This is a genomic window from Croceibacterium segetis (genome assembly GCF_011320115.1).
GTDB classification, from domain to species: domain Bacteria; phylum Pseudomonadota; class Alphaproteobacteria; order Sphingomonadales; family Sphingomonadaceae; genus Croceibacterium_B; species Croceibacterium_B segetis.
In genome coordinates this window covers 1-43,764 of record NZ_JAANOZ010000019.1, presented here as the reverse complement: position 1 = coordinate 43,764, position 43,764 = coordinate 1, and the positions used below count along the sequence as shown (strand labels likewise).

The following is a 43,764-nucleotide window of genomic DNA, read 5'->3' as shown; positions in this document are numbered from 1 at the left end:
CGCTCGGCGCGGCGGTGCGCACCTCGAACGGCACGCCGCCGGCGGCGCGGATTTCTTCCTTCACGATCCTGGCGATGCCGTCGAGGTGAGCATAGCAGATCGCCAGCTCGCTCGACGAGTTGACCACAGCGATCTTCGGCTTCTCCATGTCCTCCAGGCTGAGGCCGAGCGCGCGCCAGTTGGCGCGGCGGCTGGGGGAATTCGCGGCGAGGCTGCGGAGTGGCATGGGGCGCCCTTTCTCAAGAAACAGGTCGCGCCGGATTGTTAGCGGAGCGAGCCGCCCTCTCCAACGCGGGTATACTGCGATTGACGAAGCCGGGGAACCGGAGGGATGGGGGGAGCTAACCCCCGGTTCCCCTAACCCGCTAGAAGTTCATCCGGGCACCCAGCTTGAACATCCGGCCCACCGGATTGAACAGGACGTTGTTGCCGCTGCCGTTCGCGCCCGGGAAACGCGGCGGATCCTGGTTGAGCACGTTGTCCACGCCGAAATAGACCTCGAGGCCCTTCGTCAACGCCGACTCCAGCCGTACCGTAGCGAGCATGTCGACAAAGATTCTCGAAGGCACGGAATTGGTGTTCACGCTGTTCGGATTCGAGAATGAGAATTCGGGATCACCCGGCTCGACGAAGGTCGGGTAGAAGAAGCCCTTGTTGATCCACCGCGCATGTGTGGTGAATGAGAACGATTCTCCGAGATCGAGACGCGCGCTGGCGTCGACGGTCCAGTCCGGAATTCCCGGAGGCGTGCCCCCGCGCAAGCCGGTCTGCCCCGCGCGATTGGTCGGACCAACCGAGTCAATCGTGATCAGATCGTTGACGTAGTTGGCCAGCACCACCAGCGAGAGCCGGTTGTCGCCGCCCAGCGGCTGGTTGTAGTCGAGTTCGAAATCGATGCCCCGGGCGATCAGCTTGTTTACGTTCTGAATCGTGTCCTGGATGTTGAGCACGTTCTTGTTGGCGTCGCGTGTGATCAACGAACAGCTCAAGATATCGCCAGCGACGCAGCGATTGACGATGTTCTGCTGCCCAAGCGTGCTGATCGCGTTGTCGATCTTGATGTCGTACCAGTCGGCGGAAGCGCGGAACCGGCCGAGGAAACCGCCTTGCGGCTGCAGGACCACTCCGGCCGTAAAGGTATCGGCCTTTTCCGGCTTGAGATTGGGGTTGGAACCGGTGGTTATCGGCACGATCACCTGAATTCCGCCGTTGCCGGTGTCGGTGAGAATTCCGGTGCCGGTGGTCTGCGGACCGAACAACTCCGAGACGTTGGGCGCGCGGATATCGCGCGAGCGCGTGACCCGGAAACGGATAGCTTCGATCGGCGCCCAGACGCCTCCGATCTTCCAGGTCGTGGCATTGACTGTGCTGGTCGGATGAAAATCGCTGGAACGCTTGTAATGCGTCCGCCGCGCGGCGCCGTTGAGGCTGAGTTCGCGGGTGAACGACAGATCGCGCAGCAGCGGGATTTCGACTTCGCCGTAGACTTCGCTGACTGCGATCTGCCCCGAAATGACGGAGCCGTTGCCGGTGTTGAAGAAGCGCCCGGCTTTGGAAAGAGGGTCCGTATCGCCCTTTACATTGTCGTTGCGATACTCGGCTCCGACAGCGACGCCCAAGGGGCCCGCAGGCAGGTCGAAAAGCGATCCAGCCACGTTGCCTGCGACGACATGCTCGGTGGTAACGTTGGTCTGGAACCCCTCGCCCGTCACATAGTCTTTGGCTGCCTGGAAGGTTGCCCCGTTCGCAAAACCGAACGGGTTCAGCGGCACGCACGCCGGGTCGTCGTTGGCCGGATTGGCATCGGCGTTGACGCGGCAGATCGGCTGTCCATTGAGAGTTGTCGCGTCCAGCGCACGCTGAATATTCGAGGTGATCGTGTTGTTGGTGAGGTCGCTGCGGAACTTGTTGTGACCATACTGATAATAGAGATCGGCGGTCCAGCTTCCGCCGATATCGTACTTGGCTGAAGTCACTACGCGAAACAGATTGTCTTTCACGGCGATCTGGGCCGGTCCGATATCGTTGAAACCCTTGCCAAGCGTGAAGCTGGTAAGACCGCTATTCGCCAGAATGGTCGGAATATCGAGGGTCGGGTCGCTCGAGCGAGGGATAAACGGATTATCCGATTTGATCGTGATCGCGTTGCTGCGATAGGCGGCGCTCCGGTGGTGTCCCTGGCTTTGGCCGACATTGACACCCACCTCCAGGGTCAGGCTCGGAGTCGCTTCCCAGGTCAGGTACCCCATCGTGCTGTAGCGTTCGGTGGGCGAGACGATTGGAAAGTCGAAATAGGGGTTGTTCTCGGCCGGGCCGCCGCCTTCGCCACCCGCCATCCAGATCGCATTCACAAGGTAGCCGAACTGGAACCGGCGCGGCGTGCCGTCGGCGTTGAAGGCTATACCGTCGATCGGCCGCAACAGTGGAACGTCGCGCCCAACGTAGGCGCTCGATGGAGGGGTGGTGACGCCGTTAAAGCGGGCGCTCCAGGTGTTGGCGTTGGGCAGGATATTGCTGGCGGGGATCGTCGGCGTCTGGCCAGGTGCAAGCGCGTTGCGGCCGACGATGATCAGGCCGTTGGCGCACCAGTCGCGTTCGCGGCATGCATCGACGCCGTCCGATTTTTCCCATTCCCCGCCGACGACGAGGTGGAGATTGTCGCCAAATTTCCAACCGCCGACTGCGCCGAACTGGCGGGTGAAATTGTCGCCTTCGTTCGAGAAGCCGACTTCGCCGTTGACTTTGTACCCGGTGAACTTCTTGTCAATCAGCAGGTTGACCACGCCGGCGACTGCGTCGGAGCCGTAAACGGCCGAGGCGCCGCCGGTCACCACTTCCGCGCGCGAAAGCATGATCGACGGCACCATGTTGGTATCGACCGTCGCTTGGGTCGTCGCCGGCACGAAGCGCTTGCCGTCGACCAGCGTGAGGGTCCTGACCGCGCCGAGCCCGCGCAAGTCGAGGATGCGCCCGCCAATGGCTTGTCCGGGTGCCGCGTTGAGGCCCGATGTGGCGGGAGTTTGTGTCGCCCTGAATGCCGGCAGCTCGTTCAATGCGTCGCCGACATTGGTGAGCCCACGGTCCTCGAGCCGCTGCGCCCCCAGGATCGTGACGGGGGTCGGTCTGTCGAAACTCGATTGAATGCGCGATCCGGTCACCACGATGCCGGCGGTGTCGCTATCGGCAGAGGCCGGCGTGGCATCGGGGGACTGTGTCGAGGCGTCGCCGCCGGCATCCTGCGCGCTGGCCGGGCCGAAGCTCATGGCACAGCTGGCAATGGCCAATGCCCATGTCGAAACGTGCACACCTTTGATGCTGCCCATCATAACTTGAACTCTCCCAGCAGATCGCCTTGTTCCGGCGCTGTCTTGCATTTGCGGTTAGGCGCATGGCCGTGTATCGAGAATAGCGCTTAATGCGACGTCACAATTCTCGAATCGAGAACGATGGATAACCTGCTGAACGTCCGCACGTTTCTCGCCGCGGCCCGCCTGGGCAGCTTCGCGGCGGCGGCGCGCTCGTTCGCGGTGTCGCCTTCGGTGGTGTCCAAGCGGATCAACCAGCTTGAGCACGAATTCCGCGTCACCCTGTTCCATCGATCGACCAGGGACTTGCGCCTGACTGAAGACGGCGCCCGTCTCCTACCCCGGTGCATGAAGTTGCTGACCGAATACGACGACATCCGCGACGTCGCTCCGACAACAGAAGTAAGCGGCCTGCTCCGCGTTGATGCACCGGGGTCGGTCACTGCATTGATACTAGGGCCGATCTTCTGCGACTTTCTCGCTGAGCATCCCGCCGTCGACCTCGACCTTCGCTTGACCGACAGGCTTGACAATCCGCTCACCCGGAATTGCGATCTGACGATCGGAACCCGCCCTTCGACGGATGAGAACGTCCGCGACTTCCCGCTGATGCCCTATCCCTGCGCTGCCTATGCCAGCAGCGCATACCTCGATCGACGCGGCAGCCCGAACCATCCTCGCAACCTCATCGAGCATGACTGCCTGGTGTCGCTGCTCCATGGCAAGACCTGGCATTTCTACGGGGACGAGGGGGACGTCGGATTGACCGTAAACCCGCGCCTATCAGTCAACGACACGATCATCCTGCGGGAGGCCGTGCGACGGGGCCTTGGCATTGCGATCTTGCCTGCCTTTCTCGCGGAGGAGGATCTTTCGAACGGAATGCTACGGCACGTTCTCTCCGCGTATCGTCCGCCGCCCATGTGGATAAAGGCTCAGATACCCACTCACAAAGCGGCCAAGCCTGGGGTAAATGCTCTGCTCGATTTCCTGAGGGGAAGATTGCTTACTCCCCACCCGCCAGATGCAGGCAAGCCTGAAGGTGGACCGTCTGACCCTGCCGGCAAGGAAGGCTCCGGGCATTTCATCTGAACGAGTGTGCGCTATCTGGCATAGCAATAAGCCCGCTGAAGTTCTGAGACTGGCGAACTACGGTCATCGAACCTCTCGGCGATCGAATGTCGGGAACGAGTCGAAGGCGTCCACTTTCAACGCGGCGCTTCAGCGGCAGGTAGTCAGTGCTTCGCCTGGGCGGCTAAACTGAAACTTCAAACTGTAAATGACTGCCATAAGGGCGGTCGCTGGAAGAGAATCCGGTCATGAGGCGCTAATCGTCTGCGCATTAGCGCTCCAGAACCGGCATTTCTTCATCCATCAATGGTAGTGCCCGCTTGGACGCCGTTGGGCTAAGACCAAAGAGGGGTACTATTGGAGGTATGCGAAGCGCCCAATGTCACCGCATTGACGAAAATGCTCGCTACTTCGTCCTAAATTCGAGCCCGTCACCGCCCACCACGATCGCGGCGAAGGGCGGAACGTCAACTGTTGACCGATATCCGCGCCGTGCCGCGAAGGGCTTTTTCGGCATCGCCTTCCAGCGCAATCGATTCGAGAGCCAGTTCCTCCGGGCTAGCGTCGCGGAACACGAAGTCGCGCGCGGTCGGCCATTCATTCAGGTTGCCGAGGCTGTCGCCATAGCGCGGATCGCGCGCGTATACGGCGCGGCATGGCGCTTCAGGTAGGGCGAATTGCGAAGCGAGCAGCGCCGGTTCGCCGGTCACCGCGGCCGCGGCGCTCGAGAAGACCTCGAAGTGCATGTGCGGCGCGCGGCCGCCGTAGCAGCCGGGCAGGATCGTCTTGAACCGCACGACGCCCTTGGCATCGCTTTGCTGCAAGCCGCGCAGGTAATTGGCGTTCGGCAGGCTGTAGAGCGAGTAGTCGCCGCGGGCGTCGTTGTGCCACAGGTAAACACCCCAACCGGGCAGTGGAGCGCACGCGCCGGCGGCACCGATCAACGAGATCTCGAGGTCGAGCGGCACGCCCCCGGCGGTGCCGGCCATGCCGGCAAAGCTGCTGCGGATGTCGCTGCGGTTGATACCTGCGAACGCGAGCGCGTTCGGGCCTCGGGCGGCATCGGCGGGGAAGGGGCCGCGCGTTTCGGCAGGCGTCAGGAGGCATTTGGCCGGGCCTTTGTCCGCTTTGCCGACCGCACCCGCCAGCAGCGCGACACCGCCGAGCCCGAACAGTACCCCGCGGCGATCGCGCAAGGCTGTCAGGTCGCGGGCGAACTGCGAGATCACCCCTTTGCACTCGCCTCCGCGAGCAGCGCCTTCGCTTCGTCGCTCGACCAGTCGTAGCCGCCCATCATCCGCCACACTTCCTTGCCGTCCTTGCCGTAAAGCACGGTCGTCGGCAGGTTGCCGCCATAGCCGAGCGACAGGTTGGCTTGTGGGTCGAGCCAGGTCTGCAGGTGCAGGAACTGATGCTGCTCGAGGAACGGGTTGACCGCCGCGGCGCCCTTGAGGTCCTCGCTGATCGCGAGGATGCGCGGCATTCCGGGCTCGGCGGCGAGGCGGTCGAGCGTCGGCATTTCCTTGACGCACGGCGCACACCAGGTGGCCCACAGGTTGATCAGCACCGCCCCGCCCTTGAGCTTGGCCAGCTGCAGCTTGACCCCGTTGGCGCCTTCGACGGTGGCATCGGGCAAGGGCTCGCCGGCGTGGCTGCGGTCGAGCGTGCCGTTGAGCGCTTCCTCGTCCCCGCTAACGGCGGTTGCAGGGGCCGCAGTTTCCTTTGGTTGCGCCTCCCCCCCGCTTTGCCTATCGCATCCGGCCACCAGCAGGACGATCGGCAGCGTGAGCGACAGCAAGGGCAAACGGGGCATAGGAGGCTCCAACCAGATGTGGGGCGGGCGCTTCGCCGAAGGGCCCGCTGCGATCATGCGCGAGATTAACGCCTCGATCCCCTTCGACAAGGCACTCTGGCGGCAGGACATAGCGGCGAGCAAGGCGCATGTCGCGATGCTCGGCGCCTGCGCGATCGTTTCGAGCGAGGATGCGGTGGCGATCGAGCGCGGGCTCGACCAGGTGGCGGCCGAATACGAGCGCGACGGGGTGCCCGAGAACTGGGACCTCGAAGACATCCACATGACCACCGAAAGCCGCCTCGCCGAGCTGATCGGCGCCGCCGCCGGGCGGCTGCACACGGCGCGCAGCCGTAACGACCAGGTGGCGACCGACTTCAGGCTGTGGGTGCGCGACGCGATCGACCAGGCCGATGCGTCACTCGCGGCGCTGCAGCGTGCGCTGGTCAACCGCGCGGCGGAACACGCTGGCAGCATCATGCCGGGCTTCACCCACTTGCAGACTGCCCAGCCGGTCACGCTCGGCCATCACCTGATGGCTTATTACGAGATGCTCAGGCGCGACCGTTCGCGTTTCTACGACGCGCGGGTGCGGCTCAACGAATGCCCGCTCGGCAGCGCGGCGCTGGCCGGCACTGGCTTTCCGGTCGACCGCGAGATGACCGCGCAGGCGCTCGGCTTCGACCGGCCGACCGCAAACAGCCTCGACGCGGTGTCCGACCGGGACTTCGCGCTCGATTACCTGAGCGCGGCGGCGCAGTGCGCGTTGCACCTCTCGCGGCTGGCCGAGGAGTTCGTCATCTGGGCGAGCCAGCCGTTCGGCTTCGTGCGCATGCCGGATTCGCTGAGCACCGGCAGCTCGATCATGCCGCAGAAGAAGAACCCCGACGCGGCCGAGCTGGTGCGCGGCCATTCCGGCCGGATCGTCGGCGCGCTCACCGCATTGATGGTCACCATGAAAGGCCTTCCTCTGGCCTATTCGAAGGACATGCAGGACGACAAGCCGCCGGTGTTCGAGGCGGCCGGGCTGCTCGGCCTGTCGCTTGCGGCGATGACCGGGATGGTCGCGGAAGCGGAGTTCCGCACCGATCGCATGCGCCAGGCGGCCGAACTCGGCTATGCCACCGCGACCGATCTCGCCGACTGGCTCGTGCGCACGGCGGGCCTGCCGTTCCGCGAAGCCCATCACGTCACCGGCGCCGCCGTGAAGCTCGCCGAGGAAAAAGGTGTCGCGCTCGACGCGCTTTCGCTCGCCGATTTGCGGGCGATCGACAGGCGCATCGGCGAGGGCGTGTTCGCCGCGCTGTCAGTCGAAGCTTCGGTCGCCGCGCGCGACAGCCATGGCGGAACCGCGCCCGAACAGGTAAGGAAGCGCATCGCCGAAGCACGCCGCGCGCTGGGGATGGACTCATGAACCGCCGCCTGCTGATCGTCGTCCCGCTCGTGCTGCTGGCTGCGGCCTGCGCGCAGAAGAAGGACCTCAAGCCCGTCGCCAGCGCGCCGCTGCCGCCGGCGCCCTATGGCAGCGATCACCGGCCGTCCGCCGCCGAACTGCTCAGACCCGATCCGCAAGCCGCGCCGCAACGCAGCGTCGAGCTGCGCACCCGGTCGGAGGAACGCCAGGACGATCCCTTCGACCTGCCGCCCGAAGGTTGAGCGAATGGATCATTTCGAGCCGAAGAACGGCGAACTCTATGCCGAGAATGTGCCGCTTGCCCGGATAGCCGAGGAAGTCGGCACGCCGGTCTATGTCTATTCGCGAGCCACGCTCGAACGGCACGCGCGGGTGTTCCGCGAAGCGCTCGATGGCGTTCCCCGCAAGCACATCGCCTTCGCGGTGAAGTCGAACCCCAACCTCGCCGTGCTGCGCGTGCTCGGCCGCCAGGGATACGGCGCCGACGTCGTCTCCGGCGGCGAAATGCGGCGCGCGCTGGCGGCGGGGATTCCGGCGGCGGAGATCGTCTTTTCCGGCGTCGGCAAGACCGCGCGTGAAATGGCCGATGCGCTCGATGCGCGGATCGGCCAGTTCAACGTCGAATCCGAGGAAGAGGGGCTCGAATTGGCGGCGATCGCCGAGGATAAGGGCCTGACCGCCGCCTGCGCGCTGCGGGTCAACCCCGACATCGACGCCGGCACGCACGAGAAGATCTCGACCGGCAAGGCCGACAACAAGTTCGGCGTGCCGTACGACCTGGCCACCGGCATTTACGACCGCCTTTCGCGGTTGCCGAGCCTGCAGATGCGCGGCCTGGCGGTGCACATCGGCAGCCAGCTGGCCGACCTCGCCCCGCTCGAACAGGCGTTCGAGAAAGTCGGCGCGCTGCTGGCGACGCTGCGCGCCTCCGGCCACGAAGTGACTCACGTCGATCTCGGCGGCGGCCTCGGCGTCCCCTACAAGGCCGGCGAAGTGCTGCCGAGCCCGGCGGAATACGGTGCGATGGTCGCGCGGGTGACGCAGGGCTGGAACGTCGAGCTGATGTTCGAGCCCGGCCGGGTGATCGCCGGCAACGCGGGCGTGCTGCTGACCCGCGTGATCCGGGTGAAGCGCAACGGCAACCGGCCCCCGTTCGTGGTCGTCGACGCGGCGATGAACGACCTCGCGCGCCCGGCGCTCTACGGCGCGTGGCACGATTTCGATGCCGTCAGGCCGACCGGCGAGCGGATGACCGCGCACATCGTCGGGCCGATCTGCGAGACCGGCGACACTTTCGCCCGCGACCGCGAGTGCGACGCGCTCAAGGCCGGCGACCTCGCGGTGTTCCGCACCGCCGGGGCCTACGGTGCGACGATGGCTTCGAGCTACAACAGCCGCGGCTTCGTGCCCGAGGTGCTCGTCGACGGCGATCGGTATGCGGTCGTCGCCGACCGCATTCCGCCCGAAGAGATCTACGCCGCCGAGCGGGTGCCGGAGTGGCTGGGGTGAAAAGCCTGCCGCTCTTCCATCGCATCGCCGGCCAGCCGGTGATCGTGCTGGGGGAGGGGCCCGCGGCGGACGCCAAGCGCCGCTTGGTCGAACGCGCCGGCGGAGTGGCCGTGGGCGACCTCCAGGTCGGCATCGAACGCGGTGCACGGCTGGCGTTCGTCGCCGTCGACGACGAGGGAGAGGCCGAAGCGGCGGTCGTCCGCCTCCACCGTGCGGGAGTACTCGTCAACGTCGCCGACCGCCCCGCGCTGTGCGACTTCATCACCCCTAGCGTGCTCGACCGCGATCCGGTGCAGATCGCCGTCGGCACCGACGGCACCTCCGCCGGCCTCGCCAAGCACTTGCGGCTGCGTCTGGAAGCGCTGCTTCCCGACAGCCTCGGCCTGCTCGCGCAATCGCTCGCCAAGGCGCGTGACGCCTTGCGCGAACGTTGGCCCGACGCAGCCGAGCGCCGCCGCGCGCTCGACGCCGCGCTCACGCAGGGCGGCCCGCTCGACCCGTTCCTCGAACACGGCAGCACCGCGGTGCCGAACTGGCTGCGCGAGGGGCAGCGTGCCGGCGCGGAACCGACGAGGGTCGAGCTGGTCATCGACACCCCGACCCCCGACGGGCTGACCTTGCGCCAGCTGCAGCTGCTCGGCGCGGCCGACGCGATCCTCTACGAACCCGGCGTGCCGCCGGCGATCCTCGACCGCGCCCGCGCCGATGCCGCGCGCATGAGCCTGCCGCACGAGGGCCCGCTGCCGGGCGGGCTGATCCTCGTCCTGCGCCGCGGCTAGCGCATTACAATCATTTAATTTCAGCGACATCGCTGCACCCGGCAGCATCCCGCGGCGAGGCATCGGCCTCGCGTGTCAGGGAGACCACTCATGAACTTGCCCTCTTTCGACTTGAGCTTGCCGTCGATCGACCTGTCGGCGCTGCCCGACCTGTCGCATCTCACCGGCCTGTTCGGCAGCATCGGCCATGTCGTCGGGAGCGACGATTCGATCGTCATCCTGGCTACCTTCACTTACGAAGCGGTGCCGGGCGGCGGCGGTTTCTTGTGAGGCGACGGCGCGATGCGGGTCGATCCTGCGATTGCCGCCTTGCGCGTCGATCGGGCGTCGCAAAGCGGGCGCCGGCGGCGCGCAAGGCTGGCTCGACCAGTACCGGTTCGACCTTGAGCGGGGCGAGATCGCCGGCGTGCTCGCCGCAGGGGCCAGCGAGGTCTTCATGCGCATCGCCGTGGGGCTCGGCGGGGATGAAGCGATAGACCTCGCCGAGGTCTTCGCCCGCCGGCACCCGAGCGACCGCATGCGCCTGACCGCGCTCGACGCCCAGGCGGGAGTGCTCGAACCCGCTGCGCGGGACGAGCTGTGGCGCCGAGCCGAGGGGGCAGGCAGCCGGTTGGTCGCCATGGAGGCGAAGCGGCGGCGCGGGGCGCTCGAAGCGGTCGGCTAGAACATGCCGCCGGCCAGCGCGTCGAGTGCGGCTTGCAGGATCACCGCCGCGGCGTGGCTGTCGATCCGCTCGGCGCGCTTGGCCCGGCTCACATCCTGCGCGATCAGGTCGCGTTCGGCGCTCGCAGTCGACCAGCGTTCGTCCCACAGCAAGACCGGCAGGGCGAGCGAGGCGAGGTTGCGGGCGTAGGCGCGGGCCGATTGCGCGCGCGGTCCCTCGCTGCCATCCATGTTGAGCGGTAGCCCGATGACGATGCCGGCGACATGGCGTTCCTGCGCGAGCGCCCGCAGCGCTTCCAGGTCGCGCGAGAATTTGCCGCGCGGCAGGGTCTTGCCGGCGGTGGCGAAGCGCCAGCCGGCGTCGCTCAGCGCGGTGCCGATGGTCTTGGTGCCGAGGTCGAGCCCGAGCAGCACGCCGCCTTCGGGCAAAGTTGCGCGCAGCTCGGCGGCGCTCTCGGCGATCAGCGGTGCTGCGTCGACCATGTCCGCATCCTGCGCGCTACGTCGAGCCGCAAGTTCTCCCAGAACAGCGGGATGTCGTAGACGTGGTAGTTGTTGCCCGGCAGCACGTAGGGGCCGAGCTCCGGCGGGTTGGCGATCAGCAGCAGGCCGCGCTTGCCGCAGCGCGCCGCGACCGCCCCGGGGAGGAGTTCACCGCTCGACAGATCGGCGCTCGGCACCAGCGTGCCGAGATTCGCCGAGGCGGGCGCCGCGCCGCCGATCGTCCCGGTCAGCGGATTGACGCACAGCACGCCCCGGCCGCCCCGCGGCCGGCCGTCGTAACCCGCCGAGTGCTGGTACCATTCGAGCAGCATTCCGGGATCGGCCGGCTCGGCGAAGCTCGACCAGGTGACCAGGCAGCCGGCCTGCTCCGGGGTGGCGCAAGCGGGCAGGCCCAGCGCGGGCAGGTCGTGTTCGGCCGAGATCGGCCAGCCGATCGGATAGGCGAGGGCGATACGGCCCTGCAGCGGCGTCCCGGCGATCCGCTTCCTCAGCAGCTCGTCGACCAGCAGCGCGCCCTGGCTGTGCCCGGCGAGCACGACCGGGGTGTCGGGGCCGATATGGGCAAGGAACTCGTCGAAGGCCTGCGAGACGTCCTGGTAGGCGAGATCGAGCGCCTCGCGGGCCTCGGGCGAATGGGTCAGGAACGCGCCGACCGCTGCCTGGCGGTAGCGCGGCGCCCAGATCTCGCTCGCCTGGCCGAACGGGCTGGCGAGGCCCTTGAGGAAGAGGCGCGCCCGGTCCTGGGAGGGCTTGTCATCGAGCGGGGCATTCCAGTGGCTGCGCTCGAGATAGCTCGTCGGGTGGACGAAGAACACCGCGAACGGCGGCACATCGCCGGGCGGCGGGGCGGCGGCGCCTTGCGTCCCCGGCGGCTGCCAGCGCGTCGGATCGCTGCCGAGGCCCGGCCGGGCGAACCACATTCCCGGGTCCTGATAGGCGTTGCCGGCGAGCGGCGCCTGCGCCTGGAAATGCCCGGTCGGAGCAAACGCGAGGCGGCTGAGCGCGGCCGGCCACAGCCGCATCGCCAGCAGCGCGGCGAACACGAGAAGCACGCAGACGACGATGAAGTATAGGAACTTACGCGCCATCGCGCTTGAGGTCGGCGATTTCCGCCCGGCGCGTCAGCCAGAGCTTGGTCAATGCCAGCAACGGATCGGCCAGGAACAGGCCGAGGATGCCGAACAGGATGCCCATGATCAGCTGGAACGCCAGCACCAGCGCAGGGGCGAGGTCGACCGTTCGCCGCGCGATCAGAGGTACGACGATGTTGCCATCGACATTCTGCACCACGACGTAGACGAAGATCGTATAGAGCCCCATCTCTGTGCCCCCGGAAAAGCCGACCAGCACCATCAGGATGCCCGAGACGATCGCGCCGATGTTGGGGATGAAGGCGAGTAGCCCCGTGATGATCCCCAGCAGAGCCGCCATCGGCACCCCGTAGAAGAACAGCATCAGGAATGTGAACACGCCCTCGAACGCCATGCCCACCAGCCGTCCGGCCATCAGCCGGCGCAAGGTGAAGGCCATTCGCTCGGCCGTGATGTAGAATTCACCGCGCGAGCTTTGCGGCAACATCCAGGCGAGGCCGCGCTCGTAAAGCCGTGGCTCGAATGCGAGATAGAGCCCGATCGTCACTACCAGCAGCAGTGTCGCGCCCGCGCCGAGAATTCCGCCGATGGCCCGGGTGACGATGCCGACGCCGCTGGCGAAGGTGCCGAAAAGCCGGCTGACATCGTCCTGGCTGGCGGCGAAACCCTTGGATTGCAGCCAAGCGATGAGGCGGCTCAGCTGCTCGGCGACGAGCGCCGGCAGTTGCGCCGCCTGCTGCGAGATCTGCGAACCGGCGAACCAGAACAGCCAGACGATGAAAGCGAGCATCAGCGCAATCACCAGCGCGAGCCGCCAACCGCGCCCGACCGGCATGACCCGGCCGAGGAGCCGCGCTCCACCGTCGAGCATGGCCGCGAAGACCATCGCCCCGAAGATCACCAGCAGAGCCTGCGATATGTAGACCGCCAGCACCGCGATGCCGATCACCGCGGCCCACACGGCCGCGCGCTTGGCTTCCTTGCGTAGCTCAGGGTTGGCGATGTGCGTCGGACTGGAGCCGACCTTGGGTTCGGCCTCGTCGACGGCCTTGCTCATCCGGGCTTACCCTTTCCCCTGATTTCGGGGCGCAGACTGGTCCAGGCACGGCCGGGGCGCAAGGATTTCCACCAGCTCAGCGGGTTCCATCCGGTCGAGCCGTCGAGCGAGAACGTGATGAACTCCGCCCGTCCGCCGACGTTGGCGATCGGTACCGGCCCACCCAGGCCGTCGAAGCCGGGTCCGGACGGGAAACGGCTGTCGGCCGAATGGTCGCGATTGTCGCCCATCAGGAACACATCGCCGTCGGGGACGGTGACCGGGCCGTAATTGTCCCCGGGACTGTTGCCGTCGTCGAGCACCAGATAGCTCGCGCCGTTCGGCAGCGTCTCGCGGTAGGTCGGCGGCTGGTAGGTCACTTTGCCGCTCGGCAGAACCGTGCGGTAGATGTTGAACTCGGACAGGCATGGACGGCCGTCGCAGATCTGCGAATCCTCGGGGATCTGCACCGGAGGCTCGATCTCCCTCGGCACCGGTTTGCCGTTGAGGATGACCTGCCCGCCGACCACCGCAATGGTATCGCCGGGCAAGCCGATGACGCGCTTTATGTAGTCCTCGTTCTTGTCGGGCGGGACGACGATGACGATGTCGCCGTACTCGGGCGTCTTGGGGGCGACCCGCCAGTGGCTGCGCGGCAGGATGTGAAAGCTCGCCGAAACCCAGCTCCAGCCGTAGGGATACTTGCTGACCACCAGCCGGTCGCCGACCAGCAGGTTCGGCTCCATCGAGCCTGAGGGGATGTAGAACGGCTTGGCGACGAATGTGTGGAACGCCAGCACCGCCAGCAGCATCAGCGCCAGGCCGCGGATCTCTCGGACCCAGTCGATCTTCTTGGCTTCCGCTTTCGTATCGTCGGTCTTCGGTGGGGGAGCTTGGTCGTCCATTGCGCGTTCGGGACTTTCGGATTTCACAGCCGGCGGGCCTCGATGACCACGAAAGCCTGGGCCCATGGATGGTCGTCGGTGAGGGTGAGATGAATGACGGCCTCATGGCCGTCCGGGACCATTTCCGCAAGCCGCTTGGCGGCCCCGCCGGTCAGTTCCAGCGTCGGCGCGCCCGAAGGCGCGTTCACCACCCCGATGTCCTTCATGTAGACGCCGCGGTAGAACCCGGTGCCGACCGCCTTGGAGAAGGCTTCCTTGGCGGCAAAGCGCTTGGCGTAGGTGCCCGCGCGGGTGAACGGCCGCCGCGCCGCCTTGGCCCGCTCGATCTCGGTGAAGCAGCGCTGCTCGAAGCGATTCCCGTGGCGCGCAAGCGCGGCCTCGATCCGCTCGATGTTGCACAGGTCGGAGCCGAGGCCGATGATCATTGCAATCGCCTAGCGTGCCAGGTCCATCAACTCGCGCATCCGCGTCACCGCCGGCTCGAGCCCGACGAAGATCGCCTCGCCGATCAGGTAGTGGCCGATGTTGAGCTCGGCGAGTTGCGGTATCGCGGCGATCGGCTGGACGTTCTCGTATGTCAGCCCATGGCCGGCGTGGGGCTCGATGCCGTTCTTGGCGGCGAGCGCGGCCATGTCGGCGATGCGCTTGAGCTCGACCGGGATTTGCTCACCGGTCGCGTGGGCATATTCGCCGGTGTGGAACTCGACCACCGGGGCGCCGAGCCGCAGCGCCGCCTCGAGCTGGCGCTCGCTCGCCTCGATGAACAGGCTCACGCGGATGCCGGCGTCGGCCAGCCGGGAGACGATCGGCTGCAGGCGGTTGTGCTGGCCGGCGGCGTCGAGCCCACCTTCGGTGGTCACTTCCTCGCGCTTCTCGGGGACGATGCAGGCGGCGTGCGGGCGGTGGGCGAGGGCGATCGCCAGCATCTCCTCGGTCGCCGCCATCTCGAGGTTGAGGGGCAGGTCGGTCGCTTCCTGGATGCGCCTGAGGTCGTCGTCGCGGATGTGCCGCCGGTCCTCCCGCAAATGGGCAGTGATCCCGTCGCCGCCGCAACGGGCGACGATCTCGGCGGCGCGGACCGGATCGGGATGATCGCCGCCCCGCGCGTTCCTGATTGTCGCGACGTGGTCGATGTTGACGCCGAGACGGAGCCTTCCGGTCAACCCTTCCGGCTCCCCGGCTTCTCGAGCGGTATCGCGGCGAGCTCGGGCGGCACTTCGCCGGGGGCGTACGTCGGGAAGTTTATCTCGACGAGCGCGAAGAACGGCACGTCGAAGTCGGCTTCGCCGGCTGACCGGTCGACCAGCGCGGCAGCGGCGAGAACTTCGCCCCCGGCCTTGCGCACGGCCTTGATCGCCTCCCCGCTGGAGAGGCCGGTGGTGACCACGTCCTCAACCAGCAGGACCTTCTCGCCTTCCTTGACATCGAAGCCCCGGCGCAGCTCGAACGTGCCGCTCGGCCGCTCGAGAAACACCGCGTCGACCTCGAGCGTGCGGCCCATCTCGTGGCCGATGATGACCCCGCCCATCGCCGGCGAGACGACTTTCTCCACCTGGCTGCGAATCTCGCGCGGGATCTTCTGGCACAGCGCGCGCGCCAGCTTTCCGGCGCGCTCCGCGTTCATCAGCACCCGGGCGCATTGCAGATAGTGCGCGCTGTGACGGCCGCTGGAGAGCTTGAAATGCCCTTCGAGCAGCGCATGGCTGGCGCGGAACTCTGCGAGGACCTCGTCGTCGGTCATGGTGGTTTGACAAATCCCCAGAATTGGCGGCCCCCGCTGCGTCAACGGGCCTGTCGAAAAATCTCCCTAGAAGCGCTTGAGGCATGGGGCAAGCGGGCGTATAGGCCCGGCGAAACCGGCCCGCTCGGGCCTCTCGCGCATTCGCGCGCCAAGCTTACGGAACGAAAGCGTGCACCAGATGAATTTCGGCGACATCGCCCGCAAGCGGTTGAGTTTCCTGGTATTTTTCTTCGCAGCCCTGGCCCTTTTCGCGGCCCCGCAAGCGGCGGTCGCGCAAGCCACGCCGCAAGTTGCCGCGAGCGCTGCCAGTCCTGCCGCGCCGCCCGCGAAGGCCGCCGACACATCGGCCGCACCGGCCGCACCGGCCGCCTCGGCCTATACGCCGCTCGGTCCTGAATGGATCAAGGGTGCGCCGACTCCCGGGGCGATCGATTTCCAGAAGCAGTACTCGCCGACCGGGCGGTTCGCTTACCGTTTCCACCAGGTCTTGCTGATCCCGATCATCACCGTGATCAGCCTGTTCGTGCTGGCCCTGCTGCTGTGGGTCACCGTGCGATACAACCGCCGCCGCAACCCGGTGCCGTCGAAGACCAGCCACAACACGCTGATCGAGATCATCTGGACGGTGATACCGGTGCTGATCCTGGTGGTCATCGCGGTGCCCTCGATCACGCTGCTCTCGCGCCAGTACAAGAGCCCGCCGAAGGACGCGCTGACCGTCAAGGCCACCGGTTACCAGTGGTACTGGGGCTACAGCTATCCCGACAACGGCGGCTTCGAAGTTATCTCGCACATGCTGCCCGACGAAGAGGCGGTGAAGCGCGGCGAGCCGCCGCAGCTCGCGGCGGACAACCGCATGGTGCTTCCGGTCGGCGTGCCGATCCGGCTGCAGACCACCGGCGCCGACGTGATCCATGCCTTCGCCGTGCCGAGCCTGTGGTTCAAGCTCGACGCCGTGCCCGGCCGGATCAACGAGAAGACCTTGTTCATCGAAGAGCCCGGCATCTACTACGGCCAGTGCTCGGAACTGTGCGGCGCGCGCCACGGCTACATGCCGATCGCCGTCGAAGCCGTGCCGATGGACAAGTTCAACGCCTGGATCGCCTCGCAGGGCGGCACGGTGAAAGGCGCCAAGGCGGCGCTGCCGGCCACTGAGAAACAGCCCGCAGCCTCCGCAGCACCGGGCGCGCCCGCCGCCGGCCAGGCGCCCGGCCCTGAGACGCCCGCATCGCCCGCCGCCGGTCCCGCCGCCTGAGCGGCCCACGAGATACCAAGCAAGGTTAGTTAAGCCATGGCCACCACCGCCGACACCTTCCAGGCTCACGCCGAAGAACATCATCACGACGCCGATCACAAGCCGGGCTTCTTCGCCCGCTGGTTCATGTCGACGAACCACAAGGACATCGGCACACTGTACCTGGTGTTCTCGATCTTCGCCGGGATCATCGGCGGGGCGATCTCGGGCCTGATGCGCTGGGAACTGGCCCAGCCGGGCATCCAGATCCTCGGCCAGATTTCGCTGTGGCTGAACGGCAATACCGACATGGACCAGGCGCTGCATACCTGGAACGTGCTGATCACGGCGCACGGCCTGATCATGGTCTTCTTCGTGGTCATGCCGGCGACGATGGGCGGCTTCGCCAACTGGTTCGTGCCGCTGATGATCGGCGCGCCGGACATGGCCTTCCCGCGGATGAACAACGTCGCCTTCTGGCTGACCGTGGCGGGTTTCACCTCGCTGATGACCTCGGTGTTCATGCCCGGCGGAACGGCGCACGGAGCGGGCGTCGGCTGGACGGTCTACGCGCCGCTATCCACGACCGGATCGCCAGGGCCGGCGGTCGACTTCGCGATCTTCTCGCTGCACCTTGCCGGCGCGGGCTCGATCATGAGCTCGATCAACTTCATCACCACGATCTTCAACATGCGCGCGCCGGGCATGACGCTGCACAAGATGCCGCTGTTCGTGTGGTCGGTGCTGGTCACCGCGTTCCTGCTGCTGCTGGCGCTGCCGGTGCTGGCCGCGGCGATCACCATGCTGATCACCGACCGCAACTTCGGGACCACGTTCTTCGACCAGTCGGGCGGCGGCGACCCGGTGCTCTACCAGCACCTGTTCTGGTTCTTCGGCCACCCAGAGGTTTACATCATGATCATCCCGGGCTTCGGGATGATCAGCCAGATCGTCGCCACGTTCAGCCGCAAGCCGGTGTTCGGCTATCTCGGCATGGCTTACGCGATGGTCGCGATCGGCGTGGTCGGCTTCGTGGTCTGGGCGCACCACATGTACACCACCGGCATGTCGGTAAACACCAAGATGTACTTCACTGCGGCGACGATGGTCATCGCGGTGCCGACCGGCATCAAGATCTTCAGCTGGATCGCGACGATGTGGGGCGGCAGCCTCGAGTTCAAGAGCCCGCTGGTCTGGGCGCTCGGTTTCATCTTCCTGTTCACCGTCGGCGGCGTGACCGGCGTGGTGCTCGCCAACGGCGGCATCGACGACAATCTGCAGGACACTTACTACGTCGTCGCGCACTTCCATTACGTGCTGTCGCTCGGCGCGGTGTTCTCGCTGTTCGCCGGCTTCTATTACTGGTTCCCGAAGATGAGCGGGCGGATGCACAGCGAGTTTCTCGCGCACCTGCACTTCTGGGTGTTCTTCATCGGCGTGAACGTGGTCTTCTTCCCGCAGCACTTCCTCGGGATGAACGGCATGCCGCGCCGCTATCCGGATTACGCGCCGGCGTTCAAGTTCTGGAACGAGGTCTCGTCCTACGGCTACCTGATCATGGCCACCGGGATGGTGATCTTCTTCGTGAACCTGGTCTACGCGTTCACCGCCGGCAAGAAGGCCGCGGGCAACTACTGGGGCGAAGGCGCGACCACGCTCGAATGGTCGCTGTCGAGCCCGCCGCCGTTCCACCAGTTCGAAACGCTGCCGGTGATCGAGGAGCATCACTCGCACCACAACGCCATCGGCGACGCCTCGACCGCCGGCGCGCATTGATCGCTACGCCTCGCAAAGGCTGATAAGGATCGGGGCGCGCCGGGAACGGTGCGCCCTTTTCCATGATTGGACCCATGACCGTACTTGCCATGCCGACCGCCGCTGCCTCCACCACGCTCCCGTCCGAATGGCGCGACTATTTCGCGCTGACGAAGCCGCGGGTGATGAGCCTGGTCGTGTTCACCGGGCTGTGCGGCCTGCTCGCCGCGCCGGGGCACATCAACCCGGTGCTCGGCTTCACCGCGGTGCTGTGCATCGCGCTGGGCGCCGGCGGGGCGGGGGCGCTCAACCAGTGGTGGGAAGCCGACCTCGACGCGCGGATGAAACGCACCGCCAAGCGGCCGTTGCCGGGTGGCCGAATGGAGCGCACCAACGCCCGCGATTTCGGAATCGCGCTTTCGGTCGCCTCGGTGCTGATCATGGGCCTGGCGGTGAACTGGCTGGCCGCGATCATTCTGGCGATCTCGATCCTCTACTACGCGGTGGTCTACACCATCTGGCTCAAGCCGCGCACGCCGCAGAACATCGTCATCGGCGGCGGCGCCGGGGCGTTCCCGCCGCTGATCGGGTGGGTCGCGGTGACCGGGCACATCACGTGGATGCCGGTGCTGCTGTTTGCGATCATCTTCATGTGGACCCCGCCGCATTTCTGGGCGCTCGCGCTGTTCGTGCAGAGCGATTACGCCAAGGCCGGCATTCCGATGCTGCCGGTGGTGGCCGGCCAGGCGGCAACGCGGCGGCAGATCCTCGCCTACGCGATCGTGCTGTTCGCCGTCAGCCTGGCGCCGTGGTGGATCGGCGGGGTGGGCGCGATTTACGGCGTGGCCGCGGTGGCCCTGTCAGCGCTGTTCGTGGCGCTGTGCATTCCCGTGGCGCTGCGCCGCTCGGCCGAGGGTGACCGGATGAAGCCGGAAAAGCGGCTGTTCGGCTATTCGGTGCTCTACCTGTTCGCGCTGTTCGCGGCGCTGGTTGCGGACCGGCTGATCCTCGGGCAAGGGCTTGCGGCATGACCCCCGAAGAACAAGAGGCCCTCAAGCGCGCGCGGCGCGGGCGCAACGTGGCGCTGGGGCTTGTCCTCGCCGCCCTGGTTGCCCTGTTCTACGCGATCACCTGGGCCAAGATCGCGGGCTGAGCCATGGCAAATCGCAACCGCCGCGTCGGCCTGATCATGGTCCTGGTCGCGCTGGCGATGCTCGGACTGGGCTTCGCCGCGGTGCCGCTGTACCGCCTGTTCTGCCAGGTGACGGGGTTCGCCGGAACCACTCAGCGGGCGACGGAATCGCAGGCAACCGACGCTTCGCAATTCGCCAAGAGCGCGGGCGGCCCGACCATCTCGGTGCGCTTCGACGCGCAAGTCGAGCGCGGGATGCCGTGGACCTTCAAGCCGCTCCAGGTCACCCAGACCATGGCCATCGGCGAGCGCGACATGGCGATCTTCCTGGCCCAGAACAACTCGGACCGTGCGGTCACGGGCGCCGCCACGTTCAACGTCGTGCCCGAGCAGACAGGGTCATATTTCAACAAGATCCAGTGCTTCTGCTTCACCGAGCAGACGCTGCAGCCGCATCAGTCGGTGCGCATGCCGGTGATCTATTACGTCGATCCGAAGATCCTCGACGATCCCGACACCAGGGACATCCAGCAGATCACCTTGAGCTATACGTTTCACGAGGTGAAGAAAGAGGGCTAGCACCCTCTGGACCGAAGCCGCGGGGGCCATTAAGGGCCTGACCAACAAGGACCAGGAAGCAAGTCATCATGGCCGGTGCCAAGAACCATCAATACCACATCCTGCCGCCGAACATCTGGCCGCTGATCGGCGCCGCCTCGGGGCTCACTTTCACCAGCGGAATGGTGCTGTTCATGCACTCGATGGCCAACTGGCAGATCGTCCTCGGGCTCGGCGTGATGGGCCTGATCGCGACGTTCTACTCGTGGTTCTCGGCCGTCGTGAAGGAAGCGCAGCAGGGCGATCACACCCCGGTGGTGCAGCTGCACCTGCGCTACGGCATGATCCTGTTCATTGCCTCGGAAGTGATGTTCTTCGTCGGCTGGTTCTGGAGCTGGTTCGACTTCGCGCTGTTCCCCAACGTGCTGGCCGAAACGGTCGGCGGGGTCTTCCCGCCGAAGTCGATCGAGGAGGTCATCAATCCGTTCGACCTGCCGCTGCTCAACACGCTGATCCTGCTGTGCTCGGGCACCACGGTGACCTGGGCGCACCACTGCCTGATTCACGGCGACCGCGCCGGCCTGAAGAAGGGCCTGTGGCTGACGATCCTGCTCGGCCTGACCTTTACCAGCATCCAGGCCTACGAATACGCCAACGCCCCGTTCGGCTTCGGCAAGAACACCTACGGCTCGGCGTTCTTCATGGCGACCGGGTTCCACGGCTTCCACGTGATCATCGGCACGATCTTCCTCACCGTCTGCCTGATCCGCGCCTACAAGGGCCACTTCACCCCGCGCCAGCACTTCGGCTTCGAAGCGGCGGCGTGGTACTGGCACTTCGTCGACGTGGTGTGGCTGTTCCTGTTCGTGGTGGTTTACGTCTGGGGCGGCTGGGGCGCGGTTTACGAATAAGCCCGTGCCCGGAGAGCCGGACTCATCGAAAGGGCAGCCCGCGCTTGGCGAGGCTGCCCTTTTCGGTCTTTGCCCGCGCTGCGGGGAGCGGACGCTGTTCACCGGGCCGATCAAGTTCGCCGCGACTTGCGCCTCCTGCGGGCTCGATTTCAGCAAGTTCAACGTCGGCGATGGGCCGGCGGCGTTCCTGACGATGATCGTCGGGGCGATCGTCGTTGCGCTGGCGCTGACCCTGCAATTGTCGGTCGAGCCGCCGTGGTGGGTCCACGTGTTGCTGTGGGTGCCGCTGACGACCGCCGGAGTGATGGGGGGCCTGCGCCTGTCGAAGTCGGCGCTGATGTGGTCCGAATACCGCCAGAAAGCCGGCGAGGCCGGGCGCAAGTGACCCGGCGGATTCCGATCGTCTCGACCGTCGTCGTCCTCGCCGTCGTGGCAACGATGATCGGCCTCGGCGTGTGGCAATTGCACCGCAAGCAGTGGAAGGAAGCGCTGATCGCCCGCTACCTGGCGGCCGAGACGATGAATTCCGAGGTCCCATGGCCATCCACGCCGGCGGAGATCCCGCAGGCGCTCTATCGCCACAGCCATTTCGATTGTGCCGAAGTGACCGGCATGGGCGCCATCGCCGGGCGCGCGGCCGACGGGCGTTCGGGATGGGCGCACATTGCCCACTGCAACCTGCTGGGCGGCGGTCAGGCCGATGTCGCGCTCGGCTGGTCGACCGATCCGGCGCCGCCGCAATGGAGCGGCGGCGAAGTGGGCGGTTTCGTCGCCGGTTCCGACAGGGGCGTGCGCCTGGTCGCCGCGCCGGCGCAAGCCGGGCTCGCGCAGCTCGCGCCGCCCGATCCGCGCGACCTGCCGAACAACCACTTGTCCTACGCCGTGCAATGGTTCCTGTTCGCGATGACGGCGCTGGTGATCTACGTCCTCGCGCTGAACAAGAAATGGCGCGCCGAGAACCCGAGCTAGGCTACCTGTACATCCCTTCGCGCAAGTTGATGCCGTGCTCGGCCCAGGCCTTGAGCGCCGCGAGCATCTGCGCCCAGCCCATGCAGTTGCCGTAGCTCGCCTTGAGGCCGGTCGGCGTCTCGCGCCAGCCTTCCTCGGCGATCTCGACCATCGTCCGCCCGTCGTCGGTCGGCTTGAAGGCCATGGTCACCGTCGTGCGGTAGTCCGGCACGTTCTCGCCCTGCTCGTTGGCTTTCCATTCGAGCACGATGCGCTCGTCAGGCACGACTTCGGTCACGTAGACCGGGAAGGCGCCGGGGAAATCGTGAAAGTCCCAGGTCACCGTCGCACCTTCCTCGAGCCGGCCCTTCGCGCCACCGGTGGTGAAGTAGTGCGACAGCTGGGCCGGATCGGCGACCGCTTCGAACACCTCGTGCACCGGCTTCGAGATGTACGCGAACACTCGGAACTTGAGGTCCATCGGAAAATCTCCTGTTGAGTCGCGGCCAAATATGTTATAAAAACATAACATGTCAACCGACGATCAGCTGGACCGTGTGTTCAAGGCGCTCGCCAACCCGGTGCGGCGGGAAATCTGCGACGCGCTCAAGCTACGCCCGCTGACCACCAAGCAGCTCTGCGCCGCCTTCGCCGAGCTCGACCGCTGCACGGTGATGCAGCATCTCAGGGTACTCGAGGAGGCGGGACTGGTGATCCCGCTGCGCAAAGGGCGCGAGCGATTCAATTACCTCGACGCGATGCCGATCCAGGCGATCCATGAGCGCTGGATCGGCCCGCACGCGGCCGGCGCGGCGGCCGGGCTCTCGCGCTTGAAGCGCGAGCTGGAGGGGCAGGGGAAGGAAAACCACCAGCCCGCCTAGCGCCGATTGCTTGCTAGCCGCCCGCGGCACGGCTAACCGGCGCTCCGGATGGAGTACGTCTCGACCCGCGGCAGCGCTCCGGCGCTCGATTTCGAAGGCGCCACGCTGGCGGGGCTGGCGGCCGATGGCGGCCTGTACCTGCCGCGCGAATGGCCAAGATTCACTATCGAAGAGATCTCGGCGATGCGCGGGCTTTCGTACCCCGGGCTTGCCGCGCGGGTGATGCAACCGTTCGTCGGCGACAGCCTTACGCCGCAGCGGCTGCGCGAGCTGTGCGAGCAGGCCTACGGACGTTTCGCCCACGTAGCGGTCACTCCGCTGACTCAGCTCGACGAGCGCCACTGGCTGCTGGAGCTGTTCCACGGCCCGACGCTGGCGTTCAAGGACGTTGCCCTCCAGCTCCTCGGGCTGCTGTTCGAAGAGTTCCTCTCGCGCCGCGACGAACGCCTGACGATCGTCGGCGCGACCAGCGGCGACACCGGCAGCGCGGCGATCGACGCGGTGGCCGGGCGCGAGCGGATCGACATCTTCATGCTCCACCCCAAGGACCGGGTGAGCGACGTCCAGCGGCGGCAGATGACCACCGTCAAGGCGCCCAACGTCTACAATATCGCCATCGACGGCAGTTTCGACGATGCCCAGGCGATGGTGAAGCGGATGTTCGGCGATCAGGCCATGACCGGTCGCTTCCACATCAGCGCGGTCAACTCGATCAACTGGGCGCGGCTGATGGCGCAAGTGGTCTACTACTTCGCCGCCGCGCTGCAGCTTGGCGGACCGGAGCGCAAGGTCGCCTTCAGCGTGCCGACCGGCAACTTCGGCGACGTCTTCGCCGGCCACGTCGCCGCCAGGATGGGCCTGCCGATCGAGCGGCTGATCGTCGCCACCAACGTCAACGACATCCTCCACCGCGCGCTGTCGGCGGGCGACTACTCGGCCGGCAAAGTCACGCCGACCGCGGCGCCGTCGATGGACATCCAGGTCAGCTCGAACTTCGAGCGCCTGCTGTTCGACGTTGGCGGGCGCGACGGCCTGGCGCTGGCCGAGCAGATGCGCGGCTTCGAGGCCTCGAAGGCGATGCGCCTGACCAACGCCCAGCGCGAGGGCGCTGCCGCCCTGTTCGCCAGCGCGCGCGTCGATGCCGACCAGATGAGCCAGGCGATGCGCTGGGCCTGCGAGGCCTGCGACGGCGAGGTGATCGACCCGCACACCGCGATCGGTCTCCACGCGGCCCGCGCCGCCGACCTGCCGCCTGACGTGCCCATCGTCACGCTGGCCACCGCGCACCCCGCCAAGTTCCCCGATGCGGTCGAGCGCGCGACCGGCCAGCGTCCGCAGCTTCCCACCCGCGTCGGCGACTTGTTCGAGCGCGACGAGCGCTATGTCGAGCTGCCCGGCGACTACGACGCCATCGCCGCCTACGTCGCCGAGCACGCGGCGCCCAGCCGCTGATGGCGGAGCTGGTCCAGCCACCGGTGATCATGGAAGGGGCGGGCTGGGCCGATTATGGCCTCGTCGACAGCGGCGACGGGCGCAAGCTCGAGCGCTACGGCCCCTATCGCTTCATCCGCCCCGAGCCCCAGGCGCTGTGGTCGCCCCGGCTGGCCGAGTGGCAGTCCGACGGCGAGTTCGTCCCCGGCTCGGACGAGGACGGCGGGGGCCGCTGGCAGTTCACCGGCGAGGTTCCGCCCGACGGCTGGCCGCTGGCGTGGAACGAGGTCCGCTTCACCGCGCAGTGCACCCCCTTCCGGCACCTCGGCTACTTTCCGGACATGGCGCCGGTGTGGGAGTGGATGCGCGGGCAGCTCACCGGCCGCGACGACGCCCAGACGCTCAACCTGTTCGGCTACACCGGCGTCGGCACTCTGGCGCTCAGCGAGTGCGGCCCCGTCACCCATGTCGATGCGAGCAAGAAGTCGGTCGCGCAGGCGCGCGAGAACGCCGCGCTGGCAGGCATGGCCGAACGGCCGATCCGCTGGCTGGTCGACGACGCCGCCAAGTTCGCCGCGCGCGAGGTGCGGCGTGAGAAGCGCTACGACGGAATCATCCTCGACCCGCCCAAGTTCGGCCGCGGTCCCGACGGCGAGGTCTGGCGCCTCGAGGAAGGCCTGCCGCCGCTGATCGCCGATTGCCGCAAGCTGCTCGATGGCGAAAGCCGCTTCCTGTTCCTCACCGTCTACGCCGTGCGGATGAGCAGCCTCGCGCTCGCCGGCCTGCTTGCGGAACATTTCGCCGACTTGCCCGGCATGATCGAGCACGGCGACCTGGCCGTGCGCGAGGAAGGGCAGGGGGCGCGCCTCCTTCCGACGGCGATCTTCGCCCGCTGGTCGAATCCGGAGTAAGGGCAGCCATGGCCGATTCGCTCTTTCTCGAGATCGCCGACTTCGAGCAGCTGGTGCACACCGGGATCTACTCGGAAGAAACCGGCCGTCCGCAGCCGCTGCGCTTCACCATTCGCGTGAAACTGAAGGAACAGCCGCGCTACGAGCCGGACACGTCACTCGACGCGAGCAAGAACTACATGGACCTCAAGTTCGCCGCCTCCGGCGCGCTGGGCGAGAACACGCATTTCAAGCTGATCGAGGCGGTCGCCGAGCACGTGTGCGACACGCTTTTCGTGCAGGATGCGCGCGTCGAGGAAGTCAGCGTCAAGATCGTCAAGCTGGCGCTCTCGGAAGCCGACGAGAAGATCGGCATCACGCTGACGCGCGAGCGGCGCTGATGGGTCAGGCGGTGCTGCGGATCGAGGGCCTGCCCGAAAGCGCGCTCGATGCAGCGGCCAGATTTCACCGCGAGTGGCTCGACAAGGCTCGTGAGGCGCTGGGAACGAGCGAGGCGCTCGCGCTGGTATTCTCCGCCGCTGCCTACGACCATCGCGGATGGCGGCTTGCCGCGGTGCAGGACCTGGCCCGCGAGGCGGCCCCCAAGCGCGTCAACGGGATCGCCGGCCGCGACGAACAGGCGATGGCGACGACGATCGACTGGCTGGCGCAGGCTCCCGGGATTACCGGCCAGCTGCTGGTTGTCGATTGAACTTGGGGCTGTCCTACACGGCGCCGATCTGCTTTGCGGTAAGGCATCATGATCCGAACGAGTTTCACAGGTGTCCACTCTGCTCGATACGACGCTCTCGGGGGCAGCGGCGCTTTGGTCCCTGGACCGTGTCAACCTTGTCCGGTTCGTGTAAACTTCGCCAGCAAATCGCGGTGAAAGCTGAACGAATCACCTACCAAGCCGGAATGCGTTGAGTTTGCTCCCGCCAGCCTTCAGAATGACCCCATGAGTTGCAGCACCCCCCTCGTCGACGCGTTCAACCGGCGGATCAGCTATCTGCGGCTGTCGGTGACGGACCGCTGCGACTTGCGCTGTTCGTACTGCATGCCCGAACAGATGCAGTTCCTGCCGCGCAAGGACGTGCTCAGCCTCGAGGAGCTGCACAAGCTGGCGCTGGCCTTCATCGACCGCGGCGTGACCAAGATCCGCCTGACCGGCGGCGAGCCGCTGGTGCGGCGCGACGTGATCGAGCTGGTCCGCGCCATCGGCCGCAAGCTCGGCGACGGGCTGGAAGAGCTGACGCTCACCACCAACGGCACCCAGCTCGAGAAATTCGCCGAAGACCTGGCGGGCGCGGGCGTGCGCCGGATCAACGTGTCGCTCGATACGATGGACGGCGCGCTGTTCGAGGAGCTCTCGCGCCGCGACCGTCTGAACGATGTTCTGCGCGGGATCGCCGCGGCCAGGGAAGCCGGGCTCAAGGTCAAGCTCAACACCGTGGCGCTGAAGGGCCTCAACGAGGAGGAGATCCCCTTCCTCGTCGAATGGGCCCATGCCAACGGCCATGAGATCACCCTGATCGAGGTCATGCCGCTCGGCGAGGTCGATGGTGAGCGGATCGACCATTACTTGCCGCTGACCGCGGTCAAGGACGTGCTCGACGCGCGCTGGATGCTCACGCCGTCGGACCATCGCTCGGGCGGTCCGGCGCGCTATTTCGACATCGCCGAAACCGGCGGGCGGATCGGGCTGATCACGCCGCTGACCAACAACTTCTGCGCCGGCTGCAACCGTGTGCGGGTGACGGCCACCGGGCAGCTTTACGCCTGCCTCGGCGGCGCCGAGCAGGTCGACTTGCGCGCCGCGCTGCGTTCCGATGCGCCCGACGCGAATGTCGCCGCCGCGCTCGACGAGGCGATGCGGATCAAGCCCGAGCGGCACCACTTCCAGATCGAGCGCGGCGCCGCTCCCGCCCAGCCGCGGCACATGTCGCTCACCGGCGGCTGAGCATGGCGGTCAGGCTGGTCTTCCTCGGCAAGCTGGCCGACCTCGCGGGCGCGTCCGAGCGAGAGCTTGCCGCGCCGATCGACTGGCCCGCGCTGGTTGAAGCGCTGCAAGGCGAACTCGGCGAATGGCTGGCCGGCGACAAGCTCAAGCTGGCGGTCAACGGCGCTGTGCTGGCCGACAAGAGGGCGCTGCAGGCCAGGGACGGCGACGAGGTTGCGCTGCTACCGCCCGTCAGCGGGGGCTGAGCGATGAAGGACGTCCGCCTGCTGAGCGAGCCGTTCAACCCCGGCCAACTGGTCGGCCCGTTTACCAACGCCCATCCGGGCCTCGGCGGCGTCTGCACTTTCGTCGGCGAAGTGCGCGGCGACGGCGATGTCGAGGCGCTCGAGCTTATGCATTACGAGCCGCTGACCCTGGCCGGGATGGACGACCTCGCCGAGCAGGCGCTCGCGCGGTTCGACCTGATGGGCATCCTGATCGCCCACCGCGTCGGCGAGATGCGCCCGGGCGAGCCGATCGTGCTCGTCTCGGCCGCCGCGCGCCACCGCCGCGACGCGATCCGGGCGGTCGATTTCGCGATGGATCACCTCAAGTCCGACGCCTGGTTCTGGAAGCGCGAAAGGCGCGCAGGCGAGTGGCGCTGGATCGACCCGCGGCCCGAGGACCATGCCGACCTGGAGCGCTGGACTTCGTAGTTTCCACATTTTGACCTGGATCAAACAGCCCGGACGACGCTCGACCTAGTCCTGTCCCGACAGACAGGAGATTTCCGATGGCCGAACGCGTCACTCGCCAGCTCGTCGCCGAGAAGGCGATCATCCATTCCGAGGCGGCGCTGCTGCCGCCGGGCGTGGTCGACCGCAGCTTCGAATTGCCGACCGCGCTCTATGGCCTCAGCGTCGCGCTGTTTCTCGGCTTCATGGCGGTCACCGCGGCCGGGTTCGGCAATCCCGAGCTGATCCTGCCGATCGCGGTGATCGTGCTGACGATCGTCGCCGCCTTCGGCGTGCCGGCGGTGTGGGTGCGGATGGCCCCAGGCAGCCGCCGGCGGGCGAAGAGCTGGGGCCGCTTCCGCATGGAGGGGATCGCCACCGGCTCGGGCCAAACCAGCGCCCGCGACGCGATGGTGCAGGTCCTCATCATGCCCGTGCTGATCTTTCTGTGGGGTGTGGCGACGGTCACCATCGCTGCGCTCGTTCGCTGACGGAGCATCCCTCGCCTGCACGCGCGGCCCGTCCGCTTCGCGTGCAGGCCTCTTTCCTGGCTACGGCAGGTTGGCTGACAGTTCGTCGACTGTCCGGTCCTCAGAAGTCAGCAGACCTTCCACTTCGTCCCGCGCCGCCCCGATCCGATCGGTCGCCTCGCCGTAGATCGCGGCGTCGACGTAAAGCCGGTCGAGATCAGCCAGCGGGACCATTGTCTTGCTCCGCGCCGCGCGCACATCCGCCAGCGCGGCTTCGGCCCGGGCCCACGCGTCCTCTCCCACCGCTGCGCCGCGTCCGCCAGTGATCGCCGCGCGCGCGCCGGCGACTTGCCCGACGAACGCCTGGTGGGCCGCCCGGGCGTCGGCGGCCAGTTGCGATACCCGGTCAAGAGTCGGCTGCGCCAGGGGAGTGAGCACGGGTTCGACCGGGACCGGCTGCATCGTCCCCGTGGCCCGCTCGGCCGGGCGGATCGCCAGGCTCGGATACTCGCTCTGCGCGCTGGCGCAGGCGGCCAGCGCCGCTATCAGGGTCAGGACGGGAAGGCGCCGCAACATCGCTTCGGCGCTTAGCTCCAACGGGCAAGCCTTTCCAGCGGCATGCGGCGGAAAATGGCTTGCGGCCCCCGTTGACAGCCACCACCTCTTCGCCTAACGGCGTCGCTCTTTCCGGCGCCCTGCTGGGCGCCCTTTTTGTCGTTCGCGCCGGGTATTCGGCAAGGCGGCAGTCTAAACGAATGGATTAGGTGTAACCATGTTCGCAATCGTGCGCACGGGCGGCAAGCAATATCGGGTTTCCGCCGGAGACAAGATCGCGGTCGAGAAGCTGGCGGGCAACGCCGGCGACACGATCGATCTCGGCGATGTCATTCTCGCGGGCGATGCCGGCGAGCTGAAGGACGTGGCCAAGGTCAAGGTCGCGGCCGAGATCATCGCCCAGGCGAAGAGCGAAAAGGTCACGGTGTTCAAGAAGCGCCGGCGGCACAATTATCGCCGCAAGGCCGGGCACCGCCAGCAGATGACCCTGCTGCGCATCGTCCAGGTCGGCGATTCGAAGATCGAGAAGGCTGCGGCGCCGAAGAAGGAAGCCGCCCCGAAGGCCGAAGCGCCGGCGAAGGCCGCCAAGGCGCACGAGGCCGAAAGGTCGGAGCCCGCCAAGGGCGTCGACACGCACAAGGAAACCAAGGCCCAGAAGGCGGAACCGGTCAAGAAGGCCGCCACCGCCGCCAAGGCCGACGACAAGCCGGCTGCGAAGAAGCCCGCAGCCAAGAAGCCCGCGGCGGCGAAAAAGCCCGCCGCGAAGAAGTAAGTCCGGAGTAGTTCGAGATGGCACACAAGAAAGCAGGCGGTAGCTCGCGTAACGGTCGCGATTCGGCCGGCCGTCGCCTTGGCGTCAAGAAGTTCGGCGGCCAGGAAGTGGTCGGCGGCAACATCATCGTGCGCCAGCGCGGCACCCGGGTCTACCCGGGCGCCAACGTCGGCCTCGGCAAAGACCACACCCTCTTTGCGCTCACCGACGGCCGCGTGCGATTCCACGATGGCAAGCTCGGCCGCAAGTACGTGTCGGTCGACATTATGGCGCAAGCCGCCGAATAACATCGGATGATCACACAGGGGTCATCCACCGGGATGGCCCAGTCGGTTCCTAGAGCCGGCAAGTCGAGGGAGATGGGCCACCCCGTCTCCCTTTTTTGTCTCCCTCGCAACAAGCCTGTCACGCGAGTCCTCCATGGGCTCGCGCGGGGCCGAGGAGAGATACGATGTTCTACCGGAGCGAACGGCTGTTCCTGCGGCCCGCTTTCCCGGAAGATAGCCGGGAGCTGTACGACGGCATCTGCGATGCCGGCGTCATCGCCATGCTGTCGAGCGCACCGTGGCCTTACCGCCCGGCCGACGCCGAGCAGTACTGCGCGATGCCCACCGACGCGCGAGCCCCGCGTTTCGTGATCACCCTCCCGGGCGCGAAGGGCGCGCCGATCGTCGGCACCGTCGGCTTCAAGCACGCCGATAGTGAACTCGAACTCGGCTACTGGATCGCCCGCGAACACTGGGGGCAGGGCTACGCGACCGAGGCCGCGCGTGCGGCGCTCGAGGTCGCCCGCGCGCTCGGCAACAAGCGCGTGCTCGCCGGGCACTATGTCGACAATCCGGCCTCGGGCCGCGTGCTGCGCAAGCTCGGTTTCCGCGAAACGGGGGAGGTCCGCCCGACCTTCTGCCGTGCGCGCGGCGGCGAGCTGGTGCTGGCGCGGCGCTACGCTCTCGACTTCGCCGAGGCCGAGGCCGAAGCCTCGGCCCAAGGCGACCGAATGCGGGCTGCGTAACTAGCGGGCGCCCTTCGAGACAGGCTTCGACAAGCTCGGCCCTCCTCAGGATGAGCGGATCGGGAAAACCCCGCTCATCGTGAGGAGCGAGGTCCTGGGCTTGTCGAAGGGCCGAGCTTCTCGAAGGACTAAGCGGTGAGCTTGGCCGCCGTCTCCGCAACCCTGCGGCCGAGGTACTTCGCGCCGTCGAGGTCGACTTCACTCGGCATCCGCGAGCCGTCGTTGTTGGCGATCGTCGTCGCCCCGTAGGGCGAACCGCCGCGGACCACGTCGACGCCGTTCTGCGCCTTGAAGCCATAGTCGAGACCGACCACCGTGCACCCGAAGTGCAGCAGGTTGGTGAGGATCGAGAACAGCGTGGTCTCCTGTCCGCCGTGCTGGGCGGCGGTCGAGGTGAACGCCGCGCCGACCTTGCCGACGAGCGCGTCGGTGTACCACAGCCCGCCGGCCTGATCGAGAAACGAGGCCATCTGGCTCGGCATGCGGCCAAAGCGGGTCGGCGCGCCGATCACGATGCCGTCGTATTCGGCGAGCTGCCCGATCGCGGAAATCTCCGGGTGGCTCTCGTCCTTGCGGAAGCCCGCGGCGGCGGCGACTTCGGGCGGGGCCGTCTCGGCCACGCGCATCACGTCGCAGTCGTGCCCGGCCTCGCGAACCCCTGCCGCGACGGCGTCGGCCATGATCGCGAGATGTCCGTACGAGGAGTAGTAGAGCACCAGGATGCGGGCCATCGGTAGGGTCCTTTCGGTTGCAGGCTGCGTTGTGCGAAAGGCCTAGCGCGCCCTCGCACGGCAGGGAACCGTCAGTTTTCTATGGGGGCTGAAAGGCCGTGGTGCCCGGGGGCGGGATCGAACCACCGACACTGCGATTTTCAGTCGCATGCTCTACCAACTGAGCTACCCGGGCATCGCTGCGGCAACGACCTGAAAGGCCTGCGAGCGGCTTGGAAGCGCGCCTATGGCGAGAGGGGGCGTGCTTGGCAAGACCTTAGTCGTCGTCCTCGCGAACGATGTCCTCGGGCGCGGCCGGCGGACCCGGGACCGCGTATCCCTCGTTCAGCCAGTTGGCGAGGTCGCGGTCGCGGCAGCGGGCCGAGCAGAATGGCGCGAACTCCGCGTTGCGCGGCTTGCGGCAGATCGGGCAGGGCCTGTTCATCGCGCCACCGCCTGCGCGAAGCCGCCGTCGAGCGCAAGAGCCGGATCGGCTGCGAGCCGCACCTCGCGCCCGGTTCGGCGCGCGAGTTCGACGATCCAGTCCTCGGACAGCTGCGACACGACGGCCGGATGTGCGCTAAGCAGCAGCGCTCCGGGCTGGTCGACGCGCTCGGCCCGCCGCAGCAGCATCCTCGCAGCCGCGCCTGGGCGCGACAGGGTGAGCCGGTGCAGCAACGACGGGCGCTCGAGCCGCGCCACCAGCTGCACGAAGCCGAAGCCGTTCATCGCCGTGCGCTCGTGCGGCCAGTCGGCCAGCGCTTCATCGAGCGCGGCGTCGACCGCGCGGCGGTCCTCCTTGCGCTCCAGGCTCGGGAAGTCGATGCCGATCGCGCCGCCGAGGTCGAACCGGCGGATCGTCCGGGCGAGCGGCGCCGCCGCCTCGCGGGCCAGCGCGGCGGGAGCGATGCCGCCATCGATGTCGATCAGGGTCATTGCCGGAGTGACCGAGAACAGCAGCGAGCCCGAGGCGAATGCCACTTCGCCGGCCCATGCCTCGGTCCAGAGCTCTTCCCACAGGCCCGCCGGAAACCGCCGGACGACCTCGCCGGCCATCGTCTCGGCGAGCGACGGGGCGGGGCACGGCGCGGCCGCGCTGGGCCGCGACTGGGCGCGCTTGAGCCGCCCGCGCTCGGCGGTCGCCGCGCGGGTCACCTCGAGCCGGATCGGCGCGCCTTCGCGGCTTCCCACCGGCAGCCGGTCGACCAGCGCTTCCTCGCCGCCCGCAAAGCGCGCGGTGCCGCGCTGCCGGCTCGGATCGAAATGGACGAGCACGGCATCCTCGACCTGGCCGGCCGCCAGGCGGCCGGGCCAGTGCAGCCGCGCGGCCAGCGCCTCTTCGCCTTCGACGAGCAGCGCGCGCTCCTCGCCGATGCCTCGTTCGACCAACCACTCAGCCAAGCGCGAACCCCGCCGCCTTGAGCAGCGCGCGGGTCTCGAACAGCGGCAGCCCGACGACGCCCGAGTGGCTGCCGGAGATCCACGCGATCAGCCCTTCGGCGCTGCCCTGGATCGCGTAGCCACCGGCCTTGCCGTGCCATTCGCCGCTGGCGACATAGGCGGCGATTTCCTCCGGCGAGAGAGACTTGAAGCGCACTTGGGTTTCGCTCAGCCGTTCGCGCAGCGTGCCGTCGGGTGCGAGCAGGGCGACCGCCGACAGCACGCGGTGACGGCGGCCCGAAAGCAGCTCGAGGCACTTGCGCGCAGTCTCCTGGTCTTCCGCCTTGGGCAGGATCCGCCGGCCGACGGCGACGACCGTATCGCCGGCGAGGATGAAGGCACCGGCATTCGCTGCCGCCGAGGCCTTCTCGCGCGCCATGCGCTGGGCATAATCGCGCGGCAACTCGCGCCTGCCCGCGGTTTCATCGATATCGGTGTGAAGCACGCTTGCCGGCTCGATCCCGAGCCGCGCGAGCAATTCGCGCTGCCGCGGGCTTGCCGAAGCGAGAACGAGGGTAGGGGTGCTCACCCCTGTAGGCTTACTGCGGCCCCGGGCCGCCCCGGCCGGGCATGAAGCGGTAGGTGATGCGGCCCTTGGAGAGGTCGTAGGGCGTCAGCTCGACGAGCACTTCGTCGCCGACAAGCACGCGAATGCGGTTCTTGCGCATCTTTCCAGCGGTATGACCGATGATCTTGTGGCCGTTTTCGAGCTCTACCCGGAACATCGCGTTGGGCAGCAATTCGACCACCTTCCCGCGCATTTCGAGGAGTTCTTCTTTCGCCATAAGGATCGATTTCCGCCGTCGTGGTTTAGCTTGGCCGGGCGCATAGCGGCGGGCGGGCAAAAAGGAAAGCGTGCTCGTCCGGCGAGCAGTTAACGCGCGATACATTGCGACACTTTATTACCACGCGCGGCTTGTCCCGTTGACAATGTCCGGACATAGGCCCGCCTCGGGGACTGACGGTTGCATTTTTCGAGAAGGTAGACGCTTGCGTATTGTCCTCGCCACCAGTTCCCTAGCGATTGCGGCCGTGCTGGCTTCGCCGGCTGCCGCGGCCGATCCGCCGTCCGCAGCGCCGGCGGCCGCGGGCGACCAGCAGGCATCCGAGCAGGGAACGCCCCCGGTCGTCGACCAGTCGGTGCCCGATGACCCGAACCAGATCGTCGTCATCGCCAACGCCCTGCGCGGAGCGGTCGAGGCGCCGCAGCCGCCGATCGTCGAGCTGAACGAGCAGGACATCGCCTCCTACGGTGCCGCCTCGCTGGCCGATCTCGTGGCGCAGCTGTCGACCGAAACCGGCAGCGGCCGCGGGCGCGGCGGCGGTCGGCCGGTGTTCCTGATCAACGGGTTGCGCGTGTCGAGCTTCCGCGAGATGCAATCGTATCCGCCCGAGGCGATCAAGACAGTCCAGGTGCTGTCGGAGGAAGTTGCCCAGCGCTATGGCTTTCCGCCCGATCAGCGGGTCATCAATTTCATTCTTAAGGACAATTTCTCGAGCCGCGGCGCCCAGCTGCAGTACGGCCAGCCGTTCGAGGGCGGCACCTCGAAGGAAGGTTTCGACGGCACGTTGCTCAACATCGCCGGCAAGAACCGGCTCAACTTCGATCTCAAGCTCAATCACACGACGCCGCTGACCGAAGCCGAGCGCCCGATCGTCCAGACCATCGTTCCGACGCTGGCGACGGACCCCGATCCAGCGGCGTTCCGCACCCTGGTGGCCAAGAACAGCGACTACCAACTGACCGGCAACTGGACCCACGGCATCGGCGATGCCGGGGCCTCGCTGACGCTCAACGGCACGGCCCAGCGCAGCGACAACCTGTCGTTCTCCGGCCTCAACAGCGTGCTGCTGGTCGGCCCTGGAGCGGTTCCCGACACCGCGCTGCGCACCTTCGGCACCGATTTCCCACTCGCTCGCCGCACCCGCACCGACACGTTCTCGTTCGGTAGCACGCTCAACGCCCACGCCGGCGATTGGCAGCTGACCGGCACGGTCGACGCAAGCCACGCCGACAGCACCAGCAAGATCGACCGCCGCGCCGACACGGCGGGCCTGGTCGCCGCCGCTCGGGCCGGCACGCTGGCGCTCGACGCACCGCTGACCGGCGTCGGCTACCCCGGATTCGACACCGCCGAGAGCAAGACTGACAGCGCCTCGACCAAGTTCACCGCGATCGGCCATCCGGTCCACCTGCCTGCCGGCGACGCGTCGGTGACGTTCGACGCCGGCTTCGACTGGGACCGGATCGACAGCGGCGACACTCGCAATCTGGGCGCGCCGACCACGTTGAGGCGCGGCAATCTCAATGGCGGCGTCAACGTCTCGGTGCCGATCGCCAGCCGACGCGACGACGTGCTTGCGTTCCTCGGCGACGTCACCGCCAACTTCAGCGGCGGGCTCGATCACCTGTCGGACTTCGGCACACTCAAGAACTGGAGCGCCGGGCTCAACTGGGGGATCACGGAAAAGCTCAACGCCCAGGCGACCTACATCGTGCGCGACGCGGCGCCGGGACTGAGCCAGCTCGGCGCGCCGACGATCGTCAATTTCAACGTGCCCGTGTACGATTTCACCACCGGGCAGACGGTGCTCGCCAACGTCACCACCGGCGGCAACCCGGATCTCAAGCGCGAGACCCAGCACGACCTCAAGCTCGGCCTCTCCTACCAGCTGCCGTTCTTCGACCGATCGGGAATTCAGGTCGAATACTTCCGCAACCGCTCGAACAACGTAACCGCCTCGTTTCCGGTGCTGACGCCGGAGATCGAGGCGGCGTTCCCGGGCCGGATCCAGCGTGACGCGTTCGGCAATCTCGTCTCGATCGACCAGCGGCCGGTGACGTTCTACCAGGAAAACTCCTCGCGCCTGCGCATCGGCATCAATATTTCCGGGCGCATCGGCGGCCAGCCGCAGGGTGACGGCGGCCGTGGCGGCGGGGGCGGCGGTGGCGGCGGCGGTGGTGGAGCCTTCGTGTTCGCCGGTCCCGGCGGCGGCGGTGAACCTGGCGGCGCACCCGGCGGCGCGGGCGGGCCTCCCCCCGGTGGCGGCGGAGGCGGCTTCTTCTTCTTCGGCGGACCCGGCGGCGGGCAGGGCGGCAACGGAGGCGCGGGCGGGGGCAATTTCAACCCGCAAGCCTTCGCCGAATTCCGCCAGCAGCTGTGCGCTGCCAACGGCGGGCCGCCCGATATGTCGAAACTGCCCGAGCAGATGCGCACGCGCCTGACCGGCCCCGACGGCAAGCCCGATCCGGCGCGGATGAAGGAGCTCCACGATCGGGTGTGCAACGGCAACGGCGGCGCGGGCTTCAATCCGCAGGGGTTTGCCCAGCTGCGCCAGACCCTGTGTCCGGCCGACAAGGCGATCGACCCGGCGGCGCTGCCGGCGCAGATCGCCGACCGCTTCAAGGGCGCCGACGGGCAGATCGACCAGGCGCGGCTGACGCAGCTGCGCACCCGCGTGTGCAGCATCGATCCCGCGCAGCTCGCCGCCCAGCAGGGCGGGCAGGCGCCAGGCGGCGGCGCCACGCCGCCCGCGAACGGCGCACCGCCCGCGCAGCAGGCGCAAGGCGGTGGTAACGGCGGCGGTGCGGGCGGTAATCGCGGCGCCGGCGGCGGTTTCGGCGGCTTCGGCGGTCGCGGCGGCAACGGCGGGCGCTGGAATCTCTCGCTCAGCCACACGATCGAGCTCGGCAACAAGGTGCTGGTCGCCCCGGCCGGCCCGCTCCTCGACTTGCTGCACGGCGACGCGCTGACCGGCGGCGGCGTCGCCCGGCACACGCTGAGCCTCGAAGGCGGCGTGTTCTACAACGGCTTCGGCACGCGCGTGAGCGGCAGCTACAAGAGCGGTACGCACGTCGAGGGCACCGGCGCACCGGGCAGCAGCGACCTCCATTTCGGCGACCTGTTCACGCTCGACCTGCGGATGTTCGCCGATCTCGGGCGGCAGGAAAAGCTGGTCAAGGCGGTGCCGTTCCTCAAGAGCACGCGCGTGTCGTTCAGCGTGACCAACCTGTTCGACGCGCGCCAGAAAGTGACCGACCAGAACGGCGTGGTGCCGCTGCGCTACCAGCCCTATCTCGTCGATCCGAACGGCCGTTCGTTCCAGGTCGAGTTCCGCAAGCTGTTCTAGGTCAGCGGAACCGCGCTCCCGCCGGTCCATTTTGGGACCGTGGACGCGCGCGACACTTCGTTCCGGCTTGTCGTCAAGTCGCTGATCGCCGCTGCGCTGGTGGTGCTGCTGGTCCTCGTGCTGCTGCGCCTGCTCGACCTGCTGATCCTGATCTTCGGCGCGGTGGTCGTGGCGACGCTGTTGCGTGGCCTGGCCGATGCGATCGAGCGACGCACGCCGTTGAACGGAAAGGGGAGCCTGTCGCTGGCGGTGCTGCTGGTGATCGCGCTGTTCGCCGGCTTCGGCTGGCTGTTCGGCTCGCAGCTGCAGACCGATCTTGGCGCCGTCGCGAAGACCTTGCGCGACAGCTGGGACGGCCTGCGCGTGAGCATCTCGGGCTTTCCCGGCGGCAAGGACGTCGCTGCGGCGATGCAGGGCGCCCGGGTGCCGACCGACAATTTCGTGCCCAAGCTCGTCGGAGCGCTCAACTGGGTGACCACGGTGGCGATCGACCTGGTGGTGGTGCTTTTCGGAATCGTCTTCATCGCCGCCGATCCCGGGCTTTATCGTCGCGGGCTGGCCCTGATGTTTCCCCGCCGGCACCGGCCGCTGGCCAACGAGGCCCTGATCGACGCAGGGCTGGCTGTGCGCCAGTGGGTGATCGGGCTGTTCGTGGTGATGGTGTTCATCGGCGTGTTCTGCGGGGTCGGCTTGTGGCTGGTCGGCGTGCCGTCGGCGGCAGGGCTGGGGCTGATCGCCGGATTGTTCGAACTGATTCCGTATCTCGGCCCGATCATTTCCATGGTGCCGGTGGCGCTGGTCGCGGCAACGAAAGGACCCGAGACCTTGTGGCTCAGCATGGCGGTGATGCTGGTGGTCCATTGGGTAGAGGCGGCTTTCGTCGCTCCGTTGGCCGCTCAGCGCACAGTTTCGCTTCCGCCTGCCGTGTCGGTATTCGGAGTGATCGCCGGCGGCATGTTGTTCGGACCGATCGGGCTGGTCTTCTCCTCGCCGCTGCTGGTCGTGGGCCTGGTGCTCGTCAAGCGGCTGTGGGTCGAAGAAGCGTTGCACACGCCGACCCACGTGCCGGGACGCGATCCGGAGCCGGGATGACGAACGGCGCGGGTTTGCCTATGTGCTGCCCATGCCCCGCACGCCCGCAGGAACCCCGCCGCACCCGAAAGGCGCCGAGCGCTTCAACGAGGACCGTGCGACCTACACGGTGAAAGGGGATTCGCAGCCCGACCTCGCGGCCGGGGTTAACGCGATCCGCGGGACCGTGAAGACGCTCAAGCCCAAGCCCGGGGTCTATCGCATGCTCGATGCGCGAGGGGATGTACTCTACGTCGGCAAGGCCCGGGCGCTGAAGAACCGCGTGGCGAACTACTGCCAGGTCACCAACCTCTCGAGCCGGCTGCAGCGGATGGTCAGCCAGACGCGATCGATGGAGATCGTCACTACCAATTCGGAAGCCGAGGCGCTGCTGCTCGAAGCGCAGCTGATCAAGCGATTTCGCCCGCCTTACAATGTCTTGTTGCGGGATGATAAGAGCTTTCCTTTCATCCTCCTGCGCGCCGACCACGCCTTCCCGCGGATCATGAAGCACCGCGGCGCGCGGAAGGCCAAGGGCGACTACTACGGCCCCTTCGCCAGCGCCGGATCGGTCAACACGACGATTAACGCGCTGCAGAAGCTGTTCCTCTTAAGATCCTGTACCGACAGCTTTTTCTCCCGCCGCGACCGACCGTGCCTGCTCTATCAGATCAAGCGCTGCTCGGCGCCGTGCGTCGGGCGGATCGACGAGGCCGGCTATGCCGAGCTAGTCCGCCAGGCGAAGGACTTCCTCGGCGGCAAGTCGGGCGCGGTGCAGAAGGAGATCGAGAGCCAGATGGCGGCCGCCTCGGCCAATCTCGACTTCGAAAGCGCCGCCATGCTGCGCGACCGACTGCGCGCGGCAACCTTCATCCAGGGCAGCCAGGCGATCAACGCCGAGGGCGTCGGCGACGCCGACGTCTTTGCCCTGGCCGTGAAGGGCGGGCAGATCGCCATCCAGGCGTTCTTCGTGCGCGGCGGGCAGAACTGGGGCCATCGCGCATTCTTCCCCACGCACATCGCCGACGTGCCCGAAGCCGAGGTGCTCGCCCGCGCGCTGATGCAGTTCTACGAGGAAGTGCCGCCGCCGCGCACTATCCTGGTCGACCGCGAGTTGCCCGAGCGCGCCTTGCTCGAGGAAGCGCTATGCGAGGCCACCGGCCACAAGGTGTCGATCAGCGTTCCCCAGCGCGGCGACCGCCGCCGGCTGATGGAGCAGGCGAGCCGCAACGCCGCCGAAGCGCTCGACCGCCGCCTCGCCGAAACCGGCACCCAGGCGCGCACCTTGCGCGAACTGACCGAGTTCCTCGAATTGCCGGAGGAGCCACGGCGGATCGAGGTCTACGACAACAGCCACATCCAGGGCACCAAGGCGGTCGGGGCGATGATCGTCGCCGGGCCGGACGGCTTCCAGAAAGGCCAGTACCGCAAGTTCAACATCAAGGGCGCGCAGAGCGACGACGACTTCGGGATGATGCGCGAGGTCATGCGCCGCCGCTTCGGGCGCGCGCTCGAGGAAGACCCGGACCGCGACGGCGACACCTGGCCCGGCCTGGTGCTGATCGACGGCGGCAAGGGGCAGATGTCGAGTGTGCGCGACACGCTCGAGGACCTCGGCATCGAGGACGTGCCGCTGATCGCCATCGCCAAGGGCCCGCACCACGGCCGCGAGGGGCGCGAGGTGTTCCATTTTCCCGATGGCCGGGAGAAGACGCTGCCGACCAACAGCCCGGTGCTGTTCTATCTCCAGCGCCTGCGCGACGAGGTTCACCGCTTCGCCATCGGCGCCCACCGCGCCAAGCGCAGCCGGGCGATCAGCGCCAGCCCGCTCGACGAAATCCCCGGCATCGGGCCGGCGCGGAAGCGCGCGCTGCTGCTGCACTTCGGCACCGCCGGAAAGGTTCGTGCCGCCGCCCTTGAAGACCTCAAGCGCGCGCCCGGCGTGAGCGAGGCCGTCGCGCAGGCAGTGTATGACTTTTACCATCCGAGCGGCTGAGCCGCCACGCGGTCAGCGCCGCGGCACGTGCCCCGATGTCGGGGCGAAACAGCTTTCCTACACGCGCCCGTTCTGCTTATGTTCGTAGCATGGCGTTGATTCGGCGATCGCTCCCGTATTCTCATCGCCGTGTGGGCCATCGCGCGGATCGACATTTTCCGCGCGGAGTGTCACCCTGTCGCCGTGTCTCCTTTTCTACGATAACTCTTTGGAAAGATAAGAAAATACAAGGCGACAGTGAGGGTGACAGGGTGTCGCCTTTGTCACCCTGGAAGGTGACATCGCGGCTTGCCGGGGCAATGCTTCTGGCAGCCTTCGCTCACGTTGCGGCGGCGCAGACTTCGGGTTCGGCGGAGCTCTGGGCCACGCAGGATGCTCAGTGCAAGGCGGCGGAGGGCGAAGCCCGGCCGTGGACCAACAAGGGCTACGCGCCCGAATGCCGCGCCCGCTACGCGCTGGCCGAGTTCAAGACTCTCGACGAGAAGCTGCGCTTTCTCTCGCCGCCGCCGCCGAACCAGCCGACCGACGGGCGCGATGTCGCCAAGTTGCTGGGGATTCCGGCGATCGCAGGCTCCGACGGCCCAGCCGGCCTCGTGCGCGGCGCGGCCACCGCGCTGCCGTCGCCGATCGCCGTTGCCGCCAGCTTCGATCCGGCGATGGCGACGAAGTACGGCACCGTTCTCGGCGAGGAGTTTCGCGCCGCCGGGCTCGGCACGATCCTCGGCCCGGCGTTCGACACCGCGCGGACCTGGCGTTTCGGGCGGCTCAGCGAGAGCATGGGCGAGGACCCGTTCCTCGCCGCCGCGATGGCGGGGCCGGAGGTGCGCGCGATCAGCGACCACGGCGTGAACGTGACCATGAAGCATTACGCCGCCTACACCCAGGAAGCCGGCCGCGTGGGCGACCAGCCGAGCGGGTCTGCCCAGACGGTCGACAACGTCATCAGCGAGAAGGCACTGCGCGAAATCTACCTGCCGCCGTTCGAGGTGGCGGTGAAGCGGGGTGGGGCAGGCGCGGCGATGTGCTCGTTCCCGCGCGTGAACGGCACCTACGCCTGCGAGAACGCTCACCTGTTCGACATCCTCAAGCGCGAGTGGGGCTTCGACGGCAGCGTCGGGCCGGACTTCCCCAGCGCCCAGCGCTCGATCACCCGCGCCGTCATCGCCGGGCTCGACAGCGGATCGTTCGGCCCGTCGCCGTTCAACGCCGCGCTGGCCAGCGAGAAGCCGCTCGCCCAGGCAGTGCGCGACGGCGATGTTCCCGAGGCACGGATCGACGACATGATCCTGCGCCGGCTGATCCCGCTGTTCCGCCTCGGCCAGTACGACGATCCGCCGGGCAAGGGCCTCCCGGACGTCTCGACGGCCGAACACCGCGCCACAGCCGCCGAGATCGTCGCCGCCGGGACGGTGCTGCTCAAGAACGACGGCGGCATCCTGCCGCTCGGCAAGCTGGTCAGGTCGGTCGCACTGATCGGCCCGCAGGCGACCGACAGGGCGACCGTGGTCGAGCAGGGCTCCCCTTACGTGAAGCCGGTGCATCTCGCGCCGGTCCTGCCGGCGGTGGAAGCGCGCGCGGGCAGCCGCATCAGCGTGACTCATGCCGACGGCACGCTCGGCCTCGGCGCGCTGCCGCCGTTCGATGCGGCGCAAGTCAGCAGCGGCGACGAGCCCGGCTGGCGGGCGGAGTACTTCGCCAATCCGAACCTCGATTTCTCCGCCGCCCCGATCGCCCGCGCCGTGGTCGCCGATCCCTCGCTCGACAAGGCGCCGGCAGTCGACGGCTTGCCCGCGCACAACCAGTGGTCCGTCCGTTACACGACCACGTTCGCGCCGGCCGAGAGCGGCGTGCATCGCTTCACGCTGCACGGCTCGGGCAGCGCGCGGCTGCTGGTCGACGGCAAGCCGGCCGGGGGGTTCGAGGTCGCCGATTTCGGCAACGCGGTTTACGCCAACCTCGAGCTCGAAGCGGGAAAGCGGGTCGCGCTGGAGATCGACTACACCCCGCGCAGCGCGCTTCGCGACCAGCGGATGGAGATGTTCGGGATGGAGATGGGGCTGACGCTGCGCGTCGGCCATGCTCCGCCCGACGACCTGATCGCCCAGGCGGTCGAGGTCGCCAGGCAGGCCGATGTCGCGGTGGTCTTCGCCGGCGAGCGCGTCGGCGAGGGGATGGACCGTTCGAGCCTGTCGCTCCAGGCCGATCAGGACCGGCTGATCGAGGCCGTCGCCGCGGCCAATCCCAACACCGTCGTCGTGCTGAGCACCGGCGGGCCGGTGGCGATGCCGTGGCTCGGCCAGGTGGCCGCGGTGATGGAAACGTGGATGCCGGGCGATGCCTTCGGTCCGGCGGTCGCGGCGATGCTGTTCGGCGACGCCGAGCCCGGCGGGAGGCTTCCGGTAACTTTCCCGGCCGACGAGACCCAAGGGCCGGGCACGCAGCGGCACCAGTTTCCCGGGCTCGCCGATCCCGCCACCGGGCGGCTCGCCGAGGCGTATTACGATGAGGGGGTCAACGTTGGTTACCAATTCTGGGATGCGCACGACCAGCGGCCGCTATTCGAATTCGGCCATGGGCTGGGCTACGGCGACGTCGCGCTCGAAGGCGTGCGCGTGGCGGATAGCCCGGACGGTGGCAAGGTCGTGGCCGTTCGCGTGCGCAACCAGGGCCTGCGCCCCGGCAGCGCGGTGCCGCAGGTCTATCTCGGCTTTCCCGAAGCCGCGCGCGAGCCGCCCAGGCAACTCAAAGGGTTCGCCCGCCTTGCCCTCGCGCCCGGGGAGGAGCAGCTTGTCGAGATTCCGCTCCCGCCTGAGGCCTTCCGCTACTGGGACCCGGGCAAGCCGGGCTGGGTGTCGGGCGGAACCTACGAGGTCATGGTCGGCGCCTCGTCGCGCGACATCGTCTGGCATGAGACGATCGAGGTGCCGGCTCACTGAGACACAAGGAAGCGCCCGGAACGGAGGAGGAAATCCGTTCCGGGCGCGGGGCACTCGGGATCAGTCAAGGGGGACGGGGGGAGTTACTGACCCGAGCTGTCCTGTTGCTGGGCGACCTGCTTGATCGTGCCTTCGCCCATCGCCGAGATCACGGCGTTGCCGTTGCCGCCGGCCTGGAAGTTGCTCGCCGGCAGCATGGCCTTGGCGCCGTCGACCTTGACAAGCAGCGACTGCACCTGGCCGCGGCCGTCGGCGATCACCTGCTGGACCTTGCCGATCTTGTCGCCGCTGGCGTCGAGCACGCTCATGCCTTTGTCGACCGAGAACGCGCCCTGGCCCGCGGCCGCCGCGCTGCCTGCCGCGGCGAGCGCGCCCGACGCGTAGCCGGCTGAGCCGTTCGCGGCGCCGTAGCCGCTGCCCGAGGCGTTGCCGGCCAGCGAACCGGCGC

At 67.5% G+C, this 43,764-nt stretch carries 50 protein-coding genes and 1 tRNA gene; 31 read left to right on the top strand and 20 right to left on the bottom strand.

What is annotated here, in order from left to right; genetic code table 11:
* Positions 1-226, bottom strand: a 226-nt coding sequence (locus G7B69_RS15340) for a dihydroxy-acid dehydratase domain-containing protein (RefSeq protein ID WP_207786044.1), incomplete at its 3' end; no start/stop codon positions are given.
* A 139-nt stretch (positions 227-365) separates the two neighbouring features.
* Entirely contained in the window at positions 366-3,374 is a 3,009-nt protein-coding gene (locus G7B69_RS15335; RefSeq protein ID WP_166180878.1) for a TonB-dependent receptor domain-containing protein, read from the bottom strand.
* Between the two features lie 72 nt (positions 3,375-3,446).
* Between G7B69_RS15335 and G7B69_RS15330 the strand changes: the two genes are divergently transcribed.
* On the top strand, positions 3,447-4,397 hold the full coding sequence (locus G7B69_RS15330; RefSeq protein WP_166180876.1) for a LysR family transcriptional regulator: 951 nt from the start codon (positions 3,447-3,449) through the stop codon (positions 4,395-4,397).
* A 446-nt stretch (positions 4,398-4,843) separates the two neighbouring features.
* Here G7B69_RS15330 and G7B69_RS15325 read toward each other — a convergent pair whose 3' ends face one another.
* Both G7B69_RS15325 and G7B69_RS15320 read right to left on the bottom strand, forming a co-directional pair.
* Positions 4,844-5,605: a peptidase associated/transthyretin-like domain-containing protein gene (locus G7B69_RS15325; protein WP_166180874.1), complete on the bottom strand. Its 762-nt coding sequence runs from the start codon at positions 5,603-5,605 to the stop codon at positions 4,844-4,846.
* On the bottom strand, positions 5,602-6,189 hold the full coding sequence (locus tag G7B69_RS15320; RefSeq protein WP_243415216.1) for a TlpA family protein disulfide reductase: 588 nt from the start codon (positions 6,187-6,189) through the stop codon (positions 5,602-5,604). Before G7B69_RS15320 ends, G7B69_RS15325 begins: the two co-directional genes overlap by 4 nt.
* A gap of 16 nt (positions 6,190-6,205) precedes the next feature.
* Here G7B69_RS15320 and argH point away from each other — a divergent pair, with 16 nt between their 5' ends.
* From argH to G7B69_RS15290, 6 genes are all read left to right on the top strand, one after another.
* Positions 6,206-7,582: an argininosuccinate lyase gene (gene argH, locus G7B69_RS15315; protein WP_166180870.1), complete on the top strand. Its 1,377-nt coding sequence runs from the start codon at positions 6,206-6,208 to the stop codon at positions 7,580-7,582.
* Positions 7,579-7,824, top strand: a complete 246-nt coding sequence (locus G7B69_RS15310; RefSeq protein ID WP_166180868.1) for a hypothetical protein — start codon at positions 7,579-7,581, stop codon at positions 7,822-7,824. The genes argH and G7B69_RS15310 overlap by 4 nt, the downstream gene beginning before the upstream one ends.
* Positions 7,825-7,828: 4 nt before the next feature.
* The gene (lysA, locus tag G7B69_RS15305; RefSeq protein WP_166180866.1) at positions 7,829-9,091 is read left to right on the top strand and encodes a diaminopimelate decarboxylase; all 1,263 of its coding nucleotides are present in this window, start codon (positions 7,829-7,831) and stop codon (positions 9,089-9,091) included.
* Entirely contained in the window at positions 9,088-9,870 is a 783-nt protein-coding gene (locus G7B69_RS15300) for a precorrin-2 dehydrogenase/sirohydrochlorin ferrochelatase family protein (RefSeq protein ID WP_166180864.1), read from the top strand. Before lysA ends, G7B69_RS15300 begins: the two co-directional genes overlap by 4 nt.
* 90 nt (positions 9,871-9,960) lie before the next feature.
* Positions 9,961-10,140, top strand: coding sequence for a hypothetical protein (locus G7B69_RS15295; RefSeq protein WP_166180862.1), 180 nt, complete (start codon positions 9,961-9,963; stop codon positions 10,138-10,140).
* Positions 10,141-10,171: 31 nt separating this feature from the next.
* The gene (locus G7B69_RS15290) at positions 10,172-10,534 is read left to right on the top strand and encodes a hypothetical protein (RefSeq protein ID WP_166180860.1); all 363 of its coding nucleotides are present in this window, start codon (positions 10,172-10,174) and stop codon (positions 10,532-10,534) included.
* Here the strand turns inward: G7B69_RS15290 and ruvX are convergent.
* Genes ruvX through pyrE form a run of 7 tightly spaced genes read right to left on the bottom strand, consistent with a single transcriptional unit; the run spans position 10,531 to position 15,810 of the window.
* Complete coding sequence (gene ruvX / locus G7B69_RS15285; RefSeq protein WP_166180858.1) at positions 10,531-11,016, bottom strand: Holliday junction resolvase RuvX; 486 nt, start codon at positions 11,014-11,016, stop codon at positions 10,531-10,533. The two genes, G7B69_RS15290 and ruvX, sit on opposite strands and share 4 nt — an antisense overlap.
* Complete coding sequence (locus G7B69_RS15280; protein WP_166180856.1) at positions 10,995-12,125, bottom strand: DUF3089 domain-containing protein; 1,131 nt, start codon at positions 12,123-12,125, stop codon at positions 10,995-10,997. Before G7B69_RS15280 ends, ruvX begins: the two co-directional genes overlap by 22 nt.
* Positions 12,115-13,185 carry an AI-2E family transporter gene (locus G7B69_RS15275; protein WP_166180854.1) on the bottom strand — a complete coding sequence of 357 codons (1,071 nt, stop codon included), beginning with the start codon at positions 13,183-13,185 and terminating at the stop codon, positions 12,115-12,117. Before G7B69_RS15275 ends, G7B69_RS15280 begins: the two co-directional genes overlap by 11 nt.
* Entirely contained in the window at positions 13,182-14,069 is an 888-nt protein-coding gene (gene lepB / locus G7B69_RS15270; protein ID WP_166180852.1) for a signal peptidase I, read from the bottom strand. Before lepB ends, G7B69_RS15275 begins: the two co-directional genes overlap by 4 nt.
* A gap of 23 nt (positions 14,070-14,092) precedes the next feature.
* Positions 14,093-14,494, bottom strand: a complete 402-nt coding sequence (gene acpS / locus G7B69_RS15265) for a holo-ACP synthase (protein WP_166180850.1) — start codon at positions 14,492-14,494, stop codon at positions 14,093-14,095.
* 9 nt (positions 14,495-14,503) lie between these two features.
* Positions 14,504-15,232, bottom strand: coding sequence for a pyridoxine 5'-phosphate synthase (locus G7B69_RS15260; protein WP_166180848.1), 729 nt, complete (start codon positions 15,230-15,232; stop codon positions 14,504-14,506).
* A complete protein-coding gene (gene pyrE, locus G7B69_RS15255; RefSeq protein WP_166180846.1) occupies positions 15,229-15,810 on the bottom strand; it encodes an orotate phosphoribosyltransferase in 582 nt (193 codons plus the stop codon). Before pyrE ends, G7B69_RS15260 begins: the two co-directional genes overlap by 4 nt.
* A gap of 178 nt (positions 15,811-15,988) precedes the next feature.
* On the opposite strand from pyrE, the gene coxB reads away from it, so the two are divergent.
* The 8 genes from coxB (at position 15,989) to G7B69_RS15220 (ending at position 22,369) form a co-directional block, all read left to right on the top strand.
* Positions 15,989-17,065, top strand: coding sequence for a cytochrome c oxidase subunit II (coxB, locus tag G7B69_RS15250; RefSeq protein WP_166180884.1), 1,077 nt, complete (start codon positions 15,989-15,991; stop codon positions 17,063-17,065).
* Positions 17,066-17,101: 36 nt separating this feature from the next.
* Entirely contained in the window at positions 17,102-18,820 is a 1,719-nt protein-coding gene (ctaD, locus tag G7B69_RS15245) for a cytochrome c oxidase subunit I (RefSeq protein ID WP_166180844.1), read from the top strand.
* A gap of 74 nt (positions 18,821-18,894) precedes the next feature.
* Complete coding sequence (locus tag G7B69_RS15240) at positions 18,895-19,830, top strand: heme o synthase (protein WP_243415215.1); 936 nt, start codon at positions 18,895-18,897, stop codon at positions 19,828-19,830.
* Positions 19,827-19,952, top strand: coding sequence for a hypothetical protein (locus G7B69_RS16965; protein WP_279323175.1), 126 nt, complete (start codon positions 19,827-19,829; stop codon positions 19,950-19,952). Before G7B69_RS15240 ends, G7B69_RS16965 begins: the two co-directional genes overlap by 4 nt.
* 3 nt (positions 19,953-19,955) lie before the next feature.
* Positions 19,956-20,510: a cytochrome c oxidase assembly protein gene (locus G7B69_RS15235; RefSeq protein ID WP_166180842.1), complete on the top strand. Its 555-nt coding sequence runs from the start codon at positions 19,956-19,958 to the stop codon at positions 20,508-20,510.
* A gap of 68 nt (positions 20,511-20,578) precedes the next feature.
* The gene (locus G7B69_RS15230) at positions 20,579-21,400 is read left to right on the top strand and encodes a cytochrome c oxidase subunit 3 (RefSeq protein ID WP_166180840.1); all 822 of its coding nucleotides are present in this window, start codon (positions 20,579-20,581) and stop codon (positions 21,398-21,400) included.
* 4 nt (positions 21,401-21,404) lie between these two features.
* Entirely contained in the window at positions 21,405-21,785 is a 381-nt protein-coding gene (locus G7B69_RS15225) for a DUF983 domain-containing protein (protein ID WP_166180838.1), read from the top strand.
* Positions 21,782-22,369, top strand: coding sequence for an SURF1 family cytochrome oxidase biogenesis protein (locus G7B69_RS15220; protein ID WP_243415214.1), 588 nt, complete (start codon positions 21,782-21,784; stop codon positions 22,367-22,369). Before G7B69_RS15225 ends, G7B69_RS15220 begins: the two co-directional genes overlap by 4 nt.
* 1 nt (position 22,370) lies before the next feature.
* Here the strand turns inward: G7B69_RS15220 and G7B69_RS15215 are convergent, their stop codons facing one another.
* Positions 22,371-22,829 (bottom strand): SRPBCC family protein, encoded by a 459-nt coding sequence (locus G7B69_RS15215; protein ID WP_166180836.1) that lies wholly within the window; start codon positions 22,827-22,829, stop codon positions 22,371-22,373.
* A 49-nt stretch (positions 22,830-22,878) separates the two neighbouring features.
* Between G7B69_RS15215 and G7B69_RS15210 the strand changes: the two genes are divergently transcribed.
* The 9 genes from G7B69_RS15210 (at position 22,879) to G7B69_RS15170 (ending at position 28,714) form a co-directional block, all read left to right on the top strand.
* A complete protein-coding gene (locus G7B69_RS15210) occupies positions 22,879-23,229 on the top strand; it encodes an ArsR/SmtB family transcription factor (protein WP_166180834.1) in 351 nt (116 codons plus the stop codon).
* A 48-nt stretch (positions 23,230-23,277) separates the two neighbouring features.
* Entirely contained in the window at positions 23,278-24,681 is a 1,404-nt protein-coding gene (thrC, locus tag G7B69_RS15205; RefSeq protein ID WP_166180832.1) for a threonine synthase, read from the top strand.
* Positions 24,681-25,571, top strand: a complete 891-nt coding sequence (locus tag G7B69_RS15200; protein WP_166180829.1) for a class I SAM-dependent methyltransferase — start codon at positions 24,681-24,683, stop codon at positions 25,569-25,571. The genes thrC and G7B69_RS15200 overlap by 1 nt, the downstream gene beginning before the upstream one ends.
* An 8-nt stretch (positions 25,572-25,579) precedes the next feature.
* Positions 25,580-25,951: a dihydroneopterin aldolase gene (locus tag G7B69_RS15195; RefSeq protein WP_166180827.1), complete on the top strand. Its 372-nt coding sequence runs from the start codon at positions 25,580-25,582 to the stop codon at positions 25,949-25,951.
* On the top strand, positions 25,951-26,262 hold the full coding sequence (locus G7B69_RS15190; RefSeq protein WP_166180825.1) for a Rossmann fold domain-containing protein: 312 nt from the start codon (positions 25,951-25,953) through the stop codon (positions 26,260-26,262). Before G7B69_RS15195 ends, G7B69_RS15190 begins: the two co-directional genes overlap by 1 nt.
* Positions 26,263-26,508: 246 nt before the next feature.
* Positions 26,509-27,510, top strand: a complete 1,002-nt coding sequence (gene moaA / locus G7B69_RS15185) for a GTP 3',8-cyclase MoaA (RefSeq protein ID WP_166180823.1) — start codon at positions 26,509-26,511, stop codon at positions 27,508-27,510.
* Between the two features lie 2 nt (positions 27,511-27,512).
* Positions 27,513-27,755, top strand: a complete 243-nt coding sequence (locus G7B69_RS15180; protein WP_166180821.1) for a MoaD/ThiS family protein — start codon at positions 27,513-27,515, stop codon at positions 27,753-27,755.
* Positions 27,756-27,758: 3 nt separating this feature from the next.
* Positions 27,759-28,205 (top strand): molybdenum cofactor biosynthesis protein MoaE, encoded by a 447-nt coding sequence (locus G7B69_RS15175; protein ID WP_166180819.1) that lies wholly within the window; start codon positions 27,759-27,761, stop codon positions 28,203-28,205.
* Positions 28,206-28,282: 77 nt separating this feature from the next.
* Positions 28,283-28,714: a hypothetical protein gene (locus G7B69_RS15170; protein ID WP_166180817.1), complete on the top strand. Its 432-nt coding sequence runs from the start codon at positions 28,283-28,285 to the stop codon at positions 28,712-28,714.
* 60 nt (positions 28,715-28,774) lie between these two features.
* Here G7B69_RS15170 and G7B69_RS15165 read toward each other — a convergent pair whose 3' ends face one another.
* Complete coding sequence (locus G7B69_RS15165; RefSeq protein ID WP_166180815.1) at positions 28,775-29,269, bottom strand: hypothetical protein; 495 nt, start codon at positions 29,267-29,269, stop codon at positions 28,775-28,777.
* A 196-nt stretch (positions 29,270-29,465) separates the two neighbouring features.
* Here G7B69_RS15165 and rplU point away from each other — a divergent pair, with 196 nt between their 5' ends.
* From rplU to G7B69_RS15150, 3 genes are all read left to right on the top strand, one after another.
* A complete protein-coding gene (gene rplU, locus G7B69_RS15160; RefSeq protein WP_166180813.1) occupies positions 29,466-30,020 on the top strand; it encodes a 50S ribosomal protein L21 in 555 nt (184 codons plus the stop codon).
* A gap of 17 nt (positions 30,021-30,037) precedes the next feature.
* A complete protein-coding gene (rpmA, locus tag G7B69_RS15155; RefSeq protein WP_166180811.1) occupies positions 30,038-30,307 on the top strand; it encodes a 50S ribosomal protein L27 in 270 nt (89 codons plus the stop codon).
* Positions 30,308-30,471: 164 nt separating this feature from the next.
* Positions 30,472-31,032, top strand: a complete 561-nt coding sequence (locus G7B69_RS15150) for a GNAT family N-acetyltransferase (RefSeq protein WP_166180809.1) — start codon at positions 30,472-30,474, stop codon at positions 31,030-31,032.
* A gap of 128 nt (positions 31,033-31,160) precedes the next feature.
* Here the strand turns inward: G7B69_RS15150 and wrbA are convergent, their stop codons facing one another.
* From wrbA to infA, 6 genes are all read right to left on the bottom strand, one after another.
* Positions 31,161-31,763: an NAD(P)H:quinone oxidoreductase gene (wrbA, locus tag G7B69_RS15145; RefSeq protein WP_166180807.1), complete on the bottom strand. Its 603-nt coding sequence runs from the start codon at positions 31,761-31,763 to the stop codon at positions 31,161-31,163.
* A 99-nt stretch (positions 31,764-31,862) separates the two neighbouring features.
* Positions 31,863-31,938: transfer RNA gene (locus tag G7B69_RS15140), tRNA-Phe, on the bottom strand.
* Between the two features lie 81 nt (positions 31,939-32,019).
* Complete coding sequence (locus G7B69_RS15135) at positions 32,020-32,187, bottom strand: DNA gyrase inhibitor YacG (RefSeq protein ID WP_166180805.1); 168 nt, start codon at positions 32,185-32,187, stop codon at positions 32,020-32,022.
* Positions 32,184-33,143 (bottom strand): ribonuclease E/G, encoded by a 960-nt coding sequence (locus G7B69_RS15130; RefSeq protein ID WP_166180803.1) that lies wholly within the window; start codon positions 33,141-33,143, stop codon positions 32,184-32,186. The genes G7B69_RS15135 and G7B69_RS15130 overlap by 4 nt, the downstream gene beginning before the upstream one ends.
* A complete protein-coding gene (locus G7B69_RS15125; protein WP_166180801.1) occupies positions 33,136-33,711 on the bottom strand; it encodes a Maf family protein in 576 nt (191 codons plus the stop codon). Before G7B69_RS15125 ends, G7B69_RS15130 begins: the two co-directional genes overlap by 8 nt.
* A gap of 10 nt (positions 33,712-33,721) precedes the next feature.
* The gene (gene infA, locus G7B69_RS15120) at positions 33,722-33,967 is read right to left on the bottom strand and encodes a translation initiation factor IF-1 (RefSeq protein ID WP_166180799.1); all 246 of its coding nucleotides are present in this window, start codon (positions 33,965-33,967) and stop codon (positions 33,722-33,724) included.
* A gap of 247 nt (positions 33,968-34,214) precedes the next feature.
* On the opposite strand from infA, the gene G7B69_RS15115 reads away from it, so the two are divergent.
* The 4 genes from G7B69_RS15115 (at position 34,215) to G7B69_RS15100 (ending at position 43,316) form a co-directional block, all read left to right on the top strand.
* Positions 34,215-37,313 carry a porin family protein gene (locus G7B69_RS15115; protein ID WP_243415213.1) on the top strand — a complete coding sequence of 1,033 codons (3,099 nt, stop codon included), beginning with the start codon at positions 34,215-34,217 and terminating at the stop codon, positions 37,311-37,313.
* Positions 37,314-37,352: 39 nt separating this feature from the next.
* On the top strand, positions 37,353-38,405 hold the full coding sequence (locus G7B69_RS15110; RefSeq protein ID WP_166180795.1) for an AI-2E family transporter: 1,053 nt from the start codon (positions 37,353-37,355) through the stop codon (positions 38,403-38,405).
* A gap of 31 nt (positions 38,406-38,436) precedes the next feature.
* Positions 38,437-40,380 carry an excinuclease ABC subunit UvrC gene (gene uvrC, locus G7B69_RS15105; RefSeq protein ID WP_166180792.1) on the top strand — a complete coding sequence of 648 codons (1,944 nt, stop codon included), beginning with the start codon at positions 38,437-38,439 and terminating at the stop codon, positions 40,378-40,380.
* A 299-nt stretch (positions 40,381-40,679) separates the two neighbouring features.
* A complete protein-coding gene (locus G7B69_RS15100) occupies positions 40,680-43,316 on the top strand; it encodes a glycoside hydrolase family 3 protein (RefSeq protein WP_166180790.1) in 2,637 nt (878 codons plus the stop codon).
* Between the two features lie 83 nt (positions 43,317-43,399).
* On the opposite strand, the gene G7B69_RS15095 is transcribed toward G7B69_RS15100, so the two are convergent.
* On the bottom strand, positions 43,400-43,764 hold a 365-nt coding region (locus G7B69_RS15095), incomplete at its 5' end, for a PRC-barrel domain-containing protein (RefSeq protein ID WP_166180788.1).

Bases quoted from the DNA above. Each gene is read 5' to 3' on its own strand.
- G7B69_RS15335 (WP_166180878.1), bottom strand. From the start codon at position 3,374: ATGCAAGACAGCGCCGGAACAAGGCGATCTGCTGGGAGAGTTCAAGTT.
- G7B69_RS15330 (WP_166180876.1), top strand. From the start codon at position 3,447: ATGGATAACCTGCTGAACGTCCGCACGTTTCTCGCCGCGGCCCGCCTG.
- G7B69_RS15320 (WP_243415216.1), bottom strand. From the start codon at position 6,189: ATGCCCCGTTTGCCCTTGCTGTCGCTCACGCTGCCGATCGTCCTGCTG.
- argH (WP_166180870.1), top strand. From the start codon at position 6,206: ATGTGGGGCGGGCGCTTCGCCGAAGGGCCCGCTGCGATCATGCGCGAG.
- G7B69_RS15310 (WP_166180868.1), top strand. From the start codon at position 7,579: ATGAACCGCCGCCTGCTGATCGTCGTCCCGCTCGTGCTGCTGGCTGCG.
- lysA (WP_166180866.1), top strand. From the start codon at position 7,829: ATGGATCATTTCGAGCCGAAGAACGGCGAACTCTATGCCGAGAATGTG.
- G7B69_RS15295 (WP_166180862.1), top strand. From the start codon at position 9,961: ATGAACTTGCCCTCTTTCGACTTGAGCTTGCCGTCGATCGACCTGTCG.
- ruvX (WP_166180858.1), bottom strand. From the start codon at position 11,016: ATGGTCGACGCAGCACCGCTGATCGCCGAGAGCGCCGCCGAGCTGCGC.
- G7B69_RS15280 (WP_166180856.1), bottom strand. From the start codon at position 12,125: ATGGCGCGTAAGTTCCTATACTTCATCGTCGTCTGCGTGCTTCTCGTG.
- G7B69_RS15275 (WP_166180854.1), bottom strand. From the start codon at position 13,185: ATGAGCAAGGCCGTCGACGAGGCCGAACCCAAGGTCGGCTCCAGTCCG.
- lepB (WP_166180852.1), bottom strand. From the start codon at position 14,069: ATGGACGACCAAGCTCCCCCACCGAAGACCGACGATACGAAAGCGGAA.
- acpS (WP_166180850.1), bottom strand. From the start codon at position 14,494: ATGATCATCGGCCTCGGCTCCGACCTGTGCAACATCGAGCGGATCGAG.
- pyrE (WP_166180846.1), bottom strand. From the start codon at position 15,810: ATGACCGACGACGAGGTCCTCGCAGAGTTCCGCGCCAGCCATGCGCTG.
- coxB (WP_166180884.1), top strand. From the start codon at position 15,989: ATGAATTTCGGCGACATCGCCCGCAAGCGGTTGAGTTTCCTGGTATTT.
- ctaD (WP_166180844.1), top strand. From the start codon at position 17,102: ATGGCCACCACCGCCGACACCTTCCAGGCTCACGCCGAAGAACATCAT.
- G7B69_RS15240 (WP_243415215.1), top strand. From the start codon at position 18,895: ATGACCGTACTTGCCATGCCGACCGCCGCTGCCTCCACCACGCTCCCG.
- G7B69_RS16965 (WP_279323175.1), top strand. From the start codon at position 19,827: ATGACCCCCGAAGAACAAGAGGCCCTCAAGCGCGCGCGGCGCGGGCGC.
- G7B69_RS15235 (WP_166180842.1), top strand. From the start codon at position 19,956: ATGGCAAATCGCAACCGCCGCGTCGGCCTGATCATGGTCCTGGTCGCG.
- G7B69_RS15230 (WP_166180840.1), top strand. From the start codon at position 20,579: ATGGCCGGTGCCAAGAACCATCAATACCACATCCTGCCGCCGAACATC.
- G7B69_RS15215 (WP_166180836.1), bottom strand. From the start codon at position 22,829: ATGGACCTCAAGTTCCGAGTGTTCGCGTACATCTCGAAGCCGGTGCAC.
- G7B69_RS15210 (WP_166180834.1), top strand. From the start codon at position 22,879: ATGTCAACCGACGATCAGCTGGACCGTGTGTTCAAGGCGCTCGCCAAC.
- thrC (WP_166180832.1), top strand. From the start codon at position 23,278: ATGGAGTACGTCTCGACCCGCGGCAGCGCTCCGGCGCTCGATTTCGAA.
- G7B69_RS15200 (WP_166180829.1), top strand. From the start codon at position 24,681: ATGGCGGAGCTGGTCCAGCCACCGGTGATCATGGAAGGGGCGGGCTGG.
- G7B69_RS15195 (WP_166180827.1), top strand. From the start codon at position 25,580: ATGGCCGATTCGCTCTTTCTCGAGATCGCCGACTTCGAGCAGCTGGTG.
- G7B69_RS15190 (WP_166180825.1), top strand. From the start codon at position 25,951: ATGGGTCAGGCGGTGCTGCGGATCGAGGGCCTGCCCGAAAGCGCGCTC.
- moaA (WP_166180823.1), top strand. From the start codon at position 26,509: ATGAGTTGCAGCACCCCCCTCGTCGACGCGTTCAACCGGCGGATCAGC.
- G7B69_RS15180 (WP_166180821.1), top strand. From the start codon at position 27,513: ATGGCGGTCAGGCTGGTCTTCCTCGGCAAGCTGGCCGACCTCGCGGGC.
- G7B69_RS15175 (WP_166180819.1), top strand. From the start codon at position 27,759: ATGAAGGACGTCCGCCTGCTGAGCGAGCCGTTCAACCCCGGCCAACTG.
- G7B69_RS15170 (WP_166180817.1), top strand. From the start codon at position 28,283: ATGGCCGAACGCGTCACTCGCCAGCTCGTCGCCGAGAAGGCGATCATC.
- G7B69_RS15165 (WP_166180815.1), bottom strand. From the start codon at position 29,269: ATGTTGCGGCGCCTTCCCGTCCTGACCCTGATAGCGGCGCTGGCCGCC.
- rplU (WP_166180813.1), top strand. From the start codon at position 29,466: ATGTTCGCAATCGTGCGCACGGGCGGCAAGCAATATCGGGTTTCCGCC.
- rpmA (WP_166180811.1), top strand. From the start codon at position 30,038: ATGGCACACAAGAAAGCAGGCGGTAGCTCGCGTAACGGTCGCGATTCG.
- G7B69_RS15150 (WP_166180809.1), top strand. From the start codon at position 30,472: ATGTTCTACCGGAGCGAACGGCTGTTCCTGCGGCCCGCTTTCCCGGAA.
- wrbA (WP_166180807.1), bottom strand. From the start codon at position 31,763: ATGGCCCGCATCCTGGTGCTCTACTACTCCTCGTACGGACATCTCGCG.
- G7B69_RS15135 (WP_166180805.1), bottom strand. From the start codon at position 32,187: ATGAACAGGCCCTGCCCGATCTGCCGCAAGCCGCGCAACGCGGAGTTC.
- infA (WP_166180799.1), bottom strand. From the start codon at position 33,967: ATGGCGAAAGAAGAACTCCTCGAAATGCGCGGGAAGGTGGTCGAATTG.
- uvrC (WP_166180792.1), top strand. From the start codon at position 38,437: ATGCCCCGCACGCCCGCAGGAACCCCGCCGCACCCGAAAGGCGCCGAG.
- G7B69_RS15100 (WP_166180790.1), top strand. From the start codon at position 40,680: ATGCTTCTGGCAGCCTTCGCTCACGTTGCGGCGGCGCAGACTTCGGGT.